This window comes from Sinosporangium siamense (assembly GCF_016863435.1).
Taxonomy (GTDB): Bacteria; Actinomycetota; Actinomycetes; order Streptosporangiales; family Streptosporangiaceae; genus Sinosporangium; species Sinosporangium siamense.
This window is the reverse complement of the sequence record NZ_BOOW01000022.1, coordinates 113,052-163,707: the sequence shown is the minus strand read 5'-3', so window position 1 is coordinate 163,707 and position 50,656 is coordinate 113,052. Positions and strand designations below refer to the sequence as shown.

Genomic DNA, 50,656 nt, shown 5'->3' with positions numbered 1-50,656 from the left:
CCCCGAAAGGTCCGCGCCGGCCGGTCGGGCCGGGATCGGTCCAGCAGGGGTCAGCCCAGCAAGGAAAGGCGGTGTGCGGCAGCCGCCGCCTCTCCCCGGGAGGAGACCGTGAGCTTGCTCAAGATGTTCGAGACGTGCACACTCACCGTCTTGGCCGAGATGAACAACTCCCCGGCGATGTCGCGGTTCGACCGCCCCTGGGCGACCAGGCGCAGCACCTCCAGCTCGCGCGGCGTCAGCGAACAGGCAGCCGCCGGCGGGAGCTGCGGCTTGCCCCCCAGGACCACCCCCAGCCTGCGGCTCAAGGTCTCGGCTGCCGCGAGGAGCGGCACCGCCTTAAGCTCGGTGACGATCGGGTGCAACTCATTCAACCGCGCCGCCGCCCTCTCCCGATCTCCCTTTCGCGCGGCGGCTTCTGCGGCGAGGTAGAGTGCCCTGGCCTTGCTGTACGGACGTCTGAGCGTGCTCCAGATCGCGACCGACTCGTCGTACTTCCCGCGATAAAGCAGCCGATAACCCTCCGCCACGGGGCTGTTCACCGTCATGTGGGTGACGGTGTTGTCCGCTGCGGCGCGTACGGCTGCCGCCCGCTCGGGGTCCACGGCCATCGCGAGGTCGCAGGTGGCGGCCACGGTGGAGAGCAGACGCCAGCCGAGCATCGGCTTGTTCGCCGAGGTGATCCGCATGGCCTGCTCCGCCGTACGCAGCGCCGCGGCGGGATCGTCGTTGAGCAGATCGCGTCCGATCATGAGCCGGGCGTTGGTGTTGAGCTCCTGGATGAAGCCGTCGGCCAGCGTCAGGCCGCCGACCTCGACGAGGATGGTCTCCAGCAGGTCGGCCTCGCCGCGTGCCAGCGCGATGTCGGCGCGCACCCGCAGCAGGTGATGGCGGGTGCGGAGCGTCGGGTCCATGGCGAGCATCTGATCGATGATCTCGATCGCCTCGTCGAACCTGCCGAGCGCTTCAAGCGCCTCCGCGCGGTTGTTGGCGATGAAAATGCCGGAGACCCGGTAAAGGCCGAATTCGCGGGCGAGTTTCTCGCCCTTCTGAGCCACCACGACGGCCTCTTCCGAACGGCCCAGGTTGTTGAGCGCGTCCACGGAGTTGCCGAGTGCGCGGAGCCTGAGCCGGGGAGAGCCCACGCGTTCGCCGATCTTCCCGGCTATCTCGTTGGTGGCCTGCTGGGCCCGCAGGTCGCCGCGCATCGCCTGACCGATGCCGAGGTTGAGCACGAGGTCGGCCTCCAGGATGGGGTCGCCCTCGGCGCGGGCGAGGCGCAGCGCCTCCTGGGTGAGGGCGGTGCCCTCGATCACGTCGCCGCGGAAGATGAGATAGAAGCCCAGCCGGTTGAGCACGTTGGCCCGGGCGAGACTTGGCAGCGGCACAAGGCTCTCGGCGTGGCGCAGGTCCTCCAGCACACCGGGCTTGCGCTTTTGGATCTTGCAGTGGGAGATGAGCACGACCAGCTCGGCGACCCGCTCGGGCTCGGCCTTCTCGTCGAGCTCCCTCAGCGCCGCCTTGGCGAAACGCATGCTCCTGTCCATGTCACCGCCGGAATGCGCGGCCTTGGAAGCGCGCTCAAGCACGGTGACGTGGTCGGCCCCGATACGTTCGGCCGCGTCGGGGATCTTGTCCCAGAGCGTGAGCACACGTTCGAGCATCTTCATCTGCTCGGTGTAGGCGAGGGCCGCGGCCGACTTCTGCGCGGCATTCCACGCCGAGATGAGGGCCCACAGGTCGTCGCGGGCGGCATACCAGTGGTGGGCGATCTCCACCGAGGCCCGGCCGCGCGGGACCAGCGTGCGGTCGCGGTCGATCTCCTCGGCGTAGCGGGCGTGCAGCCGCGTGTGTTCTCCCGGCAGCAGTTCGTCGTGTACGGCTTCGCGGATGAGAGCGTGCCGGAACGCATAAGCGCGGCTGTCGGTCACCTGGATGACGTTGGCGTCGACCGCCGGCCGCAGCGCCTTTTCCAGATCCATGTCGGAAAGGCCGCTCACCGCCGCCAGCAGCGCGTGTTTGATCTGGGTGCCGCCGGCCGCGGCGACGCGCAGGACCTGCTGGGTCGCCTCTGGTAACCGTTCGAAGGTGCCGATGATGAGCTCGTGCAGCGAGGTGGGAAAACACGTGCCGTCGTCGCAGTCGACCAGGCTCTCGACGAACAGCGGGATGCCCTCGCTGCGGTCGTAGACCCTGGTCACCTGTGCGTACTCAGGGGCTTTGCCGAGGATTCCGGCCATCTGCGCGGAGACCTCGTCTTTGGTGAGCCGGGGGAGCGTGAGACGCATCACCCCTTCGAGCCGGGTGAGCTCGGCGAGCACGGGCCGCAGCGGATGTTGCCGGTGGAGGTCGTCGGAGCGGTAGGTGAGCACCATCAGCACTTGCGCGGCGCGCAGGTTGCGGCTGAGGAAGGCGATGAGGTCGCGGCTGGAGCGGTCCGCCCAGTGGATGTCCTCGATGACCAAGACCACCGAGCGGTGTTCCGCGAGCCTTTCCAGCAGGGTGAGGAACTGCTCGAACAGCCTGGCCCGGCTTACGTCGGTCTCGACGTCGCCGTCGGGGGTGCCGAACTCCGGCAGCAGGCGGGAGAAGTCCCGCGAGGCACCCTCGGGGAGCAGTGCCTTGACTCCTTCGGCGCCGGTCTCCCGGACGAGCTGGCGCAACGCCGCAGTGAACGGTGCGTACGCCAACCCTTCCGAGGAGAGCTCGACGCAGCCGCCGGCGAGCACATGTGCGCCCTCACGTGCGGCTTGTTCCATGAATCGCTGCACCAGCCGCGTCTTCCCGATGCCCGCCTCCCCTGCCAGGAGTACGGCGGAAGCGGCATTGGTTCGGGACTGAGCCAAAGCGTCGGCTAGGCCGGAGAGCTCAGCTTCCCGCCCGACGAAGACGGGGCTAACCACCCGACCTATCATGTCGTCCAGCATGTCATGCCTTTTGGTGGTATTTCTCCCCCATTAAGCCGTAGGCGCATAGGCGCATAGGCGCTGTGCCCTAGGCAGATCGGCGCCGTGCCGAAGGCGGATAGGTGCTCTGCCGGAGGCGGATAGACGTCGTGTCCTGGGGAGATAGGCCCTGTCCCGTAGACGGCTTGATCAATCCTCAAGGGGGCTGAAGGGCCCGGCCGCGAGGGAGGATGCGGCCGGGCACACGTGACTGGTTCATGTGTTCGGCGTCCTGCCGAACAGCGACCGCCGCCGGACCTCGCCGGTGCGGTTCTTCCTCGACTTGATCGCCTCGCGCACCCTGCGGTGCCGGGCGGCCTCCTCGCGTAGTTCGTCCACGCGATTGAGGATTAGCTGCAAGTGGAGCTCGGGGCCCACTGTCGTTCCTTCCTTAGAACCTGAAAACCCTGACATCCTCAAGGGTGCGGCTAAGGCGTCACCCTTCACATCCGGCGGATGCCCTATCTCTTGCGCAACCTTCGGCTCCGGACTACCTAGGACATGCCGCCTTACTGCCTTAGACCAGCGACGATGATGCCTCGTGAGGCTATTCACGATCATCACTGCGACCTCCGCGCTGCTCGCCGGAGGCATGTTCGTTCTCGCTCCCGCCGTCGCGGCCGAGGCGCCGCGCACGGCTCACCACATAACCCGTCCCGCCGATTCCACGCCCGCCGCGGGCGAAGGGTGGCGGGTCGTCCTGTCCGGGCGGCGCACTCTCGGCGCGTTCGCCGACGTCGGCGCGGTGTCGCCGACCGACGCCTGGATTACCAGGACCGGCCTGCCCCTGCTGCGCTGGAACGGCCAAGCCTGGGGGCCTGACCCGAATCCTCCGGCCGAGGGTGCTGTGCCGTACCTCGTCCGCGCCACGGGAGCCGGGGACGAGTGGCAGTTCCTGGAAAGCACGTCGAGTGTCGACGTCCGCCACTGGAACGGCATCACCTGGACCCGGCGCGCGATCAACGTCGAGGGGGCGCACGCGACGGACGCGGCGATCGCCGGTGACGAGACCTGGGTGTCGGGTCTGCGGCTCGGCGCGGCGGGGATGACCGACGTGTTGTGGCGCTGGGACGGCGCGAAGTGGCGCACCGTCGAGCCCCCGCGCCCGGTCTCGACGCTCGCGGCCGTGTCGGAGAAGGACGTGTGGGCGCTGAGCAGCCCGGGGGAGCGCAACCTCGGCTATGACGGGGAGCGGCTGCCCGCGGCGATGCACTGGGACGGCAGGCGCTGGAGCGTGGTGCCGCTGCCTGTGCTCGCGCCGGACGAGGGCACCCACGCCGAGCTCAACGACCTCGCGGTGCTCGATCGCGATCGTGTGTACGCGGTGGGGACGGTCACCTCATACGACGAGGCCGGGCGGGTCAACCGGCAGGGGCTTGTGCTGCGCTGGGACGGCCGGGTCTGGACCCGGCTGCCGCACCGGACGACGGGCGTGGCCTACATTCAGGCGGTTTCCGATGGGAGAGGGGGGTTGTGGCTGGCCGAGGAGGGCAGTGTGGGGCTGACGCACCTGTCGGCGGCCGGTCGATGGCTCAGGGTCACGCTTCCGCTGCCTAAGGGGGGAGAGGTGCGGGCGCTGGCCAATGTTCCGGGCACGACGAAGATGTGGGCCACCGTACAAAGTGGCGGCCGGCAGCTTGTTCTCTCTTACGGCTGAATCTCCGAGGTTGCCCTAGGTCCCGGGCCTTTTCGGCCCGGGACTGAGGTGATATGGGTGAAAGCTGATGAAAAGTCGGGACCATTCCGGTCCAGTTCCGGTTTGGAATCCATGACCTGGGTCGGCATGCTGGTGAGGTGTCAACAGTGACTACCTCACTCGTGGACGTGGCGTCGTCAGATGTCACACTGCGAGGCTTCCTGCACGGCTTGCCGGGTGTCGACCGCGTCGGTGCCGATCAGCGGGCCGCGGCGCTGGCCACGCGTTCGATCAAGACGACGGCGAAGGCCCAGGCCATCGACCTCGCGATCTCCATGGTGGATCTCACCACGTTGGAGGGATCGGACACCGTAGGCAAGGTCCGCGCCATGTGCGCCAAAGCCATCCATCCAGACCCCACCGACACTTCTGTCCCCCGCGTCGCCGCAGTCTGTGTTTATCCGGACATGGTGGCTCATGCCGTACGCGCTCTTGCCGGGACCGGTGTGAAGGTCGCGAGCGTGGCCACGGCCTTCCCCAGCGGGCGTTCGTCCCTTGCGGTCAAGGTCGCCGACACCACGATGGCGGTCGAGGCCGGGGCCGACGAGATCGATATGGTGATCGACCGCGGCGCGTTCCTCTCCGGGGACTATACGAAGGTGTATGACGAGATCGTCGCCATCAAGGCGGCGTGCGCCACGGCCCACCTTAAGGTGATTTTGGAGACCGGGGAGCTCGCGACCTACGACAACGTACGCCGGGCCTCCTGGCTGGCCATGATCGCGGGCGCCGACTTCATCAAGACCTCCACCGGCAAGGTCGCCCCCGCGGCGACGCTCCCCGTGACCTTGATCATGCTGGAGGCCGTGCGCGACTTCCGGCTGCGCACCGGGCGCATGGTCGGTGTGAAGCCCGCCGGCGGCATCCGCACCACCAAGGACGCCGTCAAGAACCTCGTCCTGGTCAAGGAGACGGCAGGAGACGACTGGCTGAGTCCCGAGTGGTTCAGACTGGGCGCCTCCTCGCTCCTGAACGACCTGCTCATGCAGCGGCAGAAGCTCACCACAGGCCGTTACGCGGGCCCCGACTACTTCACCCTGGACTGAGGCGCCCATGTTTGAATACGCACCGGCGCCTGAGTCGCGCGACGTCGTCGACATCCCCTCCGCCTACAACCTGTTCGTCAACGGCGAATGGGTCGAGTCCCTCGGCGACGACAGGATCAAGACCGTCAACCCCGCCTCCGAAGAGGTGCTCTCGGAGGTCGCCCTGGCGACCGAGGCCGACGTGGACCGGGCCGTCCAGGCGGCGCGCAAGGCATATGACGAGGTCTGGAGCACCCTGCCGGGCCGCGAACGGGCCAAGTATCTCTTCCGCATCGCCCGGATAATCCAGGAGCGCGCCAGGGAACTGGCCGTGCTGGAGACCCTCGACAACGGCAAACCCATCCGTGAGTCCCGTGACGTGGACCTTCCCCTCGTCGCCGCGCATTTCTTCTACTACGCGGGTTGGGCCGACAAACTACGCTACGCGGGGTACGGCGAGAGCCCACGTGCCCTGGGTGTGGCCGCTCAGGTCATCCCGTGGAACTTCCCGCTGCTGATGCTGGCCTGGAAGATCGCCCCCGCGCTCGCCTGCGGCAACACGGTCGTGCTCAAACCGGCCGAGACCACCCCGCTCACCGCCCTGGCCTTCGCCGAGATCTGCCGCCAGGCCGACCTGCCGCCCGGCGTCGTCAACATCGTCACCGGCGCCGGCGAGACCGGCGCCGCGCTTGTGCGCCACCCCGATGTGAACAAGGTCGCCTTCACCGGCTCCACCGAGGTGGGCCGGCTCATCGCCCGGCAGGTCGCCGGCACCGGCAAAAGACTCACCCTCGAACTCGGCGGCAAGGCCGCCAACATCGTCTTCGAGGACGCGGCGATCGATCAGGCCGTCGAGGGCATCGTCAACGGCATCTTCTTCAACCAGGGGCACGTCTGCTGCGCCGGCTCGCGCCTCCTCGTGCAGGAGTCCGTCGCGGACGAGGTGCTTACCGCGCTGAAACGCCGCCTCACCACGCTGCGCCTGGGCGACCCGCTCGACAAGAACACCGACATCGGCGCGATCAACTCCGCTGCCCAGCTCGCCAAGATCCGCGAACTGTCGGACATCGGCGAGCAGGAGGGGGCGCAGCGCTGGTCGCCACCCTGCACCCTTCCAGACCGGGGCTTCTGGTTCCCCCCGACGCTCTTCACCGGCGTGGCGCAATCACACCGCATCGCCCGTGAGGAGATCTTCGGCCCGGTCCTGTCCGTGCTCACCTTCCGCACCCCCGCCGAAGCAGTGGAAAAGGCCAACAACTCGCCGTACGGACTGTCCGCCGGGGTGTGGACGGAAAAGGGGTCACGCATCCTGTGGATGGCCGACCGGCTTCGCGCCGGCGTCGTCTGGGCCAACACCTTCAATAAGTTCGACCCGGCTTCGCCGTTCGGCGGCTACAAGGAGTCCGGCTACGGCCGCGAAGGCGGAGTGCACGGATTGGAGGCGTATCTCAATGTGTGAACACCGCAGGATACGCCGCACCGCACGGCGGGCGCAGAGCACCAGGGGCCACGGCTACGCGAGGGCAGGGCGTCCGCCGCTGCGCGGATGGTTCGCCCACAGGTGCGGCGTGAGCAGGTGCGCCCAGGTTTTCGTGCCCGTGCGCTCGGCCGAGCAGACCATGTGGAGAGGACGCGGCAATGAGTAAGGCTTCCCGGAGCGACGCCGAGCGGCCTTCCCGGCTGGCCGTGCGTAAGACCTACAAACTGTTCATCGGCGGGGCCTTCCCCCGCTCCGAGAGCGGAAGGTCATATGTCGTGTCCTCCACCAAGGGCGACTTCCTGGCCAACGCCTCCCGAGCCTCCCGCAAGGACGCCCGTGACGCCGTGAGCGCCGCCCGTAAGGCGTTTCCGGGGTGGTCCGGGGCCACGCCGTACAACCGGGGGCAGATCCTCTATCGCATCGCCGAGATGCTCGAAGGGCGCAGGGCGCAGTTCGTGGCCGAGCTCGTCGAAGTCGGCGGGCTCTCGGCGAAGAAGGCCGGGGAGACCGTGGACGCCGCGGTCGACCGGCTGGTCTGGTATGCCGGGTGGTCGGACAAGATCGGCGCTGTGCGCGGGGCGGCCAATCCGGTGGCGGGGCCGTACTTCAACCTCTCCACCCCGGAGCCCACCGGGGTCGTGGCGGTGGTCGCACCCGAGGATCCCCTCCTCGGGCTCGTCTCGGTCGTCGCCCCTGTCGTCGTCACGGGCAACACCTGCGTCGTCGTCGCCTCCGAGCGGTTTCCCCTGCCGTCCATCACACTGGCCGAGGTGCTCGCCACCTCCGACCTGCCGGGCGGCGTCGTCAACATCCTCACTGGCCGCACCGCCGAGCTCGCTCCCGGGCTCGCCGCCCACATGGACGTCAACGCCCTCGACCTGACCGGTGTCGGAGATCCCGAGCTCGCCCGCCGCTGCGAGGAGGAGGCCGCGGAGAACCTCAAGCGTGTTCTCCGTCCCTCCACACCCGACTGGACCGTCGAGCCCGACATCACCCGGATGACCGCCTTCCTGGAGACCAAGACGGTCTGGCATCCGGTCGGTATCTGAGCTCTTTTATCCACAGCCTGTGGATAAGGGGCGCGTGTTCTCCCGGCTCCGGAGCGTTGCCGATCTCCGCACGTCCGCGGCTCGGTCATCGCGATAACCGCGCGGAGACGAAAAAGGGGTTGTCCACAACCTGTGGACAACCCCTGGCCGCTCCCAGCGGGGCGGCGGGAACGCCGGCTTAGCGGCTCTGGAGGGCGTCCAGCGCGATGGCCATGGCGATCACGAGTCTGCGGTCCAGACGGGGCTCGTGGATGTCCACCGTGTAGCGGTCGGTGATGCCCCAGCGGCGCTCACACGAGAAGGCCACGGCGTCGCCGCGGCGGAAGTCGAAGTGGTAGGGCAACCACGACAGCGCGTCGGCGACGCGGCGGATGAGGGCGACGGGGAGGCTGCGCTCGGTGCCGGTGAGAGTGGGCAGCCCGCCCTGCTCGAAGTGCCAGGTGGAGCGGAGCAGGGAGGAGGCGAAGTCCTTGCGGAAGGAGCCGATGGAGGCGTTGTCGCCGTCGAGCACGTCGTAGCCGCTGCCGAGGTCGATGACGTTGCGGGCCCTGAACCCTGCGAGCACGCCGGTGCGGGATTCGTCGGTGTAAATGGTGACCTGCTCTTTAAAGGTCATGCGCTTCTGCTCGGCGAAGGCCACCATCGGGCCCTCAGTGCCGTCGGTCTGCTCCAGATGGACCGAGTAGCGGTTGACCATGAAAGTAATCTTCTGCCGCACGAGTAACCGCTGCTGCGTCTGAAGGTCGATGGGTTTCAAGAAGCTCCTCGGGGCTCGTTTCAGAGTTCAACGACGGTGGGAAGGGAGAGTTCCCGCGCTCGCGGGCGCTCCGGACACCGGGATGCGTCAAGCAGAATGGTCCTGTGTCAGATGAGTCTCAACGCCCCACACCCGAGTCAGAGCCGGACGACCTTCCCTATATCGACCCGCGCGACGAGCCCGCGGAGTTCGGGCTGACGGTCGGGCTCGTGACGGCCGGCGCAGTGATCGTGGCGGCGATCACCATGTTCTTCGGGTCACCCGAGGCGCCGGGCGGGGTGAAGTGGCTGCTGCTCGGGCCGATCGCACTGATGGCGGGCGAGGTGCTCGTCCACGAGCTGTGGTGGCGGCGCTGGTGGGGGCTGCTGCCGGGGGCGGCTGTCGGCCTGCTGGTCTACTTCGAGGGGCGGCACGTGGCGGCCGACATCCTGGGCGTGGATTGGGGGCACGCGGCGGCCTATGTGCTGGCGTGGGTTCTTTTCGCGGTCGTGTTCGTCTATGCCAGCAGGTGGCCTCAGACGAACTTCTCCGCCGAGCCCAGACCCGGCAGGCCGGCCTAGATCAGGCCCAGGCTCACCGCACCGATGATGATCACCCCGAGGATGATGCGGTAAACGACGAACAGGGTGAACCTGTGGGTGCTGATGTATTTCAGGAACCACGCGATGGCCATATAACCGATGGCGAACGACACCAGAGTCGCCACGATCGTCGGGCCCCAGTTGGGTGCCCGCTCACCACCGATCTCCGACAACTCATAAAGCCCCGACATCAACACCGCGGGGATGGCCAGCAGGAACGAATAACGCGCGGCCTCCTCGCGCCGGTAGTTCAGCAGCAAACCCGCACTGATCGTGCCGCCCGAGCGCGACACACCGGGCACGAGGGCGAGCGACTGGGCCAGGCCGTATGTCAGGGCGTGCCGCATGTTGAGATCTTGATGCAGGACGCGCTGATTGCCCGCCAAACGGTCCGCCAGCCACAGGAACAGGGCGAAGACAATCATCGTCACCCCGATCAGCCGCAGGTCCCGGAAGGTCGTCTCGATCGAGTCCTTGAACGCGAGACCCAGCACGCCGATCGGGATGCTGCCGAAGATGACATACCACCCCATGCGGGCGGCGGAGTCCTTGCGCAGGTCAGGGGTCCAGAGCGACCTGGTCCAGGTCGACATGATGGTCCAGATGTCGCGTCTGAAGTAGATGAGCACGGCGGCTTCCGTGCCGAGCTGGATCACCGCGGTGAACGCCGCCCCGGGGTCCTCCCACCCGAAAAAGGCCGACACCACGCGGATGTGAGCGCTGGAGGAGATGGGCAGGAACTCCGTCACACCTTGGAGCACGCCCAACACCAACGCCTCGAACCAACCGATCACCCGCGGCACCTTCCGTGGTCAGTGTGATGTCGATCACACAGAGTGATCGACGAAGAGGTTAGCGGAGAACGGTGAACGGCTGTGGTCCGACAGGTAACAGCTCGGACATGCTCAACGCTGGGGCCCGTGCCGAGGGTACGGCACGGGCCCGCGTGGTCACTGCCGCGTGATCTTGACGTCGTCCACCCCGGCCTCGACGAGGGAGGCGGTGGAGGCGTCGGCGGCCTCGACGAGGATGCGCACGGTCTGCCCGGCGAAACCGGAGATGTTCGCCGAGGCGGTGCCCCAGGTGCCGTTGCGGTTGGACGCCGCGCCGAGCTGCTGGAAGACCTGGCTCGTGGTCGAGCCGACGACCTTGACCCGGAGATAGTCGGCGCTGGAGCTGTTGGTGCCGTGGGCGAGATACCACGAGAAGCTCAGGTTGAGCGTGCCGCTCGCCGGGAGTGTCACGGGAGGCGACTGGATGCTGCTCGTCCCGCCGTCGAGGTCGTAGGCCCCGGCCGAGGTGCCCGCGAGGCGGCCGGTGACCAGGTCGTTGACGCCGCTGACGGTGGTGCCGAGCTGCTTGGCGCCACTGCTGGTAGTGGCCTCGGGGTCACCGCGTTCCCACTGGCCGGAGGTGGCGGTGTCTGACCCGCCGGGGTTCGCGGTCCAGCCGGTCGCGGTCTCGAAGGTGTCCTGCCAGACTGTCACGGGTGGGGTGCTTGTCGCGATCGTCCACACCGAGTGGGCGATGGCGTCGGTGTTGCGGTCGAGCGCCGTGTCGTTGATGTTGGCCGTCGTGTCGCAGGCCCGGTGGTAACACGGGTCGAACGCCTGCCCCGCCGTACCACCCCAGAGGGATGCCTGGGCGGCCGACTTGATGCCTTCGGCGCCGGTGAAGGTGCCGCCCGCGGGAATGCCCACGGCGATGAAGGGCCCGTAGTCCGAGCGGCCGTCGAAGTCGGTGCCCCGGGTGGCGACGCCGATGCCGGTGAAGTAGCTCTGGATGACCTGCTCGATCTGGGCGGATCCGGCGGGGCCGGGGCCCGCGCCCGTGCCGTCGGAGTTGTCCCCGTCGTAAACGAAGTAACCGGCGTTGGGGGAGCCGACCATGTCGAAGTTCAAGTAGCCCTTGATCTTTGTGCGTTCGGCGGCGGGCAGGTTGTTGACGTAGTACTGCGAGCCGCGCAGACCCAGCTCCTCGGCTCCCCACCAAGCGAAACGCAGGTGTTTGGTGGGTTGCAGCCCCTGGCGGGAGACTTCGAGGGCGGTTTCCAGAATCGCGGCGGAGCCGGAGCCGTTGTCGTTGATGCCGGGGCCCGCCGTCACGCCGTCGAGGTGGGCGCCGGTCATCAGCACGTCATTGGGGTCGCCGCCCGGCCAGTCGGCGATCAGGTTATAGCCGGTCGCGGCGTTGTAGGTGAACGACTGCACGGTGGTGGTGTAGCCGGCCGCGTCGAGCAGGCCCTTCACATAGTTGAGCGAGGCCAGGTAGCCGGGGCGGCCGTGCGCCCGGTTGCCGCCGTTGGCGCTCGCGATGTTCTGGAACTGTGTCAGGTGGGCCTTGACGTTGGCGACGGGGATGTCGGGCGCGGCGTTCGCCGCGGCGGGGGCGAGGGGGAGCACAAGGGGGATGGCCAGGATCGCGGCCAGGGGGATGCCACGCAGAAGACGCATGAGTGCTTCCTTCTGATGAAAGGGGGTGCCGATTGTGCGCAAAGGGTGATGTGCGCGTCACCGGGGCGGAGCGGACCGCCTGGTCGGGCGGTCCGCTCCGTGTGAGGATGTCGGCCGGAGCGTCAGCTCGCGGCGCCCTCGGGCACCGCGACCTGGGTCGCGGCGGTCTTGGCCGTGCTGCTCTTGGCTGTGTTAGCCGCCGTTGCGCGCGGCGGGATGGCGGACAGGTCGTAGGCGTAGGTCGCGGTGGCCCAGGCAAGGGCGTCGGAGTTCACGTCGAGGGCGGTCGCGTTGATGTTGTTGAGGCCATCGCACGCTGCGTGGTAGCAGGGGTCGTACGCCTGGCCCGCGGTGCCGCCGAACAGTGTGGCCTCCTCGGGGGTCTTGATGCCCTCGGCGCCCGTGAACAGGCCGCCGGCGGGGATGCCGACCTCGATGAAGGGACCGTAGTCAGAGCGACCGGAGAAGTCGGTGCCGCGGAAGTTCAGGTCGCGCTTCTGGTAGAAGCGCTCGAAGGTCTTCTCGATCTGGGCGGATCCAGGAGGACCGGCAGGAGAGCCGACGTTGTCGGAGTTGTCGCCGTCGTAGATGAAGTAGCCGAAGTTGGGCGACCCGATCATGTCGAAGTTGAGGTAGAGCTTGATCTTGTCGCGCTGGGCCTGGGAGAGCCCCTCGACATACTGGTTGGAGCCAAGCAGGCCCAGCTCTTCAGCGCCCCACCAGGCAAAACGCACCTTGTGCTTGACCGGGAGCTTGGCGAGCTGCAGGGCGGTCTCCAGCAGACCGGCCGACCCCGAGCCGTTGTCGTTGATGCCGGCGCCCTCGTGCACACTGTCCAGGTGCGCGCCCGCCATGACGACCTTGTTGGGGTCGCCCGTGCGGGTCTCGGCGATCAGGTTCTTGGTGCGGCCGACGTCGACCCGCGTGCTGGTCTTCACGTGGAGCTGCGTGCCGGGGGTGGCGGCGAGCTCGTTGCCGACCGCGAAGTCGGCGAAGACGATGGGAATGCCGAACCGCCACTCACCGATGTCGAAGTTGTAGGCTTCGGTGCGGCCTGGCTGGCCCTCGTTGAAGAAGACGACGGCAGCGGCGCCCGCCGCCTTGGCGTTGGTGGCCTTCTGCACATACGGGCAGGTGCCCCGCTGAATGAGGGCGATCCGCCCGGCCACAAAGCCCGCGAAGTCGGATGCCTCACAACCCGCGGTGGAGGTGCTGGGGGTCGGGCCCGGTGGGAGGACGGCGTCGACCACCTGGACTTCGGCGGTGACGTCACCCGACCCCGACGAGCCCACGGTGAGGAAGTCGACGTTGGGCGTGTAGGTCTTGGGGGTGGGGGCCACCACGTTGAGCTCGGGGGGCGCGAGTTCCGCCCATCCGGTGGGGAACTCCACATCCGTAGTGCTCACCCGGTATCCGGCCCTGCGTAACTTCTGGGCGGCGTACTCAAGCGACTTGTCATAGCCAGGGGTTCCGGCAGCACGGTTGCCGCTGTTCGCGTCCGCGATTCTCTGGAACTCCTGCAGGTGTTTTGTCACGTTTTCGCCCTTGACCTTCTTTGTGAGAAGCAGGGCGAGTGCGTCGGAGACCGGGCTCGCCTGTGCGGTTGGGGCCAAGGCGAGGGGCAGGGACATAACGGTTGCCACGGTAATGGCTTGAACCATGCGTCGTCGGAGGTTCAGGCGCATGCGGCTCCTCCAAGGAGAAGAGAGTGAGTGATCCCCTGAAAATCTGCCTTTCGGAACTTATCCTGATAAGGCGTGATCGACCAGAGACATGGCGTAGTTTTTCGACCGATGGACCGGTCTGGGAGTGCGGTCACATGTCATTGATCGTTTTGTGATCGCTGCGCCCTGCGCCTGTCGCACGGGGTGTGGCCCGGCCGCCGGGTGGCTGTGCCGTACGGGGCGCTCTCGCCGCTGCGGGGGTGGAGCGGCAAGATGGTCGGCATGATCGAGCGTCCCCTGCTGCTGGTCGACGTCGATGGGGTGCTCAACCCGCTTGGGCGGCCCACGCCGGACTTCCGGAAATATGAGTGTCATGTGGAAGGGCAGACCTATACGGTCTTCCTGAACTCACGGCATGGCACACGTCTGCTCTCCCTGGCCGTGGAAACCGGCTCCGAACTCGTCTGGGCCACCACGTGGGAGCACTGGGCCAACGAGTGGATTGCCCCCCGGCTCTCCCTGCCCCAGCTACCGGTGATCAAGTTGCCGCCCAACGTCCGGGGCCAGTTTGGCGAGATGTTCAAGACGCCGGCCATCGCGGAATATGTCGGTCGGCGGCCGTTCGTCTGGTTCGACGACCAGGTGTGGGCGGCCGACGAGGACTATCTCCGGGCGCATCCCGGCGTGGGGGACTTCCTGCTCGTTCAGGTGGATCCCCGGGTGGGGCTCACCCAGACGGAGTTCGGCTACGCCCGCGAGTGGCTGCGACGCCTACCCTGACAGGGTTTTATCAGGGTTCCCCGGGGCACGTTCGCTGATACCTCGCTCGTTGCATAGGTGAGTCGTCAACCACAAACGACATCCGTCCGACGAGGGCGTTCGACTTCCAAGGGGGAGTTTGAAGTGCACCGATCCCGGGAGCATAAGATCATCGCCGGTGTCTGCGGCGGCATCGCGGACAAGCTGGGCGTGCCGCCCACCCTTGTGCGCATCGTTTTCCTGCTGTCCTGCATCATCCCCGGCCCGCAGTTCCTCATCTACATCGCCTTGTGGATCTTCATGCCCAAGGCCCCCGCACGCGCCGCGCATTACTGAGCCGGTCGCTACCAGCCGGTAGGCAGGGACGGCCGAAAACCCGCGCGAAGCCACCTCGTATGCTGGCGTCCATGACGAACCGGCCACACCCTCGGCCGTTGTCCCTGGTCGTCGACGACCTGGTCGACTACGGCACGGCCATGGAGCGCATGGAGCACCTGGTCGCGGAGCGCCAGCGTGACGAGCGCCCCGACACCCTCTGGCTGCTGAGCCATCCGCAGGTCTACACCGTAGGCCGGCGCACGGCCACCGAACACCTGCCCGACCCGAGCCGGGGCATCCCGATCGTGACCACGGGCAGGGGCGGACAACTCACATTCCACGGCCCCGGCCAGCTCGTCGGCTACCTGGTCGTCAAGCTCGGGCAAAACGAAGGCATCGTCGACTATGTGCGCGAGGTCGAACTCCGCCTGGTCGACGCACTGGAGGTGCTCGGCCTGCCCGCCGAGCGCCGCGACACGCCCGCGGGGTCCGAACTCCTGACCGGAGTCTGGACCAAGGCCACCCAACGCAAGATCGTGTCCATCGGCATGCGGCAAAGCCGGGGCGTCACCAGCCACGGCTTCGCCCTCAACGTCGACGGCGACCTGGCACCGTGGAACTGGGCGGTGGCCTGTGGCATGCCCGATGTCGACATGACGTCCGTCGTGCGGGAAGGTGTCGAGGCGACGATGGACCGCGTGCGTGAGGCCGTCGCCGTCGCCTTCGACGCGGTGCAGGGGGACTGAGGTCCGGTACGGCTTGGGCCTGGTTGTTCGTTACCGCGAACAGCCGGCCCGGTGGTCCAGGACTGAGGTCCGGTGATTGTTCGCAACCGCGAACAACCGGCCTGGCGATCAAAGACTAAGGTCCGGTACGGCTTGCGCCTGGTGGGCGGGGTGTGTGCGGCCGGGGTTGTGTTTGCCGCATGCTTGACGGTCGCGTTCAATGACTGGTCGCGTGCCTATCGGCGGCGTATGGCGTCGACGAGCCGGCCGAAAGCGGGGTCGTCGAGATCGCGCAGGGCACGGGCGAACTTCCCGGCGGCCTCCGCCTCGTAGTCGAAATCGGCGTCGGCCGCCTGTTCCTTCAAAAGCCCGTGATGCACGGAGAACCACAAGGTCCACGCCAGATTGGACATCGTCAGGAACAGCCGGACCCTGGCGGTGAGCCCGGCGTCCGGAGCGCCGAAATATGCCCTGGCCAGCCGCTCCGTCAGATCCGGATCGTATTCCGCCTCCGCCGCGATGTCGCCGAGCTCGAATCCAGGGTCGCCGTTGCCGGAGAGCTGATAGTCGACGATGCGCACACTCGTGCGGCTCATCGCGATGAGATTCTGCGGCAGCAGATCGTTGTGGCAGGGGACCGAGGGCAGCCGATGCCCGGTCAACGTCTCTTTGAGGTCACGCACCGCGGGCAACACGTCGAGATAGCCGCCGGGGATCTTCAGGCTGTGCCGTTCGCACAACTCGAGGAACCGGTCGAGTTTGTCGAAGATGGAGAAGTCGTTCACGAACCGCGGCCCCGCGTGCAATGTGCGGCAGGCCGCGGCGATGGCGGGAATCAGCTCCGGATCACGCACCGCCGCCGCGTCCAGCGTGACCCCGTCGAGGAACTCCAGCAGCAACACCGGCAGGCCGGGCAGCCGGTAGATCACCTGCGGTCCGACCCCCGCGGCCGCGGCCCGTTCGGTGTTGGCGATCTCTTGTTCGAGTGGAATGCCGAGCGCCGCCTCGGCGACCCGGGGATCCAGCACACGAAGCAGCCACCTCGTGCCGTCCTCGGCGTCCACGCGTGAGATGCGATGGCTCAGGCCGCCTTTGATCGGGGTCTGCACCACAGGCTGACCGGCCCAGGCGGAGATCAGTTCGTCCAGCCGGGAGGCGGTGAGTTCTCCGAACGCCGAATGCTCACCCAACGCAGCGGGAAACCCCGAGAGGCGCTTTGAGGTCGGCCGCTTGGCGGCATCCGGCATGGCTGATTCTCCTCGCTCTGCTGCGGCCGCTTAATCGTTGCTTTCTCTCGGGGAAAAGCAGGAAGTGCCCGGCTCACAGGCCGTGCCGCCTGGAGGAGCCGGTTGGCGGGAAAATGCGCGATCGGACGGCGTAAACCACTCCGACCTGGGACAACCGGCCGAACCGCCGATCCGCTAGTTCGCCTATGGTCCTCCATGCGCGGGGGAATGTCCATTACCTCTTTTGGATTGGCGAAAACTCGATGCGATCGCGGACCGGAGGTACATGTGGCCTGATGTGAGCTATTTGTGGGCTTATCTTGGGCGAAGCAGATAGATGGGGGTTTCTGGGTGGGTACAAGGTCCATGCCGGCTGTGCGCCCCGCCGCCGGAGCCCCGTCCGGTTGGGAGTCCGCATGGCTCAGTCATCTCCGCCCCTGCCGCAGAGCGCCCAGGCCGTCGTCATCGGGGGCGGGGTGGCCGGATGTTCCGTCGCCTATCACCTTGCGCGACTGGGGTGGACGGATGTGGTGCTGCTTGAGCGGCATGAGCTGACCGAGGGCACCACCTGGCATTCGGCGGGGTTTGTCGGTCAGTTGCGGTCGACGGTGACCCAGACAAAGATGATCATGTACTCCGCCGGACTCTATCCGGAGCTGGCGGACTTCACCGGCCTTGATCCTGGATGGCATGGCGTGGGCGGGTTGCGGCTGGCCACCACACCGGAACGCACCGAGGAACTACGGCGGCAGGCCGGGGCGGCGGAGACATATGGGCTCGACCTGGCCCTGCTCAACCCGGCTGAGATCGGCACCATGATGCCGATGCTCAGGGTGGACGATGTGTCGGCGGCGCTCTGGTTGCCCGGCGACGGATGGCTGGACCCCGCCATGCTGGCCCGCGCGCTGGCGGCGGGGGCGGAGAAACTCGGTGTGCGGATCTACGCCGGAGTGGAGGTCGTCGGGCTCGATGTGCACGACGGGCGGATACAAGCGGTTCGAGCGCTGGTGGATGGGTCCGTGGCGAAGGTGACGACGGACACGGTGGTGAACGCGGCAGGCGCGGCGGCCGGGCGGGTGGGGGCGATGGCTGGGGTGCATATCCCCGTTGTGCCGATCAAGCACCAATATGTGGTGACCTCGCCCTGCGATGTGCCCCCGACGACGCCGACGGTGCGTGATCCCGACAACATCGTCTACTTCCGTGAGGAAGGGGGCGGCATCCTCGTTGGGGGATACATCCGTACACCTGATGTGTGGGACACCCTGGAGCCGTTGTCCACACCCCGCACCCTCTTCCCACCCGATATGCCGAAATTTCGTGAATCGTGGGAGTCGGCGGTGCATCGTGTGCCGGTCCTGCATCGCACCGACATCGTCAAAACCGTGCACGGTCCAGAGGCGTTCACCCCCGATGGGGAGTTCCTCCTGGGAGAGACACAAGTGGGTGGCCTCTGGGTGGCCGCCGGCTTCTGCGTGCACGGCCTCGCGGCGGCGGGCGGCGTCGGCAAGGTCATGGCCGAGTGGATCGTGGACGGCACCCCCGAATACGACATGTTCGGCATGGACATCCGCCGCTTCGGCCCCCACGCCCGCTCCCCACAATGGGCCAAAGCCCGCGCCCTCGACTCCTACAGCGTTTACTACGACATCGTCTACCCCGGCGAGGACCGCACCTCCGCCCGCCCCTTGCGCCGCTCCCCGGCCTGGGTACGGCAAGGCGAACTCGGCGCAGTCTTCGGGGAGAAAGCCGGGTGGGAACGGGTCAACTGGTATTCCACCAACCACGCCCCCGACGCCCGGCGCCCGACCGGCTGGGCCGGCCGCGTCTGGTCACCCGCCATCCGCGCCGAGTGCCTGGCGACCCGTGACACGGCAGGGCTCTTCGACCAGACATCGTTCGCCAAACTCGAAGTGGACGGACAAGACGCCCTCACCAGGCTGGAACACCTCTGTGCCGGGCGAATCGACCGGCCCATCGGCTCGGTCGTCTACACCCAGCTCCTCAACCCGCGCGGCGGCATCGAGGCCGACCTGACGGTCACCCGCCTGGGCGAACAGAGGTTCCGCCTGGTCACAGGCACAGCCTTCGGCCCGCACGACGCGGCGTGGCTAGGCCGCCACGGCCTCGCCGTACACGATGTGACGTCCGCCTATGCGTGCTACTGCCTGTGGGGGCCGGAGGCGTTGCATATCCTGTCCGAGCTGTCCGATGACGATCTGACATTTGGCTATATGCGGGCGCGGGAGATCTCTGTCGGTCATGTGCCCGTGCTGGCGCAGCGGGTGACGTTTGTGGGCGAGTTCGGATGGGAGCTCTATTGCCGTGCGGAGTACGGTCTCACCCTCTGGGACGCACTCATGCACGCCGGCACACCGTACGGCATGAGCCCCGCAGGTTATCGTGCGATCGACTCCATGCGGCTGGAAAAGGGCTACCGGGTGTGGGGGCTGGACATCACCCCCGAAACCACCCCGGTCGAGGCCGGCCTGGCCTTTGCCGTACACCTCGGCAAGGACTTCATCGGCCGCTCCGCACTCGGCCCGGCCGCTCGTGACCTGCGGTGCCTGGTGCTCGCCGATCCCGATCTTGTCTGTCTTGGTGGTGAACCGGTCCGGGTTGGGGGTGTACCCACGTCGCGCGTCACTAGCGGGGGGTATGGCCACAGGGTGGACATGTCTATCGCGTACGCGTATCTGCCGACTGAGGTCGCGGCGGAGGCGCAGGTGGAGGTGGGGGTGTCGGGCACGTGGGTCAAGGCTGACATTGTGGGTGAACCGCTGTACGACCCCGGGCATCGCAGGGTCAGGTCCCTTCCCGGCGCGTAGTGGGAGTGTGCTCTCTGCTTTGCGGGAGCCTTCGTGCTCCTCATTCCTCCTGTGGCCTCGTGCTCAGCCGTGGTTGTGTGTGATTCGCCCGGCCACCGTCGATCATTGGCGACTGCGCCTGATCGGTGGCCCGAGGGAATCATCTGCTCGGGCTGGACGTCGGACTCAGCTCCGGAAGCATATTTGGAGCGACCTGGTCAATGATGTAGGGCAACGCGTCGCGCGCCACAAGGAATCCGACGATGGCCAGAGCCCAGCCGATCATGGAAACCGAGTTCTTGGCGAGCCAATCGCGAATCTTGATGAGAAGAGGCTCCAGCCAGACCCCCGCGACGCCCCTCAGGCCCATGAGCAACAGCGCCGGGACAATCATGAGCAGCACATAGGCCGCAAGCAGCGGGAGCGACTGTGTGAGCGTCAGCGACGCGCCCCTCATCATGCCGATCGCCGCGAGATATGGCGCCATGGTCGCCACTTCGACGAGTCCCGCGGTCAAGGCGAGAAGCACCATGGCTTTCGCTCCGCCCACGGGCGGGGTGAAGGTGCGCTGGGGCTTGCCCTTCTTCGCCAATCGTTCAGGGGTGAACCGGAAGCTCAGAACGAACAGCCCGACCCCGATCGCGAACTGGACCCAATAGGCGGCCGGGCTTCGCAGGAGGTCTCCGTAGTTCTCCATGAACACCGACAGCCCTAGGAGCAGCGCGACGCCCACCAGGAAATAGAAGATTGTCAGGGTGCCGAGGTAGACGAACAGGCGCGAGGTTCGCGGCCGGTCGCCGGCGACCAACATGTATACGGGAATGCCGAGGGTGCCAAAGCTTGTGCTGTCCACAAGAGCAAGGGCGATTAAGGTCAGGAGCAGCGCGGTCGTCACATGACGATCGTCCCGTCGGCCCGACGTCGTGACATCCTTCGTGACATCGAACCTCGCCTACATCCTTCTATGTAGCTGAGCGCTGGGTTTGCAGCTTCGCCGTACTGGGTGTTTGGCCCATGGGGTCCCATCCTGAAGGCGCCAGCTGCCTTGGCTCTCTCCCAGCCTCCCCGGGTGCGGATGCCCTTCCTGGTGGTCACCTGGTCGCCGTCGCGTGTGCCGAGTGGGGGTTCCCTTGCGAATAAGAAAGTGGTGATAGGTCCCTTTCGGTGATGTTTCTATCCAGCGAAACGGGTGATTAAGTGGCCCGTGTGGTTGCCCTATTTGGCAGCTAGCCACGTCTTCGCAGTCTTCGGCCTGCTCATGTTGAACATCTTCCACCTTGAGGTGCGTATGGTCGGGCAGGATTGGGTCTGACCGATTTGTGTCCGTGGAGAGGCTGGTGTGACTCGAATTGGTTTCGTGGTCAAAAACCAGCTTCACTGATTTGTGTATGGGTATGAGGAGCGTAAGCTGATTGTTGGGCCTGATGATAATGCAAGCGAGCGACTCTCATGATTTTGGTTGAAATGTCGGACCTTGCATTGCTTTATTCGCTCACCTTGGTCAGGAGGTTGATCCAGTATGTCGGTCAGTGCCCCGGGTTCTACGCCCAGCGTTGCCCTCCGAAAGGGGGACGAGGGTCGAGAGGTTCAGCGCTTATACCTATACCTCAAGCGCTTCGGCTACTTCCCCAATGAAGCGATCCGCATCGGCAACCTGCTCTTCAGTCCCGTAGTCCCTTTCGAGCCCGAAGTAACCTCACGCTATGACGACCACATGGAGCTGGCCGTCACAAGGTTCCAAGAGCAACAGGGACTCGAGGTCACCGGTGCCGTCAACGACGAAACCCTTGCCCTCATGCAACGCCCCCGGTGCGGCTTCCCCGACCAAGCGGTGAGCGGCCTCGCCGCATATGTGGTTCAAGGCAATAGATGGCCGAACACCACCGTCACCTACAGCTACAGCAACTCCACCCCGGATCTCAGCCTGGCAGACCAGCGTGGCGCTCTCAAAGGAGCCTTCGACCGCTGGGCCGCCGTCACTCCCCTCACGTTCAGGGAAGTGGCGAGCGAAGGGGATATCCGCATCGGCTGGTATTCCGGCGACCACGGCGACGGCGCCGCCTTCGACGGCCCACACGGCGTTCTGGCCCATTGTTTCTACCCTCCCCCGAACGGCGGAGCCCTGGCGGGGGACTGCCACTTCGACGAAGCCGAGAACTGGTCGATCAACCTGCCTCCCAACGGCATCGACCTGCCCACCGTCGCCCTCCACGAAATCGGCCATGGCCTCGGCCTGGCGCATTCGGCCGATCCGTCGGCTGTCATGTACGCCTACTACGGCGGACCTCGTCGCGAACTGGCCGCCGACGACATCGCCGGTATTCGATCCGTCTACGGCAGACGCTTAGGGTGGTCGTCGCTCGGTGGCATCGTCTTCCAGCCAACCGTCATCAGCAACGCCGACGGACGGTTGGAAGTCTTTGTGTACGGCAGTGGCAACGCCCTCCATCACAAGTGGCAGACCTCGGTCGGCGGTTCCTGGAGCAACTGGGCCTCATTAGGCGGTTGGGTCAGAGACCCCGTCGCGACCGTCAACGCGGACGGTCGCCTGGAGGTCTTCGTCCGCGGCAGCGACAACGCTCTTCACCACAGGTGGCAGACCTCGGCGGGTGGTTCCTGGAGCAACTGGGCCTCGCTCGGCGGCTGGATCAGAGACCCCGCCGCAATCGCCAACGCCGATGGTCGCCTGGAAGTCTTCGCCCGGGGTAGCGACAACGCCCTCCATCACAAGTGGCAGACCTCGGCGGGTGGTCCCTGGAGCAACTGGTCCTCACTTGGCGGCGCCGTGAACGGCACCATAGCGGTCGCACGCAACCGTGACGGCCGCCTGGAAGTCTTCGTCAACGGCGACGGCAACGTTCTCCAGCACAGGTGGCAGACCACGGCCGGCGGTTTGTGGAGCGGTTGGTCCTCCCTCGGTGGCAGAGGCACCGACCCAGCCGTCGCCGTCAACGCCGACGGTCGTCTGGAGGTCTTCGTCCGCGGCAGCGACAACGCTCTTCACCACAGGTGGCAGACCACACCCGGCGGATCTTGGAGCAACTGGTCATCACTCGGAGGCTGGATCAAGGACCCCACCACGATCGCCAATGCCGACGGCCGCCTGGAGGTGTTCGCCCGAGGAATCGACAACAAGATCTACCACATCTGGCAGATTAGCCCCGGAGGCTCGTGGAGCACGTGGGCCCTCGTGGGCGGCCTCACCGAAGAGGCCCCCACCATAGGCCGAAACCGCGACGGCCGCCTGGAGGTCTTCGTCAGGGGCAGCGACTCGGCACTCCACCACATCTGGCAGACAGCCCCCAACAACGGCTGGGTCTGAGACACCCCGCTCGGACCCGCGTGGTCGGATCAGGGCCGCTCTGAGGGAGGGGGCGGCATGTCGGCTTGGGGTTTGGCAGTGATGGGGATCGGCCGGTCTCGCACGGCTTCCTGTGACTGCCTCACGGTGGCATTGTCTGGGGGTCTACCTCGGAAACTCCGTATGACCTGTCGGCGCCCTCCAGGCTGGCGTCTGTCGGCGCCATGCTCGGATCGGGGCCGCTCCGAGCATTGAGACAGTGGCGTCTAACCTCTGATAAACGATGGCAGGTCACGTGTGTGGATCACGTCCAGTCGTGACACCGCTCGCGTCAACACCACGTAGAGCCGATTGAGCCCCTGCACTTCCGCGTCGACGATGTCGGCCGGTTCCACCACCACGACGTGGTCGAACTCCAGTCCTTTCGCCATCGAGGCGGGCACGACCGTCAGCCGGGATTCGCTCTTCTCCACAGGACCGGGCGCCACGGTTTTGTTCTCCACAGGACCGGGCACGACGGTTTCGTTCTCCACAGGACCGAGCGCCACGGTCTGCCGGGATTCGCTGTTTTCCGCAGGATCGGAGCCCTGTCGCCCGGGCATCTCTCTGCCGGCATCGGAGAGGCCGCCCGCGCCGTCCACCAATGCCGTCGCCAGATCCGACACCGCACCGTCGGCGGCGATCAACGCGATTGAGCCCTCATGGGTCAGGGCCTCACGAACCGCTTCGACCACACCGGCCTTCACATCGCCCACTCGGTGCAGCCGAAGCCGCCCGTCGGACCGGAAAGACTCCGTCGGCGGCACCTGCGCCGGCAACGCCGCGAGCAGCCGGTTGGCCATCGTCACCACCGCCGCCGGGACACGGTAACCCGTCGTCAAAGCCACGACCTCGGCCTCCGGCCTGCCGAGGTGGGTGAGGTGCTCCTGCCAGGTGAGCGCGGCCCAGGGGGTCGTGCCCTGAGCGAGGTCACCGAGCACCGTGATGGAGCCGTGCTCGCTGCGCCGCGCCACGGCTCGGCATTGCATCGCGGAAAGATCTTGAGCCTCGTCCACGATCACGTGGCCGTAGCCCTGCTGCCGCTCCAGCAGTCCGGCCACTTCGTCGATGAGCACCGCGTCAGCCGCCGACCAACGGACACTTTTCGGCGACTTCACCGGCTTCGGCCACAGGATCAGCTTTTGCTCCTCAGACGTCAGCACCCCCGACGCCGCTGAAGCGAGCGCGCCCGCGTCGCCCAGCAGGCCCGCCACCACCTCCTCCGGCCGCACGGCAGGCCACACCTCGGCGAGGAAGGGCCGGACTTTGCGCGCCATCGCCCGCTCCCAAGCCGCTCCCGGTGTGCCGCCCCGCGCCTCGGCCTGCCGGCGCACCATGGCCACGAGCCTGCTGAGCACCCGCTCCCTGCCCACGGAGTAATGCACCGCCTCGCGCCGGGTGTCGTCGACCACCCGGCGGAACTCCTCGACGGCAACGCGCCATCGCTGGGAACCCTCCGCCACGACGATCGGTTCCACCGGCTTTCGCACCCGCGCATACAACGCACGACGCAGAACCTCCGCCATCCGGACATCGTGCTTGACCACCGCACCGGCATCCTCACCGCCCGCTGCCGGGGCGGCAGCGAGCACGGAGATGGAGGAAGCACCCGAACGCGACCCACCCATGCCGACGTGAGGAACCCCGGTAGACGAAGCAGGCCCATGAGCACGTGTGCCGGCCGAAGGAGGCGGTGTTGAAGCGGGAGATGCAGGCGTGGCGACGCCGAGGAGTTGGTCGATCGTGGTCTGCTCCACATCGACCTCCCCCAACGCGGGCAGCACCGCCGAAATGTAGGTAAGGAAGGCACGACTGGGGCCGAGCACGAGCACGCCACCGCGTTCGAGGCGCCGGCGGTGCGCATAGAGCAGGTAGGCGGCGCGATGCAGACCGACAGCCGTCTTGCCTGTGCCTGGCGCTCCCTGGACACAGATCGACACTCCGAGGTCGGCCCGCACGAGCGCGTCCTGCTCCGGTCGGATGGTGGCGACGATGTCGCGCATGGGGCCGACGCGGGGGCGCTCGATCTCCGCCGCCACAATGCGGCTCGACGTGCCGAGATCCTTGCCCAGGTCGAGGCGCTCGTCCTCAAACCCACTCAACACCAGCGCGGCCCAGCCGAAGCGTCGGCGCTTGGCCAGACCGTGGGGCTCGTGAGCACTCGCCTGATAGAAGGTGCGGGCGACCGGGGCACGCCAGTCGATCACCATGGGCGGCCTGCCGGAGTGACAGGAGATATGCCGTCGCCCCAGGTAATAACGCCGCCCCTGATGGTCGCCCGCCTCCGCCGCCCCGGCGAAGTCGAGGCGGCCGAAGAACGGCGGACCGTTGGGCTGCTCGCTCAGCTCCTTGGCGAGACTCTTGAGATGCCGCCCGAGGCGCTCCGCACTGTAACGATCACCTGCCACCGTCTCGCCGACGATCACATTGTCACGCGCGCCATCAAGCATGGCTTGCACCGCTTCGCGGCACCGCTCGGCATATGCCCTTTCCTCGTCGAGCTCGCTCATCACGCACCCCCTGAAGCTTAACTCGGTTAAGAGATTGCCTAGGTTAACACGCTTGATAGGGTGGGGTGTCGTGATGGGACTCAGGGATCTGAAGAAGCAGCGCGTGCACGAGGCGATCTCGACGGCGGCCATCGCGCTGTTCCTGGAGCGGGGCTTCACCGAGGTGTCGGTGGCCGAAGTGGCCTTCGCCGCGGAGGTTTCCAAGCCGACCTTGTTCAAATACTTCGCGACCAAGGAGGATCTCGTCCTCCACCGCATCGCCGACCATCAAGGCGAAGGAGCCCGAGTCGTGCGACGACGCCCACCCGAGCAGGAACCCCTCGCCGCCCTGCATCAGCACTTCCTCGCCGGCCTCGCCCGCCGCGACCCCGTCACCGGGCTCAACGACACACGAGAGGTGATCGAGTTTCACCGCATGGTCTTCTCCACCCCGAGCCTCTCGGCCCGACTGCTTCAGCACATGGCAGCCGATGAGGAGGCCCTCGCGACCGCCCTCGCCGAGAGCATGACCACGCCCACGAGCATCGTCGAGCGGCAGCTGACCGCCCGGCTCGCCGCCGCCCAGATCCTCGCGACACAACGAGTGCTGGCCAGACACAACTGGCAGGCACTCGACCAAGAACGATCAGCCGACGACCTCCACCCAGAGGCGATCACCGCGGCCGACCACGCCTTCGCCCTGCTGAAGAACGGCCTCACCCTCACCTGAGAGTCGACCTATTTCAAGCGAGAAGGGCCGGCGAACCCCACAGAAGCCGGCACCGCGCCGACCACCATCCCAAGCAAAGACAGCACGCTCCTCGAAGTGCCGTACGAACGGCGTGGACCGAGCGTTCGCGTCCGCTTGCCGGTTTCTTCTTTGGAGGTGAGCGGCGTTGCCGGCTGGAGCCAAGGCGAGGATTGACGCCGGACCGAAGGGTTGATGCCGGGCCGCTCAGTGCATCGGACGGGTGACTCCTCCGCTCCCTGAAGGGAGCGGCTTCTCGCTAAGCCGCTTCCGCAGCCCGGCGAAGGGCAAGCCCTGCCCTCAAGATATTGACCGCCGCGTTCACGTCGGCGTGCGCGGTGTGCCCGCACGCCGTGCATCGGAACGCGGCCTGGGTGAGGCGGTTGTCCGCAGCGCAGTGCCCGCAGCGGGCGCAGGTGCGGGAGGTGCCGGCGGGGTTCACCGCGATCAGCAGCCGACCGGCGCTTTCAGCCTTGTGCGACAGGATCTGCAGGAACACCCCCCAGCCCGCGTCGAGAATGCTCTTGTTCAGCCCGGACTTGGCCGCGACGCCGCGGCCCGGCCGCTCGATCGTGCCAAAGGCGCTGCGGGTCATGTTCGCGATCCGCAGGTCCTCGTGCACGATCACGTCGTAACCGCGGACCAGCGTGAGCGCGGCCTTGTGCGCGCCGTCCAGCCGCCGCCGGCGCACCCCGCCGTGCAGGGCGGCGACCCGGGCGGCGGCCTTGCGGCGGCGATTGGACCCGCGCTTTTTGCGGGCCAGGTCGCGTTGCGCCGCCGCCAGTCGGGCGGCGGAGGCGGCCAGGCGGCGCCGGTTGTCTATGTGGTCGCCGTCGCTGGTCGTCGCCAGCCAGGCCACCCCCCTGTCCAGCCCGACGGCCGTACCCGTGGCCGGGAGCGGCCGAGCCGGCACGTTGTCGCACGACAGGACGACGTACCAGCGGCGGCCCTCCCGCTTGACGCCGATCGTCTTGACGGTGCCCTGGACGCGGCGGTGCCGGTGCACCCGCACATGCCCGATCCCCTGAAGCCGCACAAAGACGGGGGCCGGGTGGTGCGGCTGGGAGTCCCACCGGCAGCCGTCGCCGTCCCTGGGCCATTCGACGGTATCGAACCGGCCCTGGCCCTTGAAACGGGGGAAACCGGGTGTGCGGCCCCGGCGGACCCGCGTGAAGAACGCGGTGAACGCCTTGTCCAGCCGCCGCAGGGTGGCCTGCTGGGAGGAGAACGACCAGCGCGCCTGCCCCTGCGGGTCGCCGGCGCGGATGTGCTTCAACTCCCCCGACTGGTCGCCGTACCGGACCCTCACCCCCGCTCTGGCGTAGGCGGTGCGGCGGTGCTCCAGCGCGCCGTTGTACAGCTGCCGGTGATCCTCAAGGCACGCGGCGAGCGCGGCGGCCTGCCGCGCGGTGGGACGCAGAAGGAACTTGAACGACCTGCGCACGCCCACCTCCCCGATGCGGCAACCAGGACAGCACGGTACCGGCCGGCACCGACAAAACCCGGAGGGAACACTGTGACGCGTCGACCTGGCAGGTCAGGGCACGCTCGGGCCTTGACGGCCCTCCTGCTCCGGATTACCCCGCCGCCTAAAGGCGACGGTCCCCTCGGGAGATTGTGATGGAAAAACGTGTTGCCGTCCGACACCCGCATGGATAGCGTCCGGCTGCACGGCCATCTCGGAGAGGGGAGACCACCTTGGCTACCGAAGCGGATGTGTGTGTTTCGACGCAGGAGTCCGCACTAGCCTGACCCCACCGTAGGAACGGCCGGTTTGCCCATTGGCGGAGCGCGGCGCCGGAGATTGTCTCTCGTCACCGTAGCTCTCCGTAGGCGGAGCCGGTTGGGCCGATGTCTGGACGGTGGGTTAGACCGTCTGAGCTCGTGCCCTTCTACAAGCGCTCGCTGTCCGTGACGCCGGGCCGATGCCTTGATGCTCATAAGCAGGTACGGCCAAGCCGGCAGCTAGGCAGGTCCACAGGCCCCCAGGACTCCTCGCGGCGAAACATCACCTCGTTCTCAGAGCCTGTTTCGCCTCTCACGAGGAGTTCCTTTTGCATGCCCAAAAATCGCGCCTAGGCGCGGATTTCTTTAAGCTGTGGACCGCGTCGGCGATCTCCAATCTCGGCGACGGCGTCACTGCGGTGGCTGCGCCGCTGCTGGTGGCGTCGATGACGGATGAGCCGCTGCTCGTGGCCGGGGCGGCCTTCGTACAGCAGCTTCCCTGGTTGCTGTTCGCGCTGGTCAGCGGTGCCTTGGCCGACCGTCTGGACCGGCAGCGGCTGATTGTGGCCGTCAACCTGCTGCGGGGCCTCGCCGTCGCGGTGCTGGCGGCAGCCCTGGTCATGGGAGTCGCATCGGTCCCCCTGGTATACATCGTCTTCTTCCTGCTGGGCACCGGGGAGACCCTGGCGGACACGGCTTCCGCCGCGCGGTTGCCCACCGTGGTGCCGCCCGAGCGGTTGGCCACGGCCAATGCCAGGCTCATGGCGACGTTCACGGTCATCAACCAGTTCGCCGCCAAGCCGGTGGGGGCGTGGTTGTTCGTGGTCGCGGTGGCTTTGCCGTTCGGGGTCAACGCGGTCACCTTTGTGGTGGCGGCACTGCTTGTCGCGTGGATGCGACCGGTGCCGGGTGAAGTGAGCGCGCAGGAGCAGCGGCAAGGCATCTGGGGTGATGTCGCGGCGGGTATGCGGTGGTTGTGGCGGCACCGGCTGCTTCGCACCCTGGCGTTGACTATGGGAGTGGGCAACGTCGTCTTCTGCGGCGCCTTCGCGGTGTTCGTGCTCTACGCGGACGAACGGCTGGGGTTGTCCGAGGTGGGGTACGGCTTGCTGCTGGTGGCGTTCGCGGTCGGTGGCGCCGTGGGCACACTGGTGGCCCCGCGGTTGCAGGCCCGGGTCGGTGCGGCGGCGTTGCTGCGCGCAGGGCTTGTGATCGAGATGGTCACACATCTGGTGCTGGCGGTCACCACTCACCCGTGGATCGCGGCGGTCACGCTCACGGTGTTCAGCGTGCACGCGATGGTGTGGGGCGTGATCGTGGTGACGCTGCGGCAGCGTGCGGTGCCGGAGGGGTTGCTCGGCAGGGTGACCGGTGTCTATTCGCTCCTCGATCTCGGTGGCGCGGCAGTGGGGTCGCTGCTCGGTGGCCTCCTGGCCGGCGTGTGGGGGATCACGGCACCCTATTTCCTGGCGGGCGCCGTAATGGCGGTGGTCACGCTGGCGGTCTGGCCGATCTTGGGACGTGAGGCGGCCACGGTCAGGTGACGCCGAGAGCGGCGCAGGCGGCGTCGACGGTGGCAAATCGCCCGCGTGGCGACCATGGTGCCGCCTGGGGTGATCAGGGCGGCGTTGAGGTTCCGGGGTGGCGTTATTCGGCTATATGACCGGACCGTCGTAAAGACCTACTCACCTGCGGAAATGCGGGCTTGAGAGGTCCAAGTGGGGGGCTGTCCCGCTCCTGGCTGCTTGTCCCTGTGCGGGGATGATGATCGAAGTTAGGATGCGGGGTGCGGCCCCCACAATCTAAGGAATCTGGCCATGTCTTCGGATCCAACGCCCCAGATCAACACCTCCATCGCCCACTCCGCCCGGGTCTATGACTACTGGCTCGGCGGCAAGGACAACTTCGCCGCCGACCGTGCGCTGGGGGATGCGATGGTGCAGGCGATCCCCACGTTGCCGGTCATGGCACGCGCCAACCGTGACCTTCTCGGGCGCGCCGTCCGCTACTTGACCCAGAAGGCAGGCATTCGGCAATTCCTCGACATTGGCACCGGCATCCCGACAGCGGGCAACATTCACGATGTCTCACAGAGCATCGCCCCCGAGTCCCGGGTGCTTTACGTCGACCACGACCCGATTGTGCTGGCGCATGCGCGAGCGCTCATGGCGAGCCGGCCTGAGGGGCGGACCGAGTTCATCATGGCCGACCTCCGCGAGCCGGAGGCGATCTTGGCGCACCCGACGCTGGAGAAGATCCTCGACCTCGACCGGCCGGTCGCGCTGATGCTGGTGGCGATCCTGATGTACTTCGACAACGAGGACGATCCGTACACCCTGGTCCGCACTCTGCTCGACGCCCTCCCATCGGGCAGTTATCTGACGATCACGCACCCAACGGCAGACTTCGATCCGGAGTCCACCGGCGCGGCGGTGGCGGCTGCCACTCAGGCCGGGATCAAGCTCGTTCCCCGGACCAAGGCCGAGGTGGAGAAGTTCTTTGCCGGCCTTGAGGTGGTCTCTCCGGGGGTTGTGCCGGTGTTGTCCTGGCATCCGGGTGAAGCCAACGAGTGGCCGGCGGACGACCCCAACAGCGTCTGGTACTACGCGGGCGTGGCCCGCAAGCCATAACCCTTGCGAAAAAACGCCCTTTCGCCGGCCGGAGGGGCGTTTTGCCATATCAGGGGTCGCCTATCGGCGGATACCGGATGCATCCTGAAGATGAGAGTGGGGGCGGGAGATTTATAGAGTTATTTTACTTCACGACCTTGTGAAGTCACTGTAGCGTGAAGGTACGGCGAAGCGCGGATTCCGTGTACCGCCTGGTCAACCGCAAGCACGACCACGGCACCACCGCGAGGAGCATCCCGATGACAGAGACCTTGTCGAGCGCCATCACCCTCTCTCCACGCACCTGCCCGTTCGATCCCCCACCCGAGCTCATCGAGCAGGCGGAGGCCCGGGCGATCACCCCCGTACGTTTCCCCGACGGGCACATGGGCTGGTTGATCACCGGCTATCACCTGGTCCGTGCCGTACTGGCCGACCCCCGCTTCAGCGCCCGCCAGGAGTTGCGCCACGCGCCGATCGAGCACCGCATGGTGGAAAAGGGCCTGCTGCCACCCGCCGAGCCGGGCATGTTCCTGCGCATGGACCCCCCGGAGCACACGCGATACCGGCGGCTGCTGACCGGGCAGTTCACCGTGCGCCACATGAACAGGCTCATCCCCAGGATCGAACGCATCGCGGCCGACCGCCTCGACGCTATCGCGGAGCAGGGGCCGCCCGCCGACCTGGTGCACGAGTTCGCGCTGCCGATCCCCTCCCTGGTGATCTGCGAACTGCTAGGCGTGCCGTACTCCGACCGGGAGGTGTTCCAGCGCCATACGGCGACGCTGCTGCGCCTGGAAAGCAGCCTGGACGAGGTCAATGCCGCGATGGCCGGGATCACCGGCTATCTCGACGAACTAGTGCGAAGCAAGGCCGCCTCCCCGGGTGACGATCTGCTGAGCGGCCTGATCGAGACCGGCGAGCTGGACCAGGGCGAACTCGTCAGGATCGCCTTCCTGCTCCTGGTCGCCGGGCACGAGACCACAGCCAACATGCTGGCCCTCGGGAGTTTTGCCCTGCTCACCAACCCCGCCCAGCTCGCCGCGCTGCGTGAGAATCCCTCGCAGATCGAAGGGGCGGTCGAGGAGATGCTGCGCTATGCGTCCATCTTCCAGATCGGAATCCAGCGCGCGGCCTTGGAGGACGTCGACATCGACGGACATCACATCGCCAAAGGTGAGAACGTCATCCTCGCCGTTCAGGCCGCCAACCGCGACCCCGAGCGATTCGAACACGCCGACACGCTCGACATCACACGTCCAAACAACGGACACCTCGCCTTCGGCCACGGCGTGCACCAATGTCTCGGTCAGCAACTCGCGAGGATCGAAATGCGCATCGGATACCGGGCGTTGTTCGAACGATTCCCCGACCTGCGGCTCGCAATCCCGGCAGATGAAGTGCCCATGCGTAGTGATATGGCGATCTATGGTGTGCACAAGCTGCCAGTGACGTGGAAGGAGGTGAAACAGTGAAGGTATCAGTCGATCGGGAGCGCTGCTGTAGTTCGGGCATGTGTGTGCTGACTGCGCCTGCGCTGTTCGACCAAGACGAGGAAGACGGCCGCGTCATTTTGCTGGAGGCGGAGCCTCCCGAGGAGCTGCACAGCGCGGCACGCAAAGCCGTGTCTTTCTGCCCCTGTCAGGTCATCACCGTGACCGACGACTGAAACCCTCGCAGCGTACGGCACGGGCCGGATCTGGCCTGTGCCGTACGCTGTCATCGCCTAAGCGAGTGACCTGAACCGGCGGAGCCGCAGCGAGTTGGTCACTACGAAGACCGAGGAGAAGGCCATCGCCGCCCCCGCGATCATCGGGGTGAGCAGGCCCGCCGCGATGTTGTAGGCGAAGGGCGTCGCTCTTGTGATGGTGGTCACCGTACTTCCCTCCTGGCCTCTTCACATGGTGCGCGGCCCGGAGTCGCTATGGTTGATCGGGCGTCAGCCCTCGACGCGGCCGGCCATCGTGTAGCCGGCCTCCTTGACCGCGGCGCCGATCACGGCGTCGTCGAGGGGCTCGCTGCTGGTCACCTTGACGGCACCCGTCGCGAGGTCGACGTCGACGCCCGTCACTCCGGCCACTCCGGTCACCTCTTCGGTCACGGAAGACACGCAGTGTCCGCAGGTCATGCCCTCGACCTTGTAGGTGGTGGTGGTCATCTTTCCGGCCTCCTCGTCACATACCCCGGTGGGGTACCTCCTGACTCCTAGCCTGTCATGAGTTGTCCAGTCTGAGCAACCTCTGGGGGGTATAGCCGGAACTCATCCTTTGGTGCCGAGTGACCCTTCGGCCGGAGCGAAGAACACCAGGACGGTGAGGTCTTCGGTCACGTCGTGGAAACGGTGCTCTTCATGCGCGGGAACGAACAGGGTGGTGCCTGGCCCGACAGTCACACAGCGCCCTCCTGAGGTGAAGGAGGACTTTCCTGACACGACCACGTAGATCTCGTCTTCGGTGTGCGGTTGCTGAGGGTCCGTCGCGCCGGCGGGGATCGAGTAGGTTCCCAGGCTCATCGCCGGCACGCGGAGGTGCTCGGAGTAGTTCGCCTTGCCGTCGGGGCTGGCGAAAATGCCCGCGTCAATCAGTTCCATGCAGAGATGATGCCTGACCCGGACAACCCAACGAGAAGCGGATCATAGCGAGCGATTTGGCGCCGTAGAGTGTACAAATGCGCGCTCGGGCTGTGCAAGAAGCGAATGCCGGTTTGCGCCGTACGGCGAAGCCGACAGCGTGGGACGAGCCGGAACTTGTCCCACGCCGACCGTGAGGGTCTCAGGCGCCCACATATGCCGCGAGGTGCTCGCCGGTGAGGGTGGAACGCCCGGCGACCAGGTCGGCGGGTGTGCCCTCGAAGACGACGCGACCGCCGTCGTGGCCGGCACCGGGACCGAGGTCGATGATCCAGTCGGCGTGCGCCATGACCGCCTGGTGGTGCTCGATGACGATGACCGACTTGCCGGAGTCGACCAGCCGGTCGAGCAGGCCCAGCAACTGCTCGACGTCGGCCAGGTGCAGGCCGCTGGTCGGCTCGTCGAGGACGTAGACGCCACCCTTCTCAGCCATGTGGGTGGCCAGCTTGAGCCGCTGTCGCTCGCCGCCGGACAACGTGGTGAGCGGCTGGCCGATGCTGAGGTAGCCGAGGCCGACGTCGGCGAGCCGCTCCAGGATGGCGTGCGCGGCGGGCGTGCGCGCCTCACCGGCGCCGAAGAACTCCCCGGCCTCCGCCACCGACATCGCGAGCACCTCACTGATGTCGCGGCCGCCGAGGTGATATTCCAGCACGGCCGCCTGGAACCGCTTCCCCTCGCAGTCCTCACAGGTGGCGGAAACCCCCGCCATCATCCCCAGGTCGGTGTAGATGACCCCGGCCCCGTTGCAGGTGGGGCAGGCCCCCTCGGAGTTGGCGCTGAACAACGCCGGCTTCACGCCGTTGGCCTTAGCGAACGCCTTCCGGATCGGGTCGAGCAAGCCGGTGTACGTCGCCGGGTTGCTCCGCCGCGAGCCCCGGATCGCCCCCTGGTCGACCGACACCACACCCGACTTGGCGGGGATCGACCCGTGCAGAAGCGAGCTCTTACCGGAGCCGGCGACGCCGGTGACGACGGCCAGCACCCCGAGCGGGACGTCGACGTCGACATCGCGCAGATTGTGCTTCGACGCGCCGCGGATCTCCAGCTTGCCGGTGGGCTTCCGCACCGTCTCTTTAAGGGAGGCCCTGTCGTCGAGATGACGACCGGTGACCGTGCCGCCGGCCCGCAGCCCCTCGACGGTGCCCTCGAAGCAGACACTGCCGCCCGCCGCACCCGCGCCGGGGCCGAGGTCGACGACGTGGTCGGCGATCGCGATCGTCTCCGGCTTGTGCTCGACGACGAGCACCGTGTTGCCCTTGTCCCGCAATCGCAGCAGCAGGTTGTTCATCCGCTGGATGTCATGCGGGTGCAGGCCGACGGTCGGCTCGTCGAACACGTAGGTGACGTCGGTGAGCGAGGAGCCGAGGTGGCGGATCATCTTGACGCGCTGCGCCTCGCCGCCCGACAGCGTGCCCGCCGGCCGGTCGAGCGAGAGATAGCCCAGACCGATCTCGATGAACGAGTCGAGAGTCCGCTGCAACGTCGCGAGCAGCGGCGCCACCGACGGCTCGCCGAGGCCACGGACCCATTCGGCCAGGTCGCTGATCTGCATCGCGCAGGCGTCGGCGATGCTGATCCCCTTGATCTTCGACGATCGGGCAGCCTCGCTGAGCCGGGTGCCGTCGCAGTCGGGGCAGGCGGTGAAGGTGACCGCTCGATCCACGAACGCCCGGATATGTGGCTGCATCCCCTCGCGGTCCTTGGAGAGGAACGACTTCTGGAGCTTCGGGATCAGCCCCTCATAGGTGAGGTTGACGCCGTTGACCTTCACCTTCGTCGGCTCGCGGTGGAGGAAGTCGTGCATCTCGGCTTTGGTGAACTTGCGAATTGGCTTGTCCGGGTCGATGAAGCCCGACTCCGCATAGATCTTCACCGTCCACCAGCTGTCCGTCTTGTAGCCGGGGATGGTGATCGCGCCCTCGGAGATCGACTTGGAGTCGTCGAAAAGTTCGGTGAGGTCGAAATCGGAAACCGTGCCGCGGCCTTCGCAACGCGGGCACATGCCGCCGGTGCGGGTGAAGGTCTGCTTCACCGCCTTGCTGGCACCACGTTCGACGGTGATCGCCCCACTCGCCCGGACCGTGGGCACGTTGAAGGCGAACGCCCCGGGTGAGCCGATGTGCGGCGTCCCGAGCCGGCTGAACAGAATGCGCAGCATCGCGTTGGTGTCGGTGGCGGTGCCGAGCGTGGAGCGGGGGTCGGCGCCCATCCGCTGCTGGTCGACGATGATCGCGGTCGTCAGCCCTTCGAGCACGTCCACCTCGGGCCGGTCCAGCGTCGGCATGAAACCCTGCACGAAGGCGCTGTAGGTCTCGTTGATCAGCCGCTGCGACTCCGCGGCGATCGTGTCGAACACCAGGGAGCTCTTGCCCGAACCGGAGACGCCGGTGAACACCGTCAACTGGCGCTTCGGGATCTCGACGCTGATGTCCTTGAGGTTGTTCTCACGTGCCCCATGCACGCGGATCACGTTGTGGCTGTTGAGGGTGTGCAGCGCAGGCGACTGCTCATCCGTGGGCATGGTTATCGTGTCTCCATCTGTACGGCGGGGCCGCCTTCACGGCCTCCGTCGGCGTCGCCTGGCTGGACCCGAGTAGTTTATGTCCGTTTGTCCGAATATTTGCCGTTAAACGGGGTCGGGGCAACGGTCACTGTTTACCTGATCAGTGGTGTCGTTACGAGACCGACGCCGGACGCGGCAGAAGCCACGCCCGGCGTGAAGTCCGCAGGCGGCCAATGGTCTTCGCGCCGGGTGTCCTGTCCGCCGGATCTCGACACGGCGGGGACTACGCACCGGGCGGTACGGCGAAGCCGGCGCACACGAGCCATGCCGGTTGGCGTGGTGTGGCGTGGTCCCTTCACGCCGATGTGCTTGGTGTGGCGTGGCCCCTTCAGGCCGCGTTGAACCGGATCAACCCGATTCTGTCGATCTTGAGGGGGCCGGCTTGGGCAGCTGAAGGGGGGCGGATGCGGTGCTCCGTACCGCAGGCTGGTCGGTGATCTCGACCTTGGACTTTTGAGGCATGCAGGCGCTGGGGGGTTGGCCCGCCGCTCAGGGCTGCTGGTTGATGCGGATCATGTTGCCCGACGGGTCGCGGAAGGCGCAGTCGCGAATGCCGTAGGGCTGGTCGGTCGGCTCTTGAACGACTTCGGCGCCCTTGGCCTGCAGGCGCTCGAAGGTGCCGTCGACGTCGGTGCTGGCCAGGACGATGCTGGCGTAAGTGCCCTTGGCCATCATCTCGGCGATGACGCGGCGCTCGTCCTCGGTGACGGCGGGGTCGGCGGCCGGCGGATGCAGGACGATGGAGGTGCCGGGCTGGTTGTGGGGGCCGACGGTGATCCACCGCATCCCGCCGTATCCGACGTCGTTGCGCACCTCGAAGCCGAGAGTGTCGCGATAGAAGGCCAAAGATGCGTCGGGGTCGTCGTGGGGGAGGAAGGTGGAGTAAATGGTGACGTTGTTCATGGCGGTCACGCTAGTCGCGGCTTGGTAATCCGCGCTTCTCGATTCCTGACCGGTCTGGTCACCTGTTTGGCCACGCACGATGGCATCTCTTCCGTCATGCCTGTCGTCTCGCGCCGGTAGGCGCTGGGGGACATGCCGACCAGTTCGGTGAAGCGGGTGCTGAAGGTGCCCAGGGATGAGCAACCGACGGCGAAACAGACCTCGGTGACGCTGAGGTCGCCGCGGCGCAGCAGTGCCATCGCGCGTTCGATGCGCCGCGTCATCAGGTAGCCGTAGGGCGACTCGCCATAGGCGAGCCGGAACTGGCGGCTGAGGTGCCCGGCCGACATGTTCGCGCCGCGGGCGAGCGCCTCGACGTTCAGGGGCTGCGCGAACTCCCGGTCGATCCGGTCGCGGACGCGACGCAGTCGCACGAGATCGCGCAGGTGCTGTTCCGGGGTGGATCTGCTGGTCACATGCGCATCGTACGTTGGGGCGGGGACGTTTTACGCCGTCAGCGCCCCACCTCGCCCTGTGTCTGCTTTATTGTGATTTGTCTGATATGTCGTCGGCTTGCCGAGGCCCCGTGTGTTGTCGGAGAGTCCGGCTGGTGCGGCGCGTGCCACGCCCGCCCCTGTCGCGGGGCGAGCGTTCACGGCGCGTTTTGGTTCAGGGCGCGAGCGTCCACGCGGAGTGGTGCTGGGCGAAGCCGATGTGCGGGTAATAGTCCGTGGCCGCCGGCGCCGCCAGCAGCACGATCTTGGCCTGCGGGGCCTCGCGTTGCGTCGCCTCGATGAGGGCGCGGCCGATTCCCGCCCGCTGATGATCACGGCTGACGGCGAGGTCGGATAGATAGGTCGTGTAGCAGAAGTCGGAGATGCTCCTGGCGATGCCTACCAGTTCGCCGTCGATCCGGCATGTCACGATGAGATTGGCGTTGCGGATCATCGAGGTGAAGCGGGTGACATCCCCGACGGGGCGGCGTTCGCCGAGCCCGGAGGCGTGATAGAGGGCGAGAACCTCGTCGACCTCAAGGTCGCCGCCTTCAACGCGTTCAATCTTCCATGCCGTCACGGGGGCCTCCGGTCGCCGCAGGGTCGTGTCTTGTAAATCAGCAAACGCTCGGGATGAAGAGGGTGGTCCTTCATCGCCACATGAGAATCCTCCCCTGAGTCGGCGGCATGGTTCGCAGCGGGCTCGAAGGGCGGCGTGGGAGCTTTATTAAGACGTACTGTCACTGAGACTTCAACCTGTTTTCGAGAGGCAGTGCCATATAATGCGTTAGTGCCGAAGGTTTGGACCGACACGATCGAGGAGCATCGTCGCGCGGTGCGCAACGCGACCCTTGACACCACGGCGGCACTGGTCGCAGCGCACGGGCTCGCGTCGGTCACGATGACGCAGATCGCCAAGGAGACCGGCATCGGGCGCGCCACGCTTTACAAATACTTCCCCGATGTCGAATCCATTCTGGCCGCCTGGCACGAGCGTCAGGTCAACGTCCATCTGGAGCATCTCGCCAAGATCAGAGACCACTCGGGCGACGTGAGTGCCCGGTTGGAAGCCGTGCTCACGGCTTACGCCTTCATCAACCACGAGCACCACGACACGCAGCTCGTCGCGCTTCTGCACCGAGGTGATCACGTCGCCAGGGCGCAACGTCAGCTTCACGATTTCGTCTGCGACCTGCTGGCCGAAGGCGCGCGGACCGGCAGCCTGCGTGACGACGTCGCCGCCGGCGAGCTGGCCACCTTCTGCCTCCACGCCCTGACCGCGGCCGGCAGCCTTCCCTCCAAGGCCGCGGTTCGCCGGCTGGTCGCGGTCACACTCGCCGGGCTCCGCCCCCCGCGCTGATCGCCTGCCTCTCCGAACGCTTCCCGGGGCCGTTGTAGCCTTTCCCCATGGAGCCCGGCGATCGCGAAAGGTTGCGCGAGACCTTCACCGAAGACGCCGAACTCTACGATCGGGCGCGTCCTGGTTATCCACCGGAGCTCTATCACGACCTAGACCGTCTGGCAGGGATGCGGGCGGGAGCCCGGGTGCTGGAAATCGGCTGCGGCACCGGGCAGGCCACAGTTCCGCTGGCCCGGCGAGGATGCAGGATCACCGCTGTGGAGCTCGGCGCGGCCATGGCCGACCTGGCCCGCCGCAACCTCGCGGAATTCCCGTCCGCCGAGGTGGTGACGGCGGTCTTTGAGGAATGGCCGCTCCCCGAACGGCCTTTCGACGCCGTGTTGTCGGCGACCGCCTTCCATTGGCTCGACCCCGCGGTGCGCATGGAGAAGTCGGCCGACGCTCTTCGCATGGGAGGCGCGTTGGCGACGGTTTCCACGCACCACATCGCCGGTGGCAGCACCGACTTCTTCACCGAGGTGCAGCACTGCCACGAGAAATTCGACCCGTCCACTCCTCCCGGACTTCGCCTGCCCAGCCCCGCTTGCGTCCCCGTCGACAGCGACGAAGTCGATCGTTCGCCACGTTTCGGGCCGGCGGTCTTCCGCCGCTACGAGTGGGAGCTGTCGTATTCCACAACCCAATACCTCGACATGCTGCGGACCTACTCCCCCAACCGAGTGCTTGCCCCTGAGGCACGGACCGGCATGTTGACGTGCATCGGCTCTCTGATCGACCACCACTATGGCGGCCGTGTCACCAAGCGCTACCTGACCGAACTCCGAGTCGCCTACCGCGTCCGGTGAGCTCCGGGCGGCAGCGGCTCGTCGACTTCAGGCATGAGCACAGGTGACGGAGCGGGGCTACTCCACCCACCACCAGCCGTCTCCGATATGACGGACCGGTTGTCCGAGATCACCGGAAGCGGTCTGCACGGTCGTTTTAGAGTTCGGCCGCATCGGCAGATGAGCGATGCCCAGGCCGATTTCCGCCCGCCAGTCTTCGTACACCGGAAGATAGAGGATCGCCCCTTGCCGCCGTATCTCGCCGTCTATCGATAGATAGTCCATCCACCAGGGCGCGGTGAGTGTCTCACCCCTCTTGTGGGCGGCGACGAGCGCGGCGAGTTCATCGCGGTGCCACGAGATTTGGCTGTCGATGTAGACGGTTTCCCAGTCGGTCGTCCAAACGGTGGCACCGATGACGACCGCCGCGACCAGCGTGCACCATGCGCGACCGTGAAGCTTGAGCGACAGATATGAGATCACCGCGGTGAAGGTCCACAGCACGGCCCAAATCCAAAGCACTCCGATGACAAGCCAATTGAACAGCCAGATCACTCTGAACATCGGCAGCCATAAGTAGTAGGAGATGGCCAAGAAGCACCATCCGAGTAGCGCCATGGAGAGCGGCCATCTCGCCCACGGGGGAGCTTTCCTTGCCACGTTCACGATCGTATTGTCGCTGCGCGGACGGGCGGCCGCCACCTCACGGTGGAACGGGGAAGTAGGCTGTCTATATATAGACTGTCTACTGATAGGGAGATGATGAACCCCACGGCCCGCAACCTGCTCGTATGGCTTCATGCCCTGACCTCCTTCGCGTGGATGAGTCAGGCACTCGCCCTATTCGCCCTCAGCGTTTACAGCGTGACCACCGGTGACCGCACGGGCTTTGAAATGGCGGAACTGCTGGACTCGCAGGTGCTGCTTCACCTCGCCAACGCCTCGATTTTCACCGGCCTCATGCTGTCCGCGACGACACGCTGGGGCTACTTCCAGTACTGGTGGGTGCTGAGCAAGTTCGTCATCTCCATGTCCCAGGTCTACGCCGCCATCTTCCTGCTCGGTCCCAGACTCAAGGAACTCGCCGAAGGCACGCGTGACGCGGACTCATTCCTCCTGGTCGGCACCTTGCTCATGGTGTCCGCCATCGCCTTCCAAGGGTGGTTGTCGATAGCCAAGCCGTGGAAACGCACCCCTTGGACGGGGAAACTCATCAAACCGCCCGCGGCGCCTGCCTGGGTGATCTGCTACGTGCTATTGGTGCCTCTCCTGGATTACTTACTCGCGACTTTCGTCTTCGGGCACCCCGCACCGCTGTTCTTTATCGTCACCGCAATCTTCTACCCCTTGTGGCGTGCCCGCACCATCCGGCGTACGGCAGGAGCGCAGCCCGCGACATGACTCATGCGTGACCACGCGCTCTCACGCCAATTCATTTACCGGAAAGTGGTCGGAGCCGGTCGATTCGTCTCCCCATGAGGCGAGTCATCGGCCGTCCCCTACAAGACGGTAGCGCTACGGGGACGACCGGCCGGTGCCGCTGTCCGGACGTCGCTCGACCGCGAGGCTAATGCCGTACGGAATGGAAAGAGTGGATCGGCTGTGCTCAGGCCGGCGTCGGCTCCTCGCTGGACGGCGGTGTGCCCGTCAGCGACTTGAGCAGGTGGACATCCTCATGGCCGCCGGGAATGCCTTGCAGGCGCCCGGTCACGACATAGCCGTGCCGTTCATAGAAACCCGGCGCCTGAAACGAGTAGGACGAGACCGCGACACGGTCGCAACCGCGCCGCGCGGCCTCAGCCTCGGCCGCCCGCAGAATCCTCCTGCCCCAACCGTCTCGGCGGCTGCCCTCCCTCACCCACATCAAATCGACGAGGCACAGGCTTCCCCAGGTCCACGCGGTCAGTCCGCCGACGAGTTCCCCGCCGGGATCGGTGACCTTGACGGAGAACTCACCCCGCTCGGCGCCGGCGGTGGCCGCGGTGTTGAAGGCGGTGAGTTCGTCGTCGAGTCGCTGATTCAGCTCGTCGTCGCGTCCGCCGACGCTCAGACTGGGGCCGGGGCCAGGTTGTGCGGTCATATCGCCGGAGTATGCCAGTGGGGTCGCGACGTTCTCACGTGGTTTTCCGCGCATCTCGATCGCCGCTGCCCACACCCAAACCGATCGCGGGCAGGATCGCCTGATCGACGATCGCCTCCAAACCGGCCTGGTCGGGGGGGGAACCGGTGTCGAGCAATCGCTTGGTGACCAAGGCCTCGCCGATCTCGACCACGACCGGGGTGAGTAGGTCGGCGGAGAAATGGCCGCGCTCGGCGTAGTGCCGCAGCACGGTGCTGGTGAAAGTGCCTCCACGCTTGTCGAAGACGTTGTCGAAAAGGGCCTGCATCACTTTCGGTGTGCGTTGAGGGTCGCTGAGGATCGCGCCCACCGCCCGGCCTCCCGGGCTGAGCACCCACGTGATCATGAGCTGAAGGGCCCGGATCAGATCGCCCCGGAGATCGTCGGCGACGACGGTCGGCTGCTCGACCGGGTGCTGGTGGTAAAGCGCGTCGAGGAGCACTTCGATCGGCTCTGACCAGCGACGATACAGCGTGGTCCGGGCCGCAGAAGCCCGTTTGCCGATGCCGTCCATGGTCAGCCGTCCGACGCCGACCTGCGCCACTTCCTCCAGCACCGCGGCGTAGATCGCGCTCTCCAACTCCTCGCCACGCCGCCGTGTGCGGCCGCCGGGATCATTCATGGTCGCCCCTTGCTTAGATACGCGGTTGTAGCTTACCTTGGGTGCCACAAGCTACAGTCATGTATCTAAGTTCGGAGCGATCATGTCCACCGAAACATCAGCGGTTCCCAGGGCGACGCCGCTGACCAGGCGGTCCCTGGCCCCCGATCTGGCACGAGGCGTGATGCTGCTGCTCATCGCGCTGGCGCACGCGCACATCTATCTTTCAGTGCGGTCGGCGGGCTTCCGCGGCTATTCCAAGGACGGCGACACCGTTGACCGCTTCGTGGCCGGTGCCCAAGTGCTCCTGGTCGACGGGCGGGCGCTTCCCCTGTTCGCCGCCCTGTTCGGTTACGGGCTCGCCCATCTCGCCCAGCGGCAGACCGACGCCGGCCGGGATTGGCCTCAGGTGCGCAAGCTGCTGCGCAGGCGAAGCCTGTGGTTGTTCGCCTTTGGTCTCTGTCATGTGCTGCTGCTGTTCTTCGGTGACATCTTGGGGGCCTATGGCCTCATCGGTCTGATGTTCGTGGGATTCATCCGGCGCAGCGACCGCGCACTGCTATGGGCGGCAGTGGTCGGCTTGGTGCTGCACGTGGCGGTCCTCTTCCCACTCGGCCTGGTCACCGTCACCTTTGAAAGGACCATGAGCCCGACTGCGATGGCGGAGCCGATCGAAGCGCTAGTCTCGCGGCTGACCGTGTGGTCCATGATGACGCCTACCTACCTGGTCGTCTCCGTCCTGCCCACTTTCTTCCTCGGCATCTGGGCGGCCAGGCGCCGCCTGCTCGACCACCCCGGCCTGCACCGAGCGCTCCTGACCAGGGCGGCGACGCTGGGCGTGGGCACGGCAGTCGCCGGCGGACTCCCGTTGACGCTCATCGACACCCAGCTCTGGTCACCCTCCGACATGATCTCCGTGACCGCAAACACCGTGCACAGCCTGACCGGAGTCGCGGGCGGTGTGGGCTACGCCGCCCTGTTCGCTCTCCTGGCAGACCGCACCACCGGCCATCCCGGGCCGATCGCCAAGGCTCTCGCCGCGTGCGGCCAATGGTCCCTGACCTGCTACCTGCTGCAATCGGTGCTGTTCGTCGCCATCTTCACCCCCTACCTCGGCGGCCTCGGCACCAAGGTCGGCGACGCCGCCGCATCCGGCATCGCCGTGATCGTCTGGCTGGCCACCGTGCTCCTCGCCGCCTCCCAGGCCCCCCGCGGCCGCCGCGGCCCGGCCGAAAGCCTGCTCCGACGCTTGACGTACGGCAAAGCCAAGTAGGCCCGTCCGGCCCGGCAGGGGCCGGTGTCGCCAGAGGCGGCAGGCCGCGACCGACGGCGGCGAGGAGTGCACGCGGCCCGATGCCCCTTGTCAGCGCACAAGATCGAGCGTGGTTTTGTCGGTGACGGCGACTAGCCTCGAAGACCGGTGAACGGAGGGATCGATCATGGCAGCGGTGACCTCACGCGACGGCACCCACATCGCCTTCGAAAGGGTCGGCACAGGGCCCACACTCATCCTGGTCGACGCTGCCGGAGGTTTCCGTCGAAACGGACCCATGCCCTCCCTCGCCGAACACCTCGCCGGCAGCTTCACCGTGGTGACCTACGACAGACGCGGACGTGGTGAAAGCGGCGACACCTTGCCTTACGCGGTGGACCGCGAGGTGGAGGACCTGGCGTCCCTGATCGGGGCGAACGGAGGGGCGGCCTTCGTCCACGGCTTCTCCTCCGGCGCCGCTCTGGCTCTGCTAGGAGCGGCGGCCAGGCTGCCGATCTCAGCGTTGTCGCTCCTCGAACCCCCGATCGTCCTCGACCAGCCCCCACACGACGACGACCTCGCCGCCGAGATCGAGGCGCTCGTCACCGCCGGCCGCCGCGCCGACGCGGTCGAGCACTTCAGTGTCAGCATCGGTGTCCCAGCCGAGATCATCAAGGGGATGCGCCAGGCCCCGTTCTTCCCGCTGATGGAAAGCGTCGCCCACACGCTCGCCTACGACTGCCGGATCACCCCTGCCGTCACCCGCGCCACCCTGACGTCCGTCACCGCGCCCAGCTTGGTGATCAGCAGTGAGGCCAGCGACGACCGCCTCCGCGGCTGGGCACAAGCCGTGGCGGCGGCGCTCCCCGAGGGGCACCACCTGGCCTTGAAGGGGGAGTGGCACGGTGTGCCCAACGAGACCCTGGCTCCTGCCTTAACCGACTTCTTCCGTCACAGCGCTTGAGGGGCCGGCAAGTCCCTCACGGTGCCTGCTCCCCGAGGGGCATCGCGGCACATGGGGCGGGGTTCGCGCCGAGTAGTCTCGCAGAGGTGTATGAAATGATCATTCCCATCCTCCATGTCAAAGATGCCGGGGAGGCAGTCGGCTGGTATGAACGGCTGGGCTTCACCAAACAGTGGGAGCACCGTTTCCAGCCGGATTTTCCGGCTTTCGTGGAAGTCGCACGCGGTGATATGCGGATCTACTTGTCCGAGCACAAGGGTGACGCCCGCCCCGGCACGTTGATCTATCTCAAAGTTCGCGACGTCGACGCCATCGCGGCCGAGTTCGGCGTCGATGTGCAGGAAGTCCCATGGGCCCGCGAGATCGAAATCCAGGACCCCGACAGCAACCGGCTTCGCGTGGCGACACCCGGCGAGAGCGATTGACCGGACCTGGATGAACGGCGCACTTGCGCGCTGCGGTGCGATCGAGAAGACCGAGGGGAACACATGATCCGGCCGGCTCAAGCCGAGCCGGATCGTGATGCCGAGGGCCTCGCCAACGTCAGGAACCCTGAGTCTGAGGAGGCTTGATCCGTACACGCTCCGCAGGGCGGCTCTCGATGTCGCCAAGTTGTTCGAGGACTGTCTTCCGCAGGTCGTCATAGTCGTGGAAGTAGTAGTCGTTGAACAGCGTGTAGCCGGTCCACATCAGATTGGCGCAAATCTGAGGCGGCACCTCGCCGGTCGCCGCGCCCATGCCGACCAGTGCGACCGATGTGATGCTGCCCGGGGCCTTCTCGTTCTGCATATGGATGGCCTGGAAGGCTGCCGTGCACGCCAGGGCCACGTTCAGCGTCTCGCTGACGTTCTCCGCCACGTGCACCATTGTCGGGGTCGAGATCAGGAACTTCGGAGTGGCCGCTCCGGACGGCACGCACACGGCACTTCCCACCGGCAACGCTTCCCCGAACTGGCTGCGAATGGCGCGCCGAACGCGCACTTGGATCCCGGCCCCGAGGTGGTCCTTGATGACCGCGTCGACGCCGCCGTTCATCTGCGCACGCGAGTTGGTCGGGGTGACCCACGCGTCGACCTGCTGGTTGAGGATCGACCCCTGGTAGATCTCGATCTCGGGGGTGTCGGCGAACGCTGCCCGCCACGCCTGCACCACATCGGCGTTGATCGGCCTGGGGCGCAGTCCGGACATCGTGCCCGTCCGCGAACTCACCTTCCAGGCGCTCAAGCCGAACCCGCCGCACAAATGGAAGGTCGTCGTCTTCGGCCAGAACCCTTACCCGCGGGCCGAGAGCGCCACCGGCATCGCCATGTTCGACAACACCTTCCACGACTGGAAGGACAGTCAGTTCGGCAGGGTCGTCTCCATCCGCTGCATCATCAAGGCCGCGGCGATGTGGAAACACGGCATCCCCAAGAAGACGCCGATCGCCGACATCCGCGCACTTCTGAAAGAGCACGACACCGTGCAGCCGCCGGAGTGGTTCCAGGCGATGCTTACGCAGGGGGTGTTGCTCCTGAACGCGGCCCTCACCGCGAGCGGCGACGGGGCGATGACCACCGACCAGCACACCACGTTCTGGCGTCCGGTCGTCGAAAAAATCGTCGAGGAAATCCTGAAGGCCAAGCAGGAGGCCGAAGATGAGGAAGACCGGGGCGTCGTCTTCGCGTGGTGGGGAGCTCACGCACGCAACCTGAAAGCAGTTGTGCTCCGGCTGCAGCAGAAATATCCCGGGGTGGAGGTCCGCCATATCGACCACCCCAACCCCGCGGCCCAGGGCGACATCTTCTGCGACGGAAACCATTTCGCCGCGGTGAACGCCGCACTCAACGCGCTGGGAGCCGACGACATCGACTGGCTGCCCGGCAAGGGGTGGAACAAGGAGGCGGCGGAAGCCGGCGGGACGGACGCGGACACGGTCGACCGCATGGGGGCGTTCATCGCCTCCACCATGGAGCTGCACAAGCTCTACCTCGAACGCCTCGCCAGCGTTAAGGACGAGGGGCTGATCCTCCCGGCCATCACCGGCGTGTTCGACACCCCGCTCATGGACTTCCGGGAGGCCATCGCCCCGGTGGCGAAGTTCTTGTCGGGTCTCGACTGGCATGTGGACCAGTCGCACGACTTCGGCGTCATACAGTCGAAGAAAAAGACCGACAAGCTGTCCGCCGACGAGGTCGCGGCCCTCTACCTGTACACCTGTGAGTCAGCTTTCTACCGAGAGATCAACGCCAACCTCCGCAACCCCGACCGAACCAGGATCCTTCCGTACCTCCCGTATTTGCGCCTCTTGTTCTCGGCGGTGTCGCGTCTGCCTGTCCGCCAGGAACCGCTATGGCGCGGTGTGTCCCTGGACCTTCGCTCGCAATACCCACTCGGGCGGACCGTGACATGGTGGGGAGTGTCCTCGTGCACGTCGAAGCTCAGCGTGGCCAAGGCATTCCTCGGCAGCCGCGGCAAGCGCACTCTTTTCGAGGTGATCCCGATGCGAGCTGTGGGCATCCGGCGTTTCTCCGCCTTCACCGGCGAGGAGGAATTCATTCTCGCTCCCGGCACACAACTCAAGGTGACCGACGTGAAAAACGAACGCGGTGGCCTGTGCACCGTCCAGCTCACCGAACTGGAGGAGCAGGGCCTGGTGGCCTGAGCATCCGTTTCGGTACGGCGAAAGCCACGGTTGTCAGCCGGCGGCCGAAGCAGCAGGCAGCGCGGCCTCCTCGACGGGATGCAGGCCCCGATCAAAAGCTGTCTGCGTAGGCCGCCACCGTGGCTAGCGATCAAGGAACGGCAAGGCCAAGGTGGGAGCCGCGCTTTCCGCTCAGACGGATGACTGTGCGGGGGCGCGGCCCACATCGAGGTGACTGCCACGTTCATTCGATTCACTCAAACGGCGGAGAACCGCCCCGGAGCAACTCGCGCCTGTCTTCAGAAGACCTCTCGGTGATGCGGGCGGTGGGGTGCCAGGCGCATGCGCCTCGGCCAGGAGACACCGTTCTCCAGGACTGCTGGCGGGAACGACATGGTGTGTTCACTCGGTCGACATGCTGCGGCAGAGATCGCCCCGGCGGACGCCAAAGCCACTCACATGGAGTCGATTCATGTCTGGTGTGCGGTTCCTTCGGTGGTGCCCGACCGGGTGGTTCTACCGGTCGGAGCAAGGCCGGCGATAGTTGCGGCGAGGATGGGCAGCCCGATGGCAAGAGCTGCGATTATCAACCATGGGGTGTCGAAGGCTGCCCGCGGGTGTGGATCCCAGGAAACCGAGGCCGTCATCGGCCATGCCAATAACAACCCGACTGTGCATCCGGCGGCTGTGCCCATCGCCGTGCCGCACGCCGCGCCAAGACCCACACGATATGCGGAGAACAACCGGAGGGGCATGGCTGAGTTGCCGGCCCGCTATAGAACACGTCTCGATCGGGAAGCGGCGGCCGTCCTGCCCGGCGCAAACAATGCCACCAAGAGGGCGATGGCGACCGCGACGGCGACGTAGATCAGCCAATCGGTCGGGGCCTGGAATTGGTATTCCGCCCTGCTCTGCGCAATTGTGGCCGACGTGGTGATGAGTAACGTGATCGCCAGGGCTGTGGAAATCATCGTAGCCGCGACCATAGGAGCCGTCCGGCGACGATTACCGGCAATGTCAAGCGCTGCCAGGCGAATCGGCGGCGACAGCCGTACAGCGAATCTTCCAAGCTCTCCCAACAGCCATGGGGTGAACGGCCCCAAGCCGAGAAGTAATAAACCACCTCCTATCATGGCCCCCAGCATGTACAAAGCCTTTCCGAAACCGTAATAGTGCACATCCTCGTGCGTGAACCATGCGATGAGCACCATCAGCACGATGGCGAACAGCGACAGAACCGATGCCCTGACCAGGTAGGGCCGCTCCACGCGAGCATGGCGACTGTCCGGGACCGATCGCCTCGTAAGTCCTATAGAGCCGAGCGCAAGTCCGAGAGGAATGCCCAGGATCACGATCAGTGCCAAGATGATCTCTGTCACGGGAGAATGGTACGTACTCCCGAACGGCACCGTGTGGAAAAGAGGCTCGAATCGAGAAACGATGCCGGGAAGCGACGGCGAGTGGGAGGCATGGAACTTCGCCTCCTGGTTCCCAGGCGCGATTCGCTACCGATCCTGGTCCGCAAAAGCGGGCGTTCAACCCCGGTTTGGAGGAGGAGAGCACCCGCCCAGGGCGAACTGTTTGTTGTATGGCGCACGCCCACGTGGCGGTCCCTTGTCACTGCCTGACGATCGGCCGCTCTCAGGCGGTCCGCGACTTTCGGCGGATCTTGATGTCACGCATGTCCGTTACTGCGATCTTCAGGATCTCGTGCGGGCACCCATACGTGTCCAGCGCTGCCATGGCTCCCAGGGCCGCCTCATCCTCGCCGTCACCCTCTCCCGCAGACACCTGGCAGCGGAAGGTGAATGCGGACACGCTCTGGTCGTGGGTGAACGTGCCGGCTTCGGTGTAGGCCGTGCCGCCTGCGGCCAGCACAGCGGCTCGGTCGTCCTCGCCGAGCGCCTGGAACTTGCCCCTGATGGTCACCCTGAACATGAGTTTCCCTCCCGTGTGGCATAGGTGAGGACGCGCTCGCTGAGGAGTCCCTCGACGGTGTCCAGGAGGTTCACCAGGGCAGTGGAAATGGCATCGGAAGACTCACCCAAAGCCGCCCGCTGCCCGACTTCGGTGTAAACGAGCGCGTGCAGACTCCCGATCTGCCAGGCCACCACGCGCGGCAGCAGATCATCCTGCTTCGCCCCGGTCTCCTCGGCCAGCGCCAGGGTGAGAGCCTCCGTCATGTCCCGCCCGAGATCTTCCAGGCGGGCGGCCAGCGTGGGGGCCGCCCTCATCATCTCCAGCACCCGTCCAAATCCCGGGCTCAACCCGACCTTGCGGTCGCGCCGCCGTACGGCACTGCGAAGCTCGGCCAACACCGCACCCGCTGCCGACTGCCCGACCGGCCGCTGCCGGACGATGTCGGCCAGTCGCTGCACGGACGCCTCTTCCGGTGGGAGGACGAGATCCTCCTTGCAGGCGAAGTAGTTGTAAACGGTGTTGACCGACACTTCGGCCGCCTCGGCAACCTCGGCGATGGTGACCTTGTCGAAGCCGCGCGCCACGAAAAGACCGACGGCCACCTCGGAGATGCGCTCACGCGTCTGCCGCTTCTTCCGCTCTCGCAGCCCCTCAGACATGCTTGGAGTGTACTGAAAATTTGGAGTCGACTCCAAATTAGTCCCATCGCCCTCTGGAGCGTCGACGCAGTCGTGCCGGTAGGAGTTCGCTCGGAGAGTCCGGCCGCTGGAAGCGGAGTCGCAGGTGGGCGGTATCGCTGGCGGTGTCGACTTCGAGCCGTTCGCGACCTGATGACAGACGACATGTTCCTCGAATTTACGTCGTGTTATCTATTCCGCGTCGCTCTCTTCCCAGGCATATTGCGGGTCCAACGGCGGTGAGTTTCCCATCGATTCCCACTTAACGCCTGTCGTGTGAAGAATGCGACGGGCGTGGGACAAGTGCGTATGCGAAGATATTTCTATGAAGGCGAAACCGCTTTTAACGGTGACGGTCCTCGGTATGGCCATACTGGTCACAGTGGCTGCGATCGCGACGGTGGCAATTGTGTTCGGCGCTTCTCCGCAGCCCGCGAGTGGCCCGCCAACTGCCGCCCTGACACCCGTGGTCGCCACGGGTTCGGCGCCGTCTCCGCAAGACGTGGGACAGACCGACAGCCAGCCCGGGGACGCTGCCGGAAAGGATTTACAAGAGGAAGAGGAAGATCTCGGTCCGCGGCACCCCGCTGGGATGGCCTTGCCCCTTGAGATCGGACAGGCGACACGCGACGCACTCGCGGCTGCAGCGAGGGCCTCCGGCCCCTCCGGCCGGGCAACCGACGTTGCCACTGGGGGCACTATCTACTACGGCATTATCTATGGCAAGACGAAAGCCGCTGATGTTTATCACACTATCGCGTCGCTGAAGGACGGTATTTACCACTGGACTCGGCAGGGTGATGGGAAATGGAAGTATGCAGGCGTCTACGATGCGCGTGTATGTGACCCTCCCGTGCCCGCGCGCTTGTACAGAGCCTGGGGCCTCACCTTGAACACCGACTCACCGGAAGCGCCTGCCAACACCGCCTGTCCTCGATGACAACGACCTCCTGTGTTCACCCTGGTCTGGCCATACGGCGTGACCCCGGGTCTTATCCGTGTTGAAACGCGTGCTCGCCGGCCTGGACGTGGGCAACCTATACGTCGAAGCCGCGGCGGAGCTGGGCGACCCGGCACTCGACTAGCGGCGGGCCCACCATCTCCGAGTGACAAGCCCCGCCAGCACGGCACCGGTTGTATTCAAGATGACATCGTCCACAGAACTTACCCGCTCGATCCGTAAGACGTATTGCAGGATTTCGACCGAGAGCGAGGCGGTGGCCGCGACAGCGGCGACCGCTGTGATTGAGGCGAAGCGTGCCGAACGGACCGGGAGCATCGCACCGAGTGCCGAAAAGACCAGGAGATTACCTACGATCTGTACGAACACCGCTTCCGGTGGCATCCGCGCGATC

Annotated in this window: 48 protein-coding genes (1 of these 48 running past the window's edge); 23 read left to right on the top strand and 25 right to left on the bottom strand. The window is 66.3% G+C overall.

Annotated elements, in window-relative coordinates:
- Positions 1 to 50 precede the first annotated feature (50 nt).
- Both Ssi02_RS18045 and Ssi02_RS18040 read right to left on the bottom strand, forming a co-directional pair.
- Entirely contained in the window at positions 51 to 2,900 is a 2,850-nt protein-coding gene (locus Ssi02_RS18045; protein WP_239129005.1) for a helix-turn-helix transcriptional regulator, read from the bottom strand.
- Between the two features lie 258 nt (positions 2,901 to 3,158).
- Positions 3,159 to 3,320 carry a hypothetical protein gene (locus Ssi02_RS18040; protein ID WP_204026918.1) on the bottom strand — a complete coding sequence of 54 codons (162 nt, stop codon included), beginning with the start codon at positions 3,318 to 3,320 and terminating at the stop codon, positions 3,159 to 3,161.
- Positions 3,321 to 3,483: 163 nt separating this feature from the next.
- Between Ssi02_RS18040 and Ssi02_RS18035 the strand changes: the two genes are divergently transcribed.
- The 4 genes from Ssi02_RS18035 to Ssi02_RS18020 all read left to right on the top strand — a co-directional run bounded on the left by Ssi02_RS18035 (position 3,484) and on the right by Ssi02_RS18020 (position 8,192).
- Positions 3,484 to 4,599: a hypothetical protein gene (locus Ssi02_RS18035; RefSeq protein ID WP_204026916.1), complete on the top strand. Its 1,116-nt coding sequence runs from the start codon at positions 3,484 to 3,486 to the stop codon at positions 4,597 to 4,599.
- Between the two features lie 146 nt (positions 4,600 to 4,745).
- Entirely contained in the window at positions 4,746 to 5,684 is a 939-nt protein-coding gene (gene deoC / locus Ssi02_RS18030; protein WP_204026914.1) for a deoxyribose-phosphate aldolase, read from the top strand.
- A 7-nt stretch (positions 5,685 to 5,691) separates the two neighbouring features.
- Entirely contained in the window at positions 5,692 to 7,122 is a 1,431-nt protein-coding gene (locus Ssi02_RS18025) for an aldehyde dehydrogenase family protein (protein ID WP_204026912.1), read from the top strand.
- 179 nt (positions 7,123 to 7,301) lie between these two features.
- The gene (locus Ssi02_RS18020) at positions 7,302 to 8,192 is read left to right on the top strand and encodes an aldehyde dehydrogenase family protein (protein ID WP_204026910.1); all 891 of its coding nucleotides are present in this window, start codon (positions 7,302 to 7,304) and stop codon (positions 8,190 to 8,192) included.
- A 178-nt stretch (positions 8,193 to 8,370) separates the two neighbouring features.
- Here Ssi02_RS18020 and Ssi02_RS18015 read toward each other — a convergent pair whose 3' ends face one another.
- Positions 8,371 to 8,949 (bottom strand): LURP-one-related family protein, encoded by a 579-nt coding sequence (locus Ssi02_RS18015; RefSeq protein ID WP_239129004.1) that lies wholly within the window; start codon positions 8,947 to 8,949, stop codon positions 8,371 to 8,373.
- 104 nt (positions 8,950 to 9,053) lie between these two features.
- On the opposite strand from Ssi02_RS18015, the gene Ssi02_RS18010 reads away from it, so the two are divergent.
- Entirely contained in the window at positions 9,054 to 9,509 is a 456-nt protein-coding gene (locus tag Ssi02_RS18010; protein WP_204026908.1) for a hypothetical protein, read from the top strand.
- Here Ssi02_RS18010 and Ssi02_RS18005 read toward each other — a convergent pair.
- The 3 genes from Ssi02_RS18005 to Ssi02_RS17995 all read right to left on the bottom strand — a co-directional run bounded on the left by Ssi02_RS18005 (position 9,506) and on the right by Ssi02_RS17995 (position 13,518).
- Complete coding sequence (locus Ssi02_RS18005; RefSeq protein ID WP_239129003.1) at positions 9,506 to 10,324, bottom strand: undecaprenyl-diphosphate phosphatase; 819 nt, start codon at positions 10,322 to 10,324, stop codon at positions 9,506 to 9,508. The two genes, Ssi02_RS18010 and Ssi02_RS18005, sit on opposite strands and share 4 nt — an antisense overlap.
- Positions 10,325 to 10,480: 156 nt before the next feature.
- Positions 10,481 to 11,983 (bottom strand): M28 family metallopeptidase, encoded by a 1,503-nt coding sequence (locus tag Ssi02_RS18000; protein ID WP_204026904.1) that lies wholly within the window; start codon positions 11,981 to 11,983, stop codon positions 10,481 to 10,483.
- 122 nt (positions 11,984 to 12,105) lie between these two features.
- The gene (locus tag Ssi02_RS17995; RefSeq protein ID WP_239129002.1) at positions 12,106 to 13,518 is read right to left on the bottom strand and encodes a M28 family metallopeptidase; all 1,413 of its coding nucleotides are present in this window, start codon (positions 13,516 to 13,518) and stop codon (positions 12,106 to 12,108) included.
- Between the two features lie 411 nt (positions 13,519 to 13,929).
- On the opposite strand from Ssi02_RS17995, the gene Ssi02_RS17990 reads away from it, so the two are divergent.
- The 3 genes from Ssi02_RS17990 to lipB all read left to right on the top strand — a co-directional run bounded on the left by Ssi02_RS17990 (position 13,930) and on the right by lipB (position 15,470).
- Positions 13,930 to 14,427, top strand: a complete 498-nt coding sequence (locus tag Ssi02_RS17990) for an HAD domain-containing protein (protein ID WP_204026899.1) — start codon at positions 13,930 to 13,932, stop codon at positions 14,425 to 14,427.
- 123 nt (positions 14,428 to 14,550) lie between these two features.
- Positions 14,551 to 14,742 carry a PspC domain-containing protein gene (locus Ssi02_RS17985; RefSeq protein ID WP_204026897.1) on the top strand — a complete coding sequence of 64 codons (192 nt, stop codon included), beginning with the start codon at positions 14,551 to 14,553 and terminating at the stop codon, positions 14,740 to 14,742.
- A 71-nt stretch (positions 14,743 to 14,813) separates the two neighbouring features.
- On the top strand, positions 14,814 to 15,470 hold the full coding sequence (lipB, locus tag Ssi02_RS17980; RefSeq protein ID WP_204026895.1) for a lipoyl(octanoyl) transferase LipB: 657 nt from the start codon (positions 14,814 to 14,816) through the stop codon (positions 15,468 to 15,470).
- A gap of 215 nt (positions 15,471 to 15,685) precedes the next feature.
- On the opposite strand, the gene Ssi02_RS17975 is transcribed toward lipB, so the two are convergent.
- Complete coding sequence (locus Ssi02_RS17975; RefSeq protein WP_204026893.1) at positions 15,686 to 16,696, bottom strand: phosphotransferase; 1,011 nt, start codon at positions 16,694 to 16,696, stop codon at positions 15,686 to 15,688.
- Positions 16,697 to 17,091: 395 nt separating this feature from the next.
- Here Ssi02_RS17975 and Ssi02_RS17970 point away from each other — a divergent pair, with 395 nt between their 5' ends.
- The gene (locus Ssi02_RS17970; protein ID WP_204026891.1) at positions 17,092 to 19,503 is read left to right on the top strand and encodes a GcvT family protein; all 2,412 of its coding nucleotides are present in this window, start codon (positions 17,092 to 17,094) and stop codon (positions 19,501 to 19,503) included.
- A 139-nt stretch (positions 19,504 to 19,642) separates the two neighbouring features.
- Here Ssi02_RS17970 and Ssi02_RS17965 read toward each other — a convergent pair whose 3' ends face one another.
- The gene (locus Ssi02_RS17965) at positions 19,643 to 20,377 is read right to left on the bottom strand and encodes a GAP family protein (RefSeq protein ID WP_204026889.1); all 735 of its coding nucleotides are present in this window, start codon (positions 20,375 to 20,377) and stop codon (positions 19,643 to 19,645) included.
- A gap of 624 nt (positions 20,378 to 21,001) precedes the next feature.
- Between Ssi02_RS17965 and Ssi02_RS17960 the strand changes: the two genes are divergently transcribed.
- Complete coding sequence (locus Ssi02_RS17960; protein ID WP_204026887.1) at positions 21,002 to 22,804, top strand: DUF8189 domain-containing protein; 1,803 nt, start codon at positions 21,002 to 21,004, stop codon at positions 22,802 to 22,804.
- 245 nt (positions 22,805 to 23,049) lie between these two features.
- Here Ssi02_RS17960 and Ssi02_RS17955 read toward each other — a convergent pair whose 3' ends face one another.
- Complete coding sequence (locus Ssi02_RS17955) at positions 23,050 to 25,332, bottom strand: HelD family protein (RefSeq protein ID WP_204026886.1); 2,283 nt, start codon at positions 25,330 to 25,332, stop codon at positions 23,050 to 23,052.
- Positions 25,333 to 25,405: 73 nt separating this feature from the next.
- On the opposite strand from Ssi02_RS17955, the gene Ssi02_RS17950 reads away from it, so the two are divergent.
- Positions 25,406 to 26,041, top strand: coding sequence for a TetR/AcrR family transcriptional regulator (locus tag Ssi02_RS17950; RefSeq protein ID WP_204026885.1), 636 nt, complete (start codon positions 25,406 to 25,408; stop codon positions 26,039 to 26,041).
- Positions 26,042 to 26,318: 277 nt separating this feature from the next.
- Here the strand turns inward: Ssi02_RS17950 and Ssi02_RS17945 are convergent, their stop codons facing one another.
- Positions 26,319 to 27,503: an RNA-guided endonuclease InsQ/TnpB family protein gene (locus tag Ssi02_RS17945; RefSeq protein ID WP_239129001.1), complete on the bottom strand. Its 1,185-nt coding sequence runs from the start codon at positions 27,501 to 27,503 to the stop codon at positions 26,319 to 26,321.
- 610 nt (positions 27,504 to 28,113) lie between these two features.
- Between Ssi02_RS17945 and Ssi02_RS17940 the strand changes: the two genes are divergently transcribed.
- The 4 genes from Ssi02_RS17940 to Ssi02_RS17925 all read left to right on the top strand — a co-directional run bounded on the left by Ssi02_RS17940 (position 28,114) and on the right by Ssi02_RS17925 (position 32,062).
- A complete protein-coding gene (locus Ssi02_RS17940) occupies positions 28,114 to 29,328 on the top strand; it encodes an MFS transporter (protein ID WP_204026883.1) in 1,215 nt (404 codons plus the stop codon).
- Positions 29,329 to 29,601: 273 nt separating this feature from the next.
- Entirely contained in the window at positions 29,602 to 30,414 is an 813-nt protein-coding gene (locus tag Ssi02_RS17935; RefSeq protein ID WP_204026882.1) for an SAM-dependent methyltransferase, read from the top strand.
- 239 nt (positions 30,415 to 30,653) lie between these two features.
- Positions 30,654 to 31,868, top strand: coding sequence for a cytochrome P450 (locus Ssi02_RS17930; RefSeq protein WP_204026880.1), 1,215 nt, complete (start codon positions 30,654 to 30,656; stop codon positions 31,866 to 31,868).
- Positions 31,865 to 32,062 (top strand): ferredoxin, encoded by a 198-nt coding sequence (locus tag Ssi02_RS17925; RefSeq protein ID WP_204026878.1) that lies wholly within the window; start codon positions 31,865 to 31,867, stop codon positions 32,060 to 32,062. The genes Ssi02_RS17930 and Ssi02_RS17925 overlap by 4 nt, the downstream gene beginning before the upstream one ends.
- 57 nt (positions 32,063 to 32,119) lie before the next feature.
- On the opposite strand, the gene Ssi02_RS17920 is transcribed toward Ssi02_RS17925, so the two are convergent.
- The 7 genes from Ssi02_RS17920 to Ssi02_RS17890 all read right to left on the bottom strand — a co-directional run bounded on the left by Ssi02_RS17920 (position 32,120) and on the right by Ssi02_RS17890 (position 37,541).
- A complete protein-coding gene (locus Ssi02_RS17920) occupies positions 32,120 to 32,269 on the bottom strand; it encodes a hypothetical protein (protein ID WP_204026935.1) in 150 nt (49 codons plus the stop codon).
- A 63-nt stretch (positions 32,270 to 32,332) separates the two neighbouring features.
- Positions 32,333 to 32,551 carry a heavy-metal-associated domain-containing protein gene (locus Ssi02_RS17915; protein ID WP_204026876.1) on the bottom strand — a complete coding sequence of 73 codons (219 nt, stop codon included), beginning with the start codon at positions 32,549 to 32,551 and terminating at the stop codon, positions 32,333 to 32,335.
- A gap of 102 nt (positions 32,552 to 32,653) precedes the next feature.
- Positions 32,654 to 32,983, bottom strand: a complete 330-nt coding sequence (locus tag Ssi02_RS17910; RefSeq protein WP_204026874.1) for a cupin domain-containing protein — start codon at positions 32,981 to 32,983, stop codon at positions 32,654 to 32,656.
- 181 nt (positions 32,984 to 33,164) lie between these two features.
- Positions 33,165 to 35,543, bottom strand: a complete 2,379-nt coding sequence (locus tag Ssi02_RS17905) for an ATP-binding cassette domain-containing protein (RefSeq protein WP_204026872.1) — start codon at positions 35,541 to 35,543, stop codon at positions 33,165 to 33,167.
- Between the two features lie 531 nt (positions 35,544 to 36,074).
- Positions 36,075 to 36,488 (bottom strand): VOC family protein, encoded by a 414-nt coding sequence (locus Ssi02_RS17900; protein WP_204026870.1) that lies wholly within the window; start codon positions 36,486 to 36,488, stop codon positions 36,075 to 36,077.
- A gap of 5 nt (positions 36,489 to 36,493) precedes the next feature.
- Positions 36,494 to 36,943, bottom strand: coding sequence for a helix-turn-helix transcriptional regulator (locus Ssi02_RS17895; RefSeq protein WP_204026869.1), 450 nt, complete (start codon positions 36,941 to 36,943; stop codon positions 36,494 to 36,496).
- Positions 36,944 to 37,136: 193 nt separating this feature from the next.
- Positions 37,137 to 37,541: a GNAT family N-acetyltransferase gene (locus Ssi02_RS17890; protein ID WP_204026868.1), complete on the bottom strand. Its 405-nt coding sequence runs from the start codon at positions 37,539 to 37,541 to the stop codon at positions 37,137 to 37,139.
- A gap of 210 nt (positions 37,542 to 37,751) precedes the next feature.
- On the opposite strand from Ssi02_RS17890, the gene Ssi02_RS17885 reads away from it, so the two are divergent.
- Both Ssi02_RS17885 and Ssi02_RS17880 read left to right on the top strand, forming a co-directional pair.
- On the top strand, positions 37,752 to 38,321 hold the full coding sequence (locus Ssi02_RS17885) for a TetR/AcrR family transcriptional regulator (protein WP_204026867.1): 570 nt from the start codon (positions 37,752 to 37,754) through the stop codon (positions 38,319 to 38,321).
- A 47-nt stretch (positions 38,322 to 38,368) separates the two neighbouring features.
- A complete protein-coding gene (locus Ssi02_RS17880) occupies positions 38,369 to 39,166 on the top strand; it encodes a class I SAM-dependent methyltransferase (protein ID WP_204026866.1) in 798 nt (265 codons plus the stop codon).
- Between the two features lie 57 nt (positions 39,167 to 39,223).
- Here Ssi02_RS17880 and Ssi02_RS17875 read toward each other — a convergent pair whose 3' ends face one another.
- Positions 39,224 to 39,739 carry a hypothetical protein gene (locus Ssi02_RS17875; RefSeq protein WP_204026865.1) on the bottom strand — a complete coding sequence of 172 codons (516 nt, stop codon included), beginning with the start codon at positions 39,737 to 39,739 and terminating at the stop codon, positions 39,224 to 39,226.
- Positions 39,740 to 39,904: 165 nt separating this feature from the next.
- On the opposite strand from Ssi02_RS17875, the gene Ssi02_RS17870 reads away from it, so the two are divergent.
- Positions 39,905 to 40,546 (top strand): hypothetical protein, encoded by a 642-nt coding sequence (locus Ssi02_RS17870; protein ID WP_204026864.1) that lies wholly within the window; start codon positions 39,905 to 39,907, stop codon positions 40,544 to 40,546.
- Between the two features lie 205 nt (positions 40,547 to 40,751).
- On the opposite strand, the gene Ssi02_RS17865 is transcribed toward Ssi02_RS17870, so the two are convergent.
- Positions 40,752 to 41,225: a GNAT family N-acetyltransferase gene (locus Ssi02_RS17865; protein WP_204026862.1), complete on the bottom strand. Its 474-nt coding sequence runs from the start codon at positions 41,223 to 41,225 to the stop codon at positions 40,752 to 40,754.
- Between the two features lie 34 nt (positions 41,226 to 41,259).
- Positions 41,260 to 41,886, bottom strand: coding sequence for a TetR/AcrR family transcriptional regulator (locus Ssi02_RS17860; RefSeq protein ID WP_204026860.1), 627 nt, complete (start codon positions 41,884 to 41,886; stop codon positions 41,260 to 41,262).
- An 82-nt stretch (positions 41,887 to 41,968) separates the two neighbouring features.
- Here Ssi02_RS17860 and Ssi02_RS17855 point away from each other — a divergent pair, with 82 nt between their 5' ends.
- The 3 genes from Ssi02_RS17855 to Ssi02_RS17845 all read left to right on the top strand — a co-directional run bounded on the left by Ssi02_RS17855 (position 41,969) and on the right by Ssi02_RS17845 (position 44,506).
- The gene (locus Ssi02_RS17855; RefSeq protein WP_204026858.1) at positions 41,969 to 43,138 is read left to right on the top strand and encodes a DUF418 domain-containing protein; all 1,170 of its coding nucleotides are present in this window, start codon (positions 41,969 to 41,971) and stop codon (positions 43,136 to 43,138) included.
- 166 nt (positions 43,139 to 43,304) lie between these two features.
- On the top strand, positions 43,305 to 44,081 hold the full coding sequence (locus Ssi02_RS17850) for an alpha/beta fold hydrolase (protein WP_204026856.1): 777 nt from the start codon (positions 43,305 to 43,307) through the stop codon (positions 44,079 to 44,081).
- Positions 44,082 to 44,176: 95 nt separating this feature from the next.
- Positions 44,177 to 44,506 (top strand): glyoxalase superfamily protein, encoded by a 330-nt coding sequence (locus Ssi02_RS17845; RefSeq protein ID WP_239129000.1) that lies wholly within the window; start codon positions 44,177 to 44,179, stop codon positions 44,504 to 44,506.
- 118 nt (positions 44,507 to 44,624) lie between these two features.
- Here the strand turns inward: Ssi02_RS17845 and Ssi02_RS17840 are convergent, their stop codons facing one another.
- Positions 44,625 to 45,269: a macro domain-containing protein gene (locus Ssi02_RS17840; RefSeq protein WP_204026853.1), complete on the bottom strand. Its 645-nt coding sequence runs from the start codon at positions 45,267 to 45,269 to the stop codon at positions 44,625 to 44,627.
- A 1-nt stretch (position 45,270) separates the two neighbouring features.
- On the opposite strand from Ssi02_RS17840, the gene Ssi02_RS17835 reads away from it, so the two are divergent.
- Positions 45,271 to 46,725: an ADP-ribosyltransferase domain-containing protein gene (locus Ssi02_RS17835; RefSeq protein WP_239128999.1), complete on the top strand. Its 1,455-nt coding sequence runs from the start codon at positions 45,271 to 45,273 to the stop codon at positions 46,723 to 46,725.
- A 752-nt stretch (positions 46,726 to 47,477) separates the two neighbouring features.
- On the opposite strand, the gene Ssi02_RS17830 is transcribed toward Ssi02_RS17835, so the two are convergent.
- The 3 genes from Ssi02_RS17830 to Ssi02_RS17820 all read right to left on the bottom strand — a co-directional run bounded on the left by Ssi02_RS17830 (position 47,478) and on the right by Ssi02_RS17820 (position 49,283).
- On the bottom strand, positions 47,478 to 48,083 hold the full coding sequence (locus tag Ssi02_RS17830) for a hypothetical protein (RefSeq protein ID WP_204026851.1): 606 nt from the start codon (positions 48,081 to 48,083) through the stop codon (positions 47,478 to 47,480).
- Positions 48,084 to 48,345: 262 nt separating this feature from the next.
- On the bottom strand, positions 48,346 to 48,642 hold the full coding sequence (locus Ssi02_RS17825; RefSeq protein WP_204026850.1) for a DUF6204 family protein: 297 nt from the start codon (positions 48,640 to 48,642) through the stop codon (positions 48,346 to 48,348).
- Positions 48,630 to 49,283: a TetR/AcrR family transcriptional regulator gene (locus Ssi02_RS17820; protein WP_204026849.1), complete on the bottom strand. Its 654-nt coding sequence runs from the start codon at positions 49,281 to 49,283 to the stop codon at positions 48,630 to 48,632. Before Ssi02_RS17820 ends, Ssi02_RS17825 begins: the two co-directional genes overlap by 13 nt.
- 343 nt (positions 49,284 to 49,626) lie before the next feature.
- Here Ssi02_RS17820 and Ssi02_RS17815 point away from each other — a divergent pair, with 343 nt between their 5' ends.
- Positions 49,627 to 50,241, top strand: a complete 615-nt coding sequence (locus tag Ssi02_RS17815; RefSeq protein WP_204026848.1) for a hypothetical protein — start codon at positions 49,627 to 49,629, stop codon at positions 50,239 to 50,241.
- A 141-nt stretch (positions 50,242 to 50,382) separates the two neighbouring features.
- Here Ssi02_RS17815 and Ssi02_RS17810 read toward each other — a convergent pair whose 3' ends face one another.
- Positions 50,383 to 50,656 carry the 3' portion of a VanZ family protein gene (locus Ssi02_RS17810; protein WP_204026847.1) on the bottom strand. Its footprint extends 245 nt past the window's final position, so 274 of the gene's 519 nt are visible here — the last part of the coding sequence; the start codon falls outside the window, past its right edge; it ends in the stop codon at positions 50,383 to 50,385.

Excerpts from the sequence above, each read along its gene's own strand:
- Ssi02_RS17970 (WP_204026891.1), top strand. The coding sequence starts at position 17,092 with ATGGCTCAGTCATCTCCGCCCCTGCCGCAGAGCGCCCAGGCCGTCGTC.
- Ssi02_RS17820 (WP_204026849.1), bottom strand. The coding sequence starts at position 49,283 with ATGTCTGAGGGGCTGCGAGAGCGGAAGAAGCGGCAGACGCGTGAGCGC.
- Ssi02_RS17935 (WP_204026882.1), top strand. The coding sequence starts at position 29,602 with ATGTCTTCGGATCCAACGCCCCAGATCAACACCTCCATCGCCCACTCC.
- Ssi02_RS17850 (WP_204026856.1), top strand. The coding sequence starts at position 43,305 with ATGGCAGCGGTGACCTCACGCGACGGCACCCACATCGCCTTCGAAAGG.
- Ssi02_RS17855 (WP_204026858.1), top strand. The coding sequence starts at position 41,969 with ATGTCCACCGAAACATCAGCGGTTCCCAGGGCGACGCCGCTGACCAGG.
- Ssi02_RS17990 (WP_204026899.1), top strand. The coding sequence starts at position 13,930 with ATGATCGAGCGTCCCCTGCTGCTGGTCGACGTCGATGGGGTGCTCAAC.
- Ssi02_RS17960 (WP_204026887.1), top strand. The coding sequence starts at position 21,002 with ATGTCGGTCAGTGCCCCGGGTTCTACGCCCAGCGTTGCCCTCCGAAAG.
- Ssi02_RS17950 (WP_204026885.1), top strand. The coding sequence starts at position 25,406 with ATGGGACTCAGGGATCTGAAGAAGCAGCGCGTGCACGAGGCGATCTCG.
- Ssi02_RS17910 (WP_204026874.1), bottom strand. The coding sequence starts at position 32,983 with ATGGAACTGATTGACGCGGGCATTTTCGCCAGCCCCGACGGCAAGGCG.
- Ssi02_RS17905 (WP_204026872.1), bottom strand. The coding sequence starts at position 35,543 with ATGCCCACGGATGAGCAGTCGCCTGCGCTGCACACCCTCAACAGCCAC.
- Ssi02_RS17860 (WP_204026860.1), bottom strand. The coding sequence starts at position 41,886 with ATGAATGATCCCGGCGGCCGCACACGGCGGCGTGGCGAGGAGTTGGAG.
- Ssi02_RS17840 (WP_204026853.1), bottom strand. The coding sequence starts at position 45,269 with ATGTCCGGACTGCGCCCCAGGCCGATCAACGCCGATGTGGTGCAGGCG.
- Ssi02_RS18025 (WP_204026912.1), top strand. The coding sequence starts at position 5,692 with ATGTTTGAATACGCACCGGCGCCTGAGTCGCGCGACGTCGTCGACATC.
- Ssi02_RS17900 (WP_204026870.1), bottom strand. The coding sequence starts at position 36,488 with ATGAACAACGTCACCATTTACTCCACCTTCCTCCCCCACGACGACCCC.
- Ssi02_RS17845 (WP_239129000.1), top strand. The coding sequence starts at position 44,177 with ATGATCATTCCCATCCTCCATGTCAAAGATGCCGGGGAGGCAGTCGGC.
- Ssi02_RS17865 (WP_204026862.1), bottom strand. The coding sequence starts at position 41,225 with ATGACCGCACAACCTGGCCCCGGCCCCAGTCTGAGCGTCGGCGGACGC.
- Ssi02_RS18020 (WP_204026910.1), top strand. The coding sequence starts at position 7,302 with ATGAGTAAGGCTTCCCGGAGCGACGCCGAGCGGCCTTCCCGGCTGGCC.
- Ssi02_RS17930 (WP_204026880.1), top strand. The coding sequence starts at position 30,654 with ATGACAGAGACCTTGTCGAGCGCCATCACCCTCTCTCCACGCACCTGC.
- Ssi02_RS17825 (WP_204026850.1), bottom strand. The coding sequence starts at position 48,642 with ATGTTCAGGGTGACCATCAGGGGCAAGTTCCAGGCGCTCGGCGAGGAC.
- Ssi02_RS17880 (WP_204026866.1), top strand. The coding sequence starts at position 38,369 with ATGGAGCCCGGCGATCGCGAAAGGTTGCGCGAGACCTTCACCGAAGAC.
- Ssi02_RS17815 (WP_204026848.1), top strand. The coding sequence starts at position 49,627 with ATGAAGGCGAAACCGCTTTTAACGGTGACGGTCCTCGGTATGGCCATA.
- Ssi02_RS18000 (WP_204026904.1), bottom strand. The coding sequence starts at position 11,983 with ATGCGTCTTCTGCGTGGCATCCCCCTGGCCGCGATCCTGGCCATCCCC.
- lipB (WP_204026895.1), top strand. The coding sequence starts at position 14,814 with ATGACGAACCGGCCACACCCTCGGCCGTTGTCCCTGGTCGTCGACGAC.
- Ssi02_RS17955 (WP_204026886.1), bottom strand. The coding sequence starts at position 25,332 with ATGAGCGAGCTCGACGAGGAAAGGGCATATGCCGAGCGGTGCCGCGAA.
- Ssi02_RS17870 (WP_204026864.1), top strand. The coding sequence starts at position 39,905 with ATGATGAACCCCACGGCCCGCAACCTGCTCGTATGGCTTCATGCCCTG.
- Ssi02_RS17915 (WP_204026876.1), bottom strand. The coding sequence starts at position 32,551 with ATGACCACCACCACCTACAAGGTCGAGGGCATGACCTGCGGACACTGC.
- Ssi02_RS17975 (WP_204026893.1), bottom strand. The coding sequence starts at position 16,696 with ATGCCGGATGCCGCCAAGCGGCCGACCTCAAAGCGCCTCTCGGGGTTT.